This is a genomic window from Pseudomonas sp. MWU13-2100 (genome assembly GCF_023242365.1).
Lineage (GTDB): Bacteria > Pseudomonadota > Gammaproteobacteria > Pseudomonadales > Pseudomonadaceae > Aquipseudomonas.
Window position 1 is genome coordinate 1 of the sequence record NZ_JALLIX010000026.1, and the last position, 57,671, is coordinate 57,671.

General features: G+C 62.2%; 41 protein-coding genes and 1 rRNA gene (1 of these 42 running past the window's edge). 27 read left to right on the forward strand and 15 right to left on the reverse strand.

Annotation, left to right across the window (positions count from 1 at the left end; all coding sequences use genetic code 11):
• Positions 1 to 97 precede the first annotated feature (97 nt).
• Together rrf and M5B99_RS18280 are read left to right on the forward strand one after the other, a co-directional pair.
• Positions 98 to 213 (forward strand): 5S ribosomal RNA (rrf, locus tag M5B99_RS18275).
• Positions 214 to 442: 229 nt separating this feature from the next.
• Positions 443 to 2,323 (forward strand): methyl-accepting chemotaxis protein, encoded by a 1,881-nt coding sequence (locus M5B99_RS18280; RefSeq protein ID WP_248805351.1) that lies wholly within the window; start codon positions 443 to 445, stop codon positions 2,321 to 2,323.
• A 180-nt stretch (positions 2,324 to 2,503) separates the two neighbouring features.
• Here M5B99_RS18280 and M5B99_RS18285 read toward each other — a convergent pair whose 3' ends face one another.
• The 5 genes from M5B99_RS18285 to M5B99_RS18305 form a co-directional block, all read right to left on the reverse strand.
• Positions 2,504 to 2,971 carry an SRPBCC family protein gene (locus tag M5B99_RS18285; RefSeq protein WP_248805352.1) on the reverse strand — a complete coding sequence of 156 codons (468 nt, stop codon included), beginning with the start codon at positions 2,969 to 2,971 and terminating at the stop codon, positions 2,504 to 2,506.
• A gap of 27 nt (positions 2,972 to 2,998) precedes the next feature.
• A complete protein-coding gene (locus M5B99_RS18290; RefSeq protein ID WP_248805353.1) occupies positions 2,999 to 6,442 on the reverse strand; it encodes an amino acid adenylation domain-containing protein in 3,444 nt (1,147 codons plus the stop codon).
• A 14-nt stretch (positions 6,443 to 6,456) separates the two neighbouring features.
• Complete coding sequence (locus tag M5B99_RS18295; protein ID WP_248805354.1) at positions 6,457 to 7,386, reverse strand: diiron oxygenase; 930 nt, start codon at positions 7,384 to 7,386, stop codon at positions 6,457 to 6,459.
• Positions 7,383 to 8,162 (reverse strand): DUF3050 domain-containing protein, encoded by a 780-nt coding sequence (locus M5B99_RS18300; protein WP_248805355.1) that lies wholly within the window; start codon positions 8,160 to 8,162, stop codon positions 7,383 to 7,385. The genes M5B99_RS18295 and M5B99_RS18300 overlap by 4 nt, the downstream gene beginning before the upstream one ends.
• Positions 8,163 to 9,031: 869 nt before the next feature.
• The gene (locus M5B99_RS18305) at positions 9,032 to 9,721 is read right to left on the reverse strand and encodes a GntR family transcriptional regulator (protein ID WP_248805356.1); all 690 of its coding nucleotides are present in this window, start codon (positions 9,719 to 9,721) and stop codon (positions 9,032 to 9,034) included.
• A gap of 755 nt (positions 9,722 to 10,476) precedes the next feature.
• Here M5B99_RS18305 and M5B99_RS18310 point away from each other — a divergent pair.
• The gene (locus M5B99_RS18310; protein ID WP_248805357.1) at positions 10,477 to 13,023 is read left to right on the forward strand and encodes an EAL domain-containing protein; all 2,547 of its coding nucleotides are present in this window, start codon (positions 10,477 to 10,479) and stop codon (positions 13,021 to 13,023) included.
• A gap of 210 nt (positions 13,024 to 13,233) precedes the next feature.
• Here the strand turns inward: M5B99_RS18310 and M5B99_RS18315 are convergent, their stop codons facing one another.
• From M5B99_RS18315 to M5B99_RS18325, 3 genes are all read right to left on the reverse strand, one after another.
• Positions 13,234 to 13,608, reverse strand: a complete 375-nt coding sequence (locus M5B99_RS18315; protein ID WP_248805358.1) for a DUF6124 family protein — start codon at positions 13,606 to 13,608, stop codon at positions 13,234 to 13,236.
• Between the two features lie 327 nt (positions 13,609 to 13,935).
• A complete protein-coding gene (locus M5B99_RS18320; protein ID WP_248769452.1) occupies positions 13,936 to 14,649 on the reverse strand; it encodes a DUF3142 domain-containing protein in 714 nt (237 codons plus the stop codon).
• Positions 14,650 to 14,655: 6 nt separating this feature from the next.
• Complete coding sequence (locus M5B99_RS18325; protein WP_248805359.1) at positions 14,656 to 16,833, reverse strand: outer membrane assembly lipoprotein YfiO; 2,178 nt, start codon at positions 16,831 to 16,833, stop codon at positions 14,656 to 14,658.
• A 225-nt stretch (positions 16,834 to 17,058) separates the two neighbouring features.
• On the opposite strand from M5B99_RS18325, the gene M5B99_RS18330 reads away from it, so the two are divergent.
• From M5B99_RS18330 to M5B99_RS18345, 4 genes are read left to right on the forward strand one after another with little or no spacing between them, the layout of a single operon-like run.
• Positions 17,059 to 17,841 carry an efflux RND transporter periplasmic adaptor subunit gene (locus tag M5B99_RS18330; RefSeq protein ID WP_248805410.1) on the forward strand — a complete coding sequence of 261 codons (783 nt, stop codon included), beginning with the start codon at positions 17,059 to 17,061 and terminating at the stop codon, positions 17,839 to 17,841.
• On the forward strand, positions 17,838 to 19,160 hold the full coding sequence (locus M5B99_RS18335; protein WP_248805360.1) for an efflux RND transporter periplasmic adaptor subunit: 1,323 nt from the start codon (positions 17,838 to 17,840) through the stop codon (positions 19,158 to 19,160). Before M5B99_RS18330 ends, M5B99_RS18335 begins: the two co-directional genes overlap by 4 nt.
• The gene (locus M5B99_RS18340) at positions 19,160 to 21,256 is read left to right on the forward strand and encodes a biotin/lipoyl-binding protein (RefSeq protein WP_248805361.1); all 2,097 of its coding nucleotides are present in this window, start codon (positions 19,160 to 19,162) and stop codon (positions 21,254 to 21,256) included. The genes M5B99_RS18335 and M5B99_RS18340 overlap by 1 nt, the downstream gene beginning before the upstream one ends.
• Positions 21,257 to 21,285: 29 nt before the next feature.
• A complete protein-coding gene (locus tag M5B99_RS18345; protein ID WP_248805362.1) occupies positions 21,286 to 21,780 on the forward strand; it encodes a GNAT family N-acetyltransferase in 495 nt (164 codons plus the stop codon).
• Here M5B99_RS18345 and M5B99_RS18350 read toward each other — a convergent pair.
• Complete coding sequence (locus M5B99_RS18350; protein ID WP_248805363.1) at positions 21,773 to 22,084, reverse strand: DUF6916 family protein; 312 nt, start codon at positions 22,082 to 22,084, stop codon at positions 21,773 to 21,775. The genes M5B99_RS18345 and M5B99_RS18350 overlap by 8 nt on opposite strands.
• Before the next feature lie 174 nt (positions 22,085 to 22,258).
• On the reverse strand, positions 22,259 to 22,849 hold the full coding sequence (locus M5B99_RS18355) for a phage tail protein (RefSeq protein WP_248805364.1): 591 nt from the start codon (positions 22,847 to 22,849) through the stop codon (positions 22,259 to 22,261).
• A gap of 241 nt (positions 22,850 to 23,090) precedes the next feature.
• On the opposite strand from M5B99_RS18355, the gene M5B99_RS18360 reads away from it, so the two are divergent.
• The 6 genes from M5B99_RS18360 (at position 23,091) to M5B99_RS18385 (ending at position 37,080) form a co-directional block, all read left to right on the forward strand.
• A complete protein-coding gene (locus M5B99_RS18360) occupies positions 23,091 to 24,677 on the forward strand; it encodes a glycosyltransferase family 39 protein (RefSeq protein ID WP_248805365.1) in 1,587 nt (528 codons plus the stop codon).
• Between the two features lie 166 nt (positions 24,678 to 24,843).
• Positions 24,844 to 25,689, forward strand: a complete 846-nt coding sequence (locus tag M5B99_RS18365) for a sulfotransferase family protein (protein WP_248805366.1) — start codon at positions 24,844 to 24,846, stop codon at positions 25,687 to 25,689.
• A gap of 120 nt (positions 25,690 to 25,809) precedes the next feature.
• A complete protein-coding gene (locus tag M5B99_RS18370) occupies positions 25,810 to 33,633 on the forward strand; it encodes an Ig-like domain-containing protein (protein WP_248805367.1) in 7,824 nt (2,607 codons plus the stop codon).
• 75 nt (positions 33,634 to 33,708) lie between these two features.
• A complete protein-coding gene (locus tag M5B99_RS18375) occupies positions 33,709 to 35,223 on the forward strand; it encodes a TolC family protein (protein WP_248805368.1) in 1,515 nt (504 codons plus the stop codon).
• A 91-nt stretch (positions 35,224 to 35,314) separates the two neighbouring features.
• Entirely contained in the window at positions 35,315 to 36,103 is a 789-nt protein-coding gene (locus M5B99_RS18380; RefSeq protein WP_248805411.1) for an aspartyl/asparaginyl beta-hydroxylase domain-containing protein, read from the forward strand.
• Positions 36,091 to 37,080 (forward strand): sulfotransferase family protein, encoded by a 990-nt coding sequence (locus tag M5B99_RS18385; RefSeq protein ID WP_248805369.1) that lies wholly within the window; start codon positions 36,091 to 36,093, stop codon positions 37,078 to 37,080. Before M5B99_RS18380 ends, M5B99_RS18385 begins: the two co-directional genes overlap by 13 nt.
• A 108-nt stretch (positions 37,081 to 37,188) precedes the next feature.
• Here M5B99_RS18385 and M5B99_RS18390 read toward each other — a convergent pair whose 3' ends face one another.
• Entirely contained in the window at positions 37,189 to 37,956 is a 768-nt protein-coding gene (locus M5B99_RS18390) for a slipin family protein (protein ID WP_248805370.1), read from the reverse strand.
• Between the two features lie 2 nt (positions 37,957 to 37,958).
• Positions 37,959 to 38,540, reverse strand: a complete 582-nt coding sequence (locus tag M5B99_RS18395; RefSeq protein ID WP_248805371.1) for an NfeD family protein — start codon at positions 38,538 to 38,540, stop codon at positions 37,959 to 37,961.
• Between the two features lie 310 nt (positions 38,541 to 38,850).
• On the opposite strand from M5B99_RS18395, the gene M5B99_RS18400 reads away from it, so the two are divergent.
• Positions 38,851 to 39,312 carry an aminoacyl-tRNA deacylase gene (locus M5B99_RS18400; protein WP_248797908.1) on the forward strand — a complete coding sequence of 154 codons (462 nt, stop codon included), beginning with the start codon at positions 38,851 to 38,853 and terminating at the stop codon, positions 39,310 to 39,312.
• Between the two features lie 109 nt (positions 39,313 to 39,421).
• Positions 39,422 to 39,667, forward strand: coding sequence for a DUF2789 domain-containing protein (locus M5B99_RS18405; RefSeq protein ID WP_248805372.1), 246 nt, complete (start codon positions 39,422 to 39,424; stop codon positions 39,665 to 39,667).
• Between the two features lie 222 nt (positions 39,668 to 39,889).
• Here M5B99_RS18405 and M5B99_RS18410 read toward each other — a convergent pair whose 3' ends face one another.
• Positions 39,890 to 40,663 carry a hypothetical protein gene (locus M5B99_RS18410; RefSeq protein WP_248805373.1) on the reverse strand — a complete coding sequence of 258 codons (774 nt, stop codon included), beginning with the start codon at positions 40,661 to 40,663 and terminating at the stop codon, positions 39,890 to 39,892.
• Complete coding sequence (locus M5B99_RS18415; RefSeq protein ID WP_248805374.1) at positions 40,660 to 43,560, reverse strand: N-6 DNA methylase; 2,901 nt, start codon at positions 43,558 to 43,560, stop codon at positions 40,660 to 40,662. The genes M5B99_RS18410 and M5B99_RS18415 overlap by 4 nt, the downstream gene beginning before the upstream one ends.
• An 851-nt stretch (positions 43,561 to 44,411) precedes the next feature.
• On the opposite strand from M5B99_RS18415, the gene M5B99_RS18420 reads away from it, so the two are divergent.
• The 8 genes from M5B99_RS18420 to M5B99_RS18455 all read left to right on the forward strand — a co-directional run bounded on the left by M5B99_RS18420 (position 44,412) and on the right by M5B99_RS18455 (position 52,607).
• Positions 44,412 to 44,690, forward strand: coding sequence for a hypothetical protein (locus M5B99_RS18420; protein WP_152741815.1), 279 nt, complete (start codon positions 44,412 to 44,414; stop codon positions 44,688 to 44,690).
• A 307-nt stretch (positions 44,691 to 44,997) separates the two neighbouring features.
• On the forward strand, positions 44,998 to 45,456 hold the full coding sequence (locus M5B99_RS18425; protein ID WP_248805375.1) for a MarR family winged helix-turn-helix transcriptional regulator: 459 nt from the start codon (positions 44,998 to 45,000) through the stop codon (positions 45,454 to 45,456).
• On the forward strand, positions 45,453 to 47,537 hold the full coding sequence (locus M5B99_RS18430) for an FUSC family protein (protein WP_248805376.1): 2,085 nt from the start codon (positions 45,453 to 45,455) through the stop codon (positions 47,535 to 47,537). The genes M5B99_RS18425 and M5B99_RS18430 overlap by 4 nt, the downstream gene beginning before the upstream one ends.
• Positions 47,534 to 47,743: a DUF1656 domain-containing protein gene (locus M5B99_RS18435; RefSeq protein ID WP_040071952.1), complete on the forward strand. Its 210-nt coding sequence runs from the start codon at positions 47,534 to 47,536 to the stop codon at positions 47,741 to 47,743. The genes M5B99_RS18430 and M5B99_RS18435 overlap by 4 nt, the downstream gene beginning before the upstream one ends.
• The gene (locus M5B99_RS18440) at positions 47,740 to 48,639 is read left to right on the forward strand and encodes an HlyD family secretion protein (protein WP_248805377.1); all 900 of its coding nucleotides are present in this window, start codon (positions 47,740 to 47,742) and stop codon (positions 48,637 to 48,639) included. The genes M5B99_RS18435 and M5B99_RS18440 overlap by 4 nt, the downstream gene beginning before the upstream one ends.
• Positions 48,636 to 50,084: an efflux transporter outer membrane subunit gene (locus tag M5B99_RS18445; RefSeq protein WP_248805378.1), complete on the forward strand. Its 1,449-nt coding sequence runs from the start codon at positions 48,636 to 48,638 to the stop codon at positions 50,082 to 50,084. The genes M5B99_RS18440 and M5B99_RS18445 overlap by 4 nt, the downstream gene beginning before the upstream one ends.
• A gap of 102 nt (positions 50,085 to 50,186) precedes the next feature.
• On the forward strand, positions 50,187 to 50,822 hold the full coding sequence (locus M5B99_RS18450) for an NADH:ubiquinone oxidoreductase subunit N (protein WP_248805379.1): 636 nt from the start codon (positions 50,187 to 50,189) through the stop codon (positions 50,820 to 50,822).
• A 270-nt stretch (positions 50,823 to 51,092) separates the two neighbouring features.
• On the forward strand, positions 51,093 to 52,607 hold the full coding sequence (locus M5B99_RS18455) for a YdgA family protein (protein WP_248805380.1): 1,515 nt from the start codon (positions 51,093 to 51,095) through the stop codon (positions 52,605 to 52,607).
• A gap of 9 nt (positions 52,608 to 52,616) precedes the next feature.
• Here the strand turns inward: M5B99_RS18455 and M5B99_RS18460 are convergent, their stop codons facing one another.
• Positions 52,617 to 53,330 (reverse strand): response regulator transcription factor, encoded by a 714-nt coding sequence (locus M5B99_RS18460; RefSeq protein ID WP_248805381.1) that lies wholly within the window; start codon positions 53,328 to 53,330, stop codon positions 52,617 to 52,619.
• Positions 53,331 to 53,564: 234 nt separating this feature from the next.
• On the opposite strand from M5B99_RS18460, the gene M5B99_RS18465 reads away from it, so the two are divergent.
• From M5B99_RS18465 to pgaA, 4 genes are all read left to right on the forward strand, one after another.
• Positions 53,565 to 53,816 (forward strand): hypothetical protein, encoded by a 252-nt coding sequence (locus M5B99_RS18465; protein WP_248805382.1) that lies wholly within the window; start codon positions 53,565 to 53,567, stop codon positions 53,814 to 53,816.
• Between the two features lie 329 nt (positions 53,817 to 54,145).
• Positions 54,146 to 55,144, forward strand: a complete 999-nt coding sequence (locus M5B99_RS18470; RefSeq protein WP_248805383.1) for a FecR domain-containing protein — start codon at positions 54,146 to 54,148, stop codon at positions 55,142 to 55,144.
• 18 nt (positions 55,145 to 55,162) lie between these two features.
• Positions 55,163 to 57,472, forward strand: coding sequence for a CHASE2 domain-containing protein (locus M5B99_RS18475; protein WP_248805384.1), 2,310 nt, complete (start codon positions 55,163 to 55,165; stop codon positions 57,470 to 57,472).
• A gap of 184 nt (positions 57,473 to 57,656) precedes the next feature.
• Positions 57,657 to 57,671: the start of a poly-beta-1,6 N-acetyl-D-glucosamine export porin PgaA gene (pgaA, locus tag M5B99_RS18480; protein ID WP_248805385.1), read on the forward strand. 2,466 nt of this gene lie beyond the right edge of the window; only the first 15 of its 2,481 coding nucleotides appear in the window; its start codon is at positions 57,657 to 57,659; its stop codon lies beyond the right edge, outside the window.

Below are 57,671 nucleotides of genomic sequence, written 5' to 3' on the forward strand. Positions count from 1 at the left end.
CAAACCTCTGATTGCTAACGCGATCAGGGGTTTTGTTTTAGTAGAAGTTCCCGATTTTGCTGACACGCCTCCAGTGGCGGGTCTGGCCACAGAATTTCTTGACGACCATAGAGCATTGGAACCACCTGATCCCATCCCGAACTCAGCAGTGAAACGATGCATCGCCGATGGTAGTGTGGGGTTTCCCCATGTGAGAGTAGGTCATCGTCAAGATTGAATTCCGAAACCCCCGTCTGCTCACGCAGACGGGGGTTTTGTTTTGGGCGTGCAAAAAATCCTCCAGACATTTCCTGAAATGAGCTAAGTTTTCATCCCATGGTGCCGACAGTATGGTGAATGATGCGTGCACCAAAGTGGAGCAGTCATAGAACGCTGCCTGCGCCCCCAACGAGTGTTGCACCCGCACGCATCCCCATTTTCGGCATAATAAGAAGTCCATGAAATGAATCTTAAATTCAGCCATAAAATCCTCTTGGCCGCCTCTGGTGTCGTGGTTCTCGCCTTTGCGCTGTTCACGTTCTACAACGACTATCTACAGCGCGGTACCATCCGGCAGAACCTCGAAACCTCCATCCAGCAAGCCGGTGACCTGACCGCCAGCAGCGTGCAGAACTGGCTGGGTGGGCGGATCCTGATACTGGAGAACCTGGCGCAGAACGTTGCCCACCAGGGCAGCAAGGCCGACTACCCGGGACTGGTCGATCAACCGGCATTGACCTCCAACTTTCAGTTCACCTACGTCGGCCAGACCGACGGCACCTTCACCCAGCGTCCCGACGCGAAGATGCCCGACGGCTATGACCCACGTCAGCGGCCCTGGTACAAATCCGCTGTCGTGGCGGACAAGACCATGCTGACGCCTCCCTATATGGCCTCGGTGGGCGGCCTGGTGGTAACCATTGCCCTGCCGGTGAAGAGCAACGGGCAACTGCTCGGTGTCGTGGGCGGTGACCTGAGCCTGGAAACCCTGGTGAAGATCATCAACTCGGTGGACTTCGGCGGTATTGGCCAGGCCTTCCTGGTCAGTGGCGACGGGCAGGTGATCGTCAGCCCTGACAAAGACCAGGTGATGAAGAACCTCAAGGACATCTACCCGAACTCCGGGCTGCGGATTGCCAAGGGTATCCAGGAAGTCACCTTGAACAATCAGGAACGGATTATCTCGTTCACACCGGTGGTGGGGCTACCTTCGGCGGACTGGTATATCGGTCTGTCCATTGACCGGAACAAGGCTTATGCGCCATTGAGCAAGTTCCGGACTTCGGCGTTGATCGCGATGTTGATTGCCGTGGTGGCGATCGCAGTGCTGCTGACCCTGTTGATCCAGTTCCTGATGCGTCCGTTGACCACAATGGGTCGCGCGATGCAGGACATTGCCCGGGGCGAAGGCGACCTGACCCGGCGCCTGAGCATCGAGAACAAGGACGAATTCGGCGAGCTCGCCGGTTCCTTCAATCAGTTCGTCGAGCGTATCCACGCTTCCATCAGTGAAGTGTCCTCGGCCACGCGCCAGGTGCACGACCTGTCCCAGCGGGTGATGAACTCCTCGAATGCCTCGATCATCGGTTCCGACGAGCAGAGCGCGCGAACCAACAGCGTGGCGGCGGCGATCAACGAACTGGGGGCGGCTACCCAGGAAATCGCCCGTAATGCCGCCGATGCCTCGCAACACGCCAGTGGTGCCAGCGAGCAGGCGGACGACGGGCGTCAGGTGGTGGAAAAAACCATCCTGGCGATGACCGAGCTGTCGCAGAAGATCAGCTTGTCCTGCACCCAGATCGAAACGCTGAATGCCAGCACCGATAACATCGGGCACATTCTGGATGTGATCAAGGGCATCTCCCAGCAGACCAACCTGCTGGCCCTCAACGCGGCGATTGAAGCGGCGCGGGCGGGTGAAGCGGGACGCGGTTTTGCCGTGGTGGCCGATGAGGTGCGTAACCTGGCCCACCGGACCCAGGAATCGGCGGAGGAGATCCACAAGATGATCACCTCGTTGCAGGTCGGTTCACGGGAAGCGGTGACCACCATGAATGCCAGCCAGGTGTCCAGCGAGGAGAGCGTTGAAGTCGCCAACCAGGCCGGCGCCCGCCTGGTCAGCGTGACCCAGCGGATTACCGAGATCGACGGGATGAACCAGTCGGTAGCGGCCGCAACCGAGGAACAGACCGCGGTGGTGGAAACCCTCAACGTCGATATCAATCAGATCAACCTGCTGAACCAGCAAGGTGTGGCCAACCTGAATGAAACCTTGAAGGATTGCGATGCGTTGGCGCAGCAGGCCGGACGGTTGAAGCAGTTGGTGGACAGTTTCCGGATCTGATCCGGCGATACCTGTGCTGACCCCCTCTCTAGTGGGAGCAGGGTTTGTGTGGGAGCAGAGCTTGCTCGCGAAGGCGGCCTCAAGGCCGCCACAAGCTTCGCGGGCAAGCACCGCTCCCACAGAGGAGATCTGTCGTTCAGCAGACCGCAGGCAATACCTGGCGGCAGGCGCCGAACTTGATCAGGCCAGCAACGTCCGCACGTTGTTCATCGCATCGTCGGCAAACCCCTGGACGAAGCTGCGGAACCCCGGCAACGCCTCTTCGCCACCGCTGGCCGGTTCGGCAATGATGGTCCAGGTCGCGCGGCTGCGGTCCGCATCCAGCGCCTCGACGGTCATCGCCGCCCATAGCTGGCCAACCCCCAGGGTGTTGTAGATTGTCGTCCAGGTCATCCGCCGCGCCTGCTCGTCCCGCGAGTTGAGCTGCTCGACCACCAGGTTGCCGTCCTTGAAGACTTTCTTGCGTAGCGAGCCGACGCCTTCGCCGATTATTTCAATGCGCTCCAGGGCTGGGATAAACGCTGCGAATCCACCGAAATCGCCGACCACGGCCCAGACCGTGGCCGCGTCGCGGGCGACTTCCACCGATGAAATCACCGGGCTGCCTTGTGGGTTGCGGATCAGGCTATCGGGTTGCAGGTTATTCATGATGTAACTCCTTGTGGGTGGGGTGAATCAGATGAATTGAATCTGTTTGAGGTAGTCGCAGCCCTTGCGCAGCAGCGCCGGGGTCTTGGCCGGGTATTGCTCGCCCATCTCGCGCACGCCGGCGGCGGCATGGGCATGGCCGATGGCCGAGATATCGCCGATATCCTCCTCGAAACCGTTGAGGTAGAAGCCCAGGACTTCGAACAGCGCATTGCTGCTGTCGACCCGATGCAACTGGCGTTGCCAGTCGGCGACGCTGACCAGTTGGAAGTCGTGCCCGGCCTCGCGGAACGAGGCCATGTAATCGGCCCAGCTCAGGGGTTGCGGGTTGTGCAGGTTGAATACCCCATGGGCGCTGGTGCGCCGGCCATGCACGGCGATGAAGCGGGCGAGGAAGTCCACCGGCATCAGGTCGAAGTTGAGCTCCAGGGCGGGCACCTGGCCCAGTTGCAACGAACCCTTGAGCATCAGCATCAGCCGGTTCTTGTGGGGTTGGCTGACCCCGGTGCGGCTGTTGAAGCTGATATTGCCGGGCCGGTAGAGGTTGACCCAGGCGCCTTGCTCGCGAGCCCGATGCAGGATCCGCTCGCCGACCCACTTGCTCAGGTTGTAGCCGTTCCTGATATAGATCGGCGGAGTCTGGGCCGCCGGTTGTTCGAGCACCCGGCCCTGGGCATCGACACTGCTGGAGGCCGACAGGGTCGAGATGAAGTTGAAGATCTTCTTGCTGCGGCCTTCGCACAGGCGCAGGCATTCGAACAGTGGATCGACGTTGTCCGGTGCCAGCGACTCGTAGTCGAGCACGTGGTTGACGTTGGCCGCGTTGTGCACCAGGGCACCGAACTCACGATCGATCCGCTCGTAGACCGCCGGGGCCAGTCCCAACAGCGGACGGGTCAGGTCGGCGGCATGGACCCGCACGCGGCTCAGGTCCAGATGCTCCAGACGGTTCTCGCGCAGGGCCCGGGCAAAACGCTCGGCCGCCGGTTCCGCCGCGCTGTCGCGGACCAGGCAGGCGACCTCGACGGCACCGCCGGCCAGTAGCGCTTCGACCAGATGCACGCCGACAAAACTGTTGGCGCCGGTCACCACTACCTTGTTCACATCGCCGGCGCGCTCGGCGGGCAAGATGTTCAGCCCGAGTTCACGGGAAGTGTCGATCAGGATCTGTTCACTCAGAGCCTGGGTGGTGGCCGCGCCTCCGACCAGCATCGCCAGGCGGCACAAGGTCGGTTCCTCGATAAAACGGTTGATGGAGATACCCCGACCATACTGCTCGCGTATACCCAGCAGCATTTTCGATAGCAGGATCGAGTGGCCGCCGAGGTTGAAGAAGCTTTCGTCGGTGGAGATGTCTTCGACGGGCAACTCCAGCAACTCGGCCCAGAGCGTCAGCAGTCGGCTTTCGTCCGCCGTGGCGGGTAAGCGGCGGCGGCTGTTTTCGGGCGTCTCGACCGGCAGCTTGAGCAACGCTGCCCGATCGATCTTGCCGTTGCTGGCCGAAGGCAGGCAGGCCAGCTCGGTGTAGACGATCGGTTGCATATAGTCCGGCAGATAGCGCTCGGCATGCTGCCTGAGGGCGTCCTGGCCGCCGGGGGACTGCGGCTGGCTCATAAAGGCCAGCACCCGCCGCCGGGGATCGATGACCACCGCGATCTGGCGATACAGACGACTGTCGCGCAGGCTGTGTTCGATCTCCTCAGGCTCAACCCGGAAGCCGCGGATCTTCACCTGATTGTCCCGGCGCCCGCACAGCTCGATGCCCTCGCCGGTCCATTTGGCCATGTCGCCGGTGCGGTAGGCGCGCAGGCTGCCACCCTGGCCCAGATCCAGTTGCAGATAACTGTCCGCCGTCTTGCCGGGATTGTTCAGGTAACCGAGGCCGACCCCGGGCCCGGCGATATACAACTCGCCGACGGTCTGCTCGGTGACCGGCTGGCGCTGTTCGTCGAGAATCAGTACCTGGCTGTTGGCGATCGGCTGGCCCAGGCTGCGATTGCCGGAGCCGGCCTGGAACTGCCTGGCGGTGACCAGCACGGTGGTCTCGGTGGGCCCGTAGAGGTTGTAGAAATGACACTGGGTCGCGAGCTGTTCGATGACAACCGGCTCGCAGACATCGCCGCCGGTCATCACATGGCTCAGGCCCAGGGGCGTGTCCAGCGGCAGAATGCTCAGCAGTGCCGGCGGCAGGAAGGCATGACTGAGCTGTTGCCCACGGATCAGCGCCAGCAGTTGCAAGGGGTCGCGGCGCTGGTCTTCGCTGGGCACCACCAGCTCCGCGCCACGGGCCAGGGTCGGGAAGATGTCGATCAGCGACGAGTCGAAACTCAAGGTCGAGAACTGCAGGACCCGACTGGTTTCGCTGAGTTGCACATAGTCGGCATACCAAGCGGTGAAGTGGCTGAGGTTGTGCTGGCTGAGCAGCACGCCCTTGGGCTGCCCGGTGGTGCCAGAGGTGTAGAGCGCGAGGCAGGGCGCCTGGGGGGCAAGGGCCTGGCGCACCAGGGGCTGATCTGCCGGTGCCTGTGCCAGGCTACGGACATCCAGGGCCGGCAGATGCTCGGCCAGTGCGTCTTGCCCGTCGTGCAGCAGCAAGATGGCGCCGGCGTCCTTGAGGACGAACAGTTGGCGTTGCAGCGGATGGCCCGGATCCAGCGGCAGATACACCGCGCCGGCTCCGAGAATCGCCAGGATGCTGGCATACAGCGCGGCACTCTTGTGCTGGCAGAGCCCGATCACCGGCGGCTCGGCGAACGGCCCCAAGGCATCGAGCCGGGCCAGCAGGCCTTGCTGGATCGTCCGGCTCAGGTCGTGTAGCTCCTGGTACGTCAGCGACACCCCGTCCAGGGTCAGGGCCGGGCGTTCGGCGAAGTGCAGCAGGCTGGCTTCGATATGCGCGATAACCGATACCTGGGCCAGAGCCAGCAACTCGGGGCGTGCGGTCTGGTTGAAACGGTGCCCGAAGGCCAGGGATTCGAGCCCGCGCAGATCCTGTTCCGGGAGTCCTGGCGCCGACGGCAACGTGGCGGCTTCGGCAAAGTGTTCGGCGTCACGGGAGTAGCGGCTGACCTGCAGGGCCACCCCTTCGACCAATGCCTGGACCGCGGCGAGGCGTAGCGCCTGGCCGTTCCCGGAGCCTTCCTGGGTAACACCCAGGCGCTGGATCAGGCGGCTACCGTTGTCCTCCACCAGGCGGCAAAGCAGGCTGAGTTCGGGCAGGCCGTGGGCCGTCAGGGGCCCCTGTTCCAGGCGCAGGGCCAAGTGAATGCAGGCGCCGAGGTCGCGCCGCCAACTGCTGGGCAGCGCCAGGCTGCCATCTTCGATCAACAGATCCGCCGCGCCCGGCGGTTGTGCTTCGATGGCCTGGGCCTGACTCAGGCGCTGAATGGAGTGACCGTGCTGTTCCAGCTCGCGGAGCAATTCATCCAGCGCCTGGCTGCTGCCGACGAGCAAAAGGGTGAGACGTCTCATGATGATCTCCTTGGCTAGATCAGGTAGTCGCTCAAGGCGTCCTGGACACAGGGCGAATCGAGCAGCGAGCTGTTACGCAGGAAGCGCACGATATTGATCACCAGCGGATGGTGGCGATTGATCGGATACGCCAGCCCCAGGGCCTCGCGCCTGAGGGCCTGGCGGACTTCCTCGGTCACCGGCAGGTGCTCGATCACGCGAAAGTCGAAGGCCTTCTGGATGTCGTTGGTCAGGTAATGGACGATGAATACCGGCAGGATTTGCGCGATCAGGTCGCGGTCGCCCTCGCTCGCGGTCTGCCAGTAGATCCGCACCAGGCGTGTCCAGAACCCGGCATGCCGACCTTCGTCGAGCAGGTGGTCGGCCATCAGGCCCTTGATCGAAGGCTTGATCGTGTCGTCCTTGGCAAAGGCCGCGACATCGTTGGTCACCGTGTTTTCCGCGATCGCCACGCAGATCAACTCCATGGCCGCCTGCAGGTGCTCGGGGGCCATGCCCATGGCCGCCGGTATCGCCCGGCTCAACTCGATTTCCTCGGGCAGTTCGAGGGGCTCGATGCCGGTCATGGCCACGGTCTGCTGCATGAAGTCCATGGCCACCAGGGCGTGGTAATCCTCGTCCACCACCACGGTCATGGCGTCATAACGACAGGCGAATGGAAAGTTGATCGGAAAACGCCCCTTGGCAATACGGCGGGCGGTGCGATCGACGATATCGGTCTCGAAAATCACCACGTCATTGATGAATTTGTAGAGGCTTTGCAGCAGCACGAAATCCCGCTGCTCCGGGCACAGGGTGAGGAACGTCTCGCTGCTGACCAGCGGCTGGCGGCTCAGCGGGTAGATCAGCCGATCGTCGTCCTCGAGCAGGCGCCGCGGGCGGGTACGGATGCTGGCGCGGCTCTCCCAGGCATCGGCGAAGGAGGTGTAGTCGGCGGCGTTCATGAGGCTGCCACCTCGACTGCGCGTTCGCTCAGGCTCAACTGCAAGCCGTCCCACAGCGCCATGCGGCTGTCCACGGCTGCCAGGGCGGCGCTGTAGATCTCCGCCTCGCGTTGCGGCTGGCCGTCCACCAGGCGTTCGAGCAAGTGTTCGGCCGCCGGCCCGTGGTCTTCGGAGTCGACATCGATATGCCGTTGCAGGTAGTAGCGCAAGGTCGGGGCTTGGGCGTGATCGATGCCCCACTCATCGAGAATCCGCTGGAACATCTGCGGGATAACACTTTCCCTGCCGTGCAGAAAAGCCGCGGCCACCTGATGAGCCGAGGCGCTGAGGGCGATATCGAGAGTGTTTCTGACAAAGCCGATCACCATCGGCGCGGCGTCCACCGTACGCAACGCGGTATCGACCGTCACGCCTTCACGGAGCAACTCAATGAAGCGCTCGATGGCGGCCGTGCTGGCGCCGACCTCGCGCATCGCTTCCAGATACAACTCGAAGTGGCTGCAATGGCCGGGCCCTTCGCGCTGGTCCGACTCTTCGCCCAGGACAATTTCATTGATCAGGCGCGCGGCCTGGGGGTCCTTGGGTGGCAGCCACGGCAAAGTGGTACAGGTCAGCTCCTGTTGCAAGCGCTTGGTCAGCGACATGAAGTCCCAAACCGCAAAAACATGGACTTCCATGAACCGTCGAAGTAGTGAAAGTGAATGGATCTCACTGAATACAGGGTGTTGGGTCAATTGTTTTTTTCGGGTGTCGAGAAGGTGCTTTAGTGCGCTCATTAATAATCACCACGTGGCTGCGAAGTTGAAAGGGCTGTGACAGGTTGCACGGTGTCTTCTAATCGGTCTGGCGATGGAGCAGTGTTACATTGGCTAACGGGCGGACGAGCGGATTCCTCAATAAGAAATTGAAAGCGTCGAGAGGAAACACGGCGTATTTAAAATGCGCCAAAGTGTCATCGTACAAACGGTTTGAGCGTATTTTGTTTGGTGTTACGGGGCGCCTATGTCTAGGCTGGCTAAGGCCTTGGCAGCAGGGATTGCCCGAAAGCCATTAAAAATTAATACAAATAATCAGCGCGGATCAAGTTATTTTTAGAACAATTGTAAGTTGGGTTTTTTAATAGATGAGAGTTGCCGATAACACTGGCAATGCCGTGTTTTTAGGGGTGAGAGTGCCCCTTCCGAGTAATAACGATCAGAATTTAAATGAATGACTGAATGCCTCATTCATATGGCTCTCAACGGGCTGGGTTAATAGTTTGATAGGCGTGGCCGAGACACGGCTGATCCGTACTTCCGGCGCGTGGAAGTGCTCCTTGGGTGAGTGATGTAATCCGAAAGTTGCATGCGCAGAGCCGTACGTCGCTCGTCAATTCCTTATCGGTGAGCAAGCCTGTGCCCAAACGGACAGTTCTGCTATCGCCAGAAGAGGCGAAACCTGTCCGAAGCGGTGAATAGATAGGGTCATCCCGCGTGGCAGGGCGTGCGCCCACGATCTCTTTCACAAATCATGCAAAACAGCTGATTACAGCTTGTCGGCGGCGGTGTTGTTGTTCACCGATAACCTGTCTCATCGGCCCGCGGGCCGCCGTGCACGTCGCTAAAACAGCAGGCCTTGGGCCCTGCTGGCGTATCGGCTCAGGGGGTCAAGACCGGGACTGGGCCAGATAACGCAAAATCACTTCAATGCCGCGTTGCAGGTGGTGTCGCAGGTTTTCCACGCACACCTCGATTTCGCCGGCCCGAGCGGAGCGGAGGAGGGCGCGATGGTCATCCTGGGAGAGTTTGCCCAGCCCCATGGCGGACAGGTTGAAGCGCAGGAAGCGTTCTTCTTCCACCAGACCCTGCTCGATCAGTTTCAACAGTTTGTGATTGGGCGCCTTGCCGTAGAGCGCCATGTGGAACAGACGGTTGAGCCGTCCGACCTGGGTATAGTCTGCTTCGGTTTCCAGCAGATCGATATACCGCTCGATCTGTTTGAAATCATGGTCATCGAGCAAGGGCACCGACAGGCGCAGGGCTTCGGTTTCCAGCAGGATCCGCAAGTCGTAGGCTTCGATGGAGTTATCGACGATCAGTGGCGCCACCACGGCGCCTTTGTGATGCACCACACTCAGGAGTTCCTGGGCTTCGAGCTGGCGCAGGGCTTCGCGCACGGGCATGCGGCTGACGCCGAACAGTGTCGCCAGTTCCTGTTGGCGCAAGGCCAGGCCACAGGGAAGACGCCCGTCCAGGATGGCGTTGCGCAACGTCTCCTCTATCACCGCCCGGGCCAGGTGGGCGGGTATGGGTCCATTGACGTGAACGCTGTTCAAGGGATTCGGTTTTTCCGCCACGCGACTACTCTGTTTTGAACAAGGTTGAAGGGTGATCCGATGGCACACTAGAAGCTGCCCGGGTGCTTGTCAAACCGTCCATTTTCTGCGACTGAAGCGCGCCATGACGGATGATTGCATGGTGCCATTCTCTTTCACCAGCCCTCCCTGAAACTATCAATCGATTCCCAAGTGGCTGTAGGGACTCGCCCTCTTGGCAATACGTATTGCTTCCCGTGGTTTCAGTGTTTTGCACAAGGTTCCAGGGGCCGGGTTTTAAAGGTATCCGTGTGTGTCGGAGAGGTCCTTGGGGCGTGTGGAAAAGTAGTCTTCCGTCACCGCCCAGTGTCGGGGCGCTCATGAAAAAGGCCCCATTGATATTCCTTAATAGTAAGTATTTAAGTTAATTCGAAGGCAACTGGCGGCCGAGCTGGTGTTCGACACCCTGGAGCGAGTGGCGGTGACACGTTGGGGGATGCAGCGCTATAGCTAATGAGAATGCTTTTGATAGCGCCCGCGTCGCGGGGTCGCGACGAAGATATTACATCTGTCCTTTGGGGTTCTTTGATCCAGGTCAATAGTCCGATGATCGGGTGGCGGCATATTGATATCAGTGTTTACATGATGACTTTATTATTGTTGGGCGCCGAGATGGATGTCCCCTTCAATCTTCTCTTGAGCCTTGCAAAAGCGGAGTAGCGATCAGCAAAATCCTGAAGCACTGGGAAGGAGCCCGACACTGTGTTTGTCTTCCTTCCCGTGAGTGCGCTACCGCCATGCCTGACATTCAGGATCTTTCCCAAGTTTTCATCCAGACCCTCGAGCAGAGCATCGACAGTGTCGTGGTCATTGATAGCCAGAACCGGGTCATCTTGTTCAACGCTGCCGCCGAAGCCTTGTGGGGGTGCAGTCGGGAGGAGGTGATCGGGCAGAACGTCAGCATCCTGGTGCCACAGTTGATCCGCGCGGATCATGACCGCTATATCGATGAAAATCGCCGCACGGGGGTCAACAAGATCGTCGGCACCAGCCGCGACGTACTGATCGAGCGCAAAGATGGCTCCCGACGCTGGGGCGCGATGTCCATCTCCAAGGTCAAGACCGACGGCCAGGTGATGTACACCGCCTTCATCAAGGACATCACCCTCCAGCATGAGGCGCGCGAGCGCCTGTCTCTGCTGTCGCTGGTGGTCGACAGCACCGAAAACGCGATCATCATCACCGATGCCCAATGGCAGATTTGCTACGTCAACGGTGGGTTCACCCAGATGTTCGGCTACGACGAAGCCGCCGTGGTGGGACGGACGCCCATCAGCGTCATCGCACCCTATTTCGAGTTGGAAGATATTGCCGCTATCCGTGGCCAACTGGGCAGAGGTGAAACCTACCATTCACAGGCGTTCGGTTATCGCCATGATGGCCGTCGTGTCTGGTGCAATATCAGCACCTACCCGGTGCTCGATAACCTTGGCCTGCTGACCAACACCGTCAGCGTGCTGATTGATGTGACCCATTCGCGGATGCCGGAGATTCTGCGGCACAAAGTGCTCGAAGCCATGGTTCGAGAGGAGTCATTGGCGGCGTTGATGACGTTGGTCTGTCGTGAAGTCGAGCGGATTGCCCCCGACGTGGTTGCCTCGATCCTGCGAGTGGACGAAGCGGGCAGCTTGCATCCCCTGGCGGCCCCCAGCTTGCCCGAACATTACTCCAATGCCCTGGATGGTTTGCGTATCGGGCCGCAAATCGGGTCTTGCGGTACGGCGGCGTTCAGTGGTGAGCCGGTGGTTGTGACGGACATTGCCCATCACCCGTTCTGGGAAGGCTTTCGCGACAAGGTGATTCCATTGGGCCTCAAGGCTTGTTGGTCGACGCCGATCAAGTCCAGTTCGGGCCGGGTGCTGGGAACCTTTGCGTTCTACTACCGGGAGAAACGTGAGCCGAGCCCGCTGGATCAGTTGTTGGTGAATGCCACGATCCACCTCTGCGCGCTGGCCCTGGAGCGCGAAGAGTCCCGTGCCCATATCCGCCAGTTGGCGTTCTACGACGACCTGACCGGGCTGCCCAACCGCAATATGCTGCATGCCAAGGCCGACCAGGCGATTGCCGATGCGGTGCGCGGCAAGAGTAGTCTGGCCGTAGTCTTCATTGACCTGGACCGCTTCAAGCAGGTCAACGACTCCCTCGGGCATTCGGCGGGCGACGAGTTCCTGTGCATGATCGCCCGGCGGTTGAATGAGCGGCGGCGCAAGCAGGATATTGTCTGCCGACTGTCCGGCGATGAGTTTGTGCTGGTGCTGCCGCAATGCACGCTGGAGCAGGTGACCGATCTTCTTGTCGGTCTGAAAAGCAGTCTGAGCGCTCCATGTCAGATCGCCGGTGTGACGCTCAAGCCGTCCGCCAGCATTGGCGTCAGTATGTTCCCGGAAGATGGCCGGACCATGGAGGTCTTGCTGCAACGGGCCGATATCGCCATGTACCAGGCCAAGACCAATGCACGGGGCAGCGTCAGTTTCTTCAGTCACGGGTTGGATCAGATGGCCAAGGGGCGGCTGAGCCTGGAAACGGCCCTGCGTGAGGCGATTGATCGGAAGCAACTGCACCTGGTGTATCAGCCACAAGTCGATCTCAACCACCAGGACCTGTGCGGCATCGAGGCCCTGGCGCGTTGGCACCATCCGCAATTCGGCGATGTATCGCCCAGCACCTTCATTCCCATGGCCGAGGAGTGCGGGTTGATCGGCGAGTTTGGCCAATGGACGTTGCGTGAAGCCTGTCGGCAGTTGGCGAACTGGCGCCGTCAGCATCTGAAGGTGCCAAATATTTCGGTGAATCTCTCGCCGACCAATTTTCACAACCGTGATCTGCCACGTTTTATCAGTCGGGCCTTGTCGCAGAACGGTCTGGTGGCGGCGGACCTGACACTGGAAATCACCGAGAACGTGTTGATGGACAGCAACCCGGATACCTTGTACACGATCGACGAGGTCCATGCCCTTGGGGTCCGTCTGGCCATGGACGACTTCGGCACGGGCTATTCGAGTTTGAGCTACCTGCGGCGGTTGCCGATCCAGGAGCTCAAGCTCGATCGCAGTTTTGTCCATGACCTGGAGACCGACGAGACCAGCCAGGCCCTGAGCGAAGCTGTGATCCGTATCGGCGAGAGCCTGGCGTTGCGGGTGGTGGCCGAGGGTGTGGAAACATCGGGCCAGCAAAAGATTCTCCAGAGCCAGGGCTATGAGGTGGCGCAGGGGTTTCTGATTTCCAAACCGATGCGGTCAGCCGAACTGGGGCCGTGGCTGGAGAGTTTTCGGCTTAATGCCTGAGGTTCGATTGCCGAGGTCATTCCGTTGCGGCCTGTAGTGCGTTGATACACATCCGCTGATTTTGTGCTGTCTGTCCCGCCGTCTTCGCGGGCAAGCTCCGCTCCCACAGGTGGTTATCGGTCGTACACATACTTCAGGTCCGACGCGAAATTTACTGTGGGAGCGGAGCTTGCCCGCGAAGACGTCCTCAATGACGCCGCGGGCCCTGGATCAGCCCGCAGCTCCCATTGTCGACGTCTCATTGATCACCGAGTCCAGCCACGACTGCGCCAACTCGATCAAATGCACGGTCCCCATCGCCAACTTGCGCTTCGCCCCGTCGAGTTGATCGGCGGACTCATAAGCCGTGGCCGCCGCCGATTGCAGGATCGACAGCGCGTTGACCAACTTGTCTTCCAGGCTGAGTGACGATGCGCTGCGAGTGGGTGAGAAGGTCGGATGAGGCCTGAGCGGATCGTCGCTCAGCGGCAGCCCGTAGTGGGCGAAAGCGCGTTCGGCGGCGGCGTCGAAGTGAGGTTTTCCGATCTTTGCGCGACCTGATGCCGGGAAAATGATCGGCGGGTCGGGTGTAAGTCTTTTATCCATGGTCCAGCTCCTACATGTACGTAATGAGGGGCCATCGATTGCCGTTCTCACGCGGCAAAGGGTGGCAGCTGTACACAGGGTGAGAATACCGGACAGTAGGCAACCGGCCAGACCGAAGTCTGCCTGCGCACAGCCGCCATGAAGCGTTTTCTGATGAAAAGGCGTTCGTAACGAAAGTGGCGCTGATGCGCTTACTGAGCACGGGTTCTCACGCCCGATCGCTGATTTTGCAGCGATAGGACGAAGACTAGTGACCGGCTCCAGCAGGCGCAAGGCGAAAGGATTTTCTAGGAAATTTCAGGCAAGGGAAAGGGAATTGTCCGGTCGCTAAGGGTTCTGGAGAAACACCACATACCCCCGAAACCACTCATTCCCCTTCAAATACCCCGGCGCCTGCCACTCGCCGCCCTGGATCAAACCGATCTTGAACGGCACGCCCAGACGGTTCATCCGTGGCAGGTACGCGGCGTAATCGGGAATGCTGTGCCGCCCCTGATACGTCTGCACCACCACCTCATCCACCACGCCCTTGAGTTGGGCGATGGCCGCCGGGTCGGCATTGCTGCTCCAGTCCATCAGTCCGGTGATGCTCAGGCGCAACTCCGCCGGCAGTCGCTGGCGCAGATCGCGCAAAAAAGCGGCATATTCGTCGAGATAGCGGGTGCGGGCATCGAAGTCGATCTGGATGCCGACCACCGGGTTGCCCGCCTGTTGCCAGCGTTTCACCTGGCCGAGTAACTGCTGATAGACCGACTCCGGCCAACGCAGGGTGTGGGCGCGATAGACCACCCAGACCTCGCCCCGGGTCAGGCGTGGAATGGCAATGCCCTGGGCGATAAAGTTGACCGTCCGCTGCGGCGAGCGCCGTGACTCGCTGACCTGGCCTTGCAGGATATACAGGCTCTTGGCCTGGCTCAGCACCGGCTGCGGGGCGACGCCGCTCCACAGCCAGAAACTGTCGTAGTCCCGCGCATCGACCGCCGCCCGGGCATCGGCCAACGCCAGCAGCCCGGCCAGCAACAGCCAGCGCCAGCGACCCACGGCCACTTACCAGTAGTACTGCAGCGACTTGCCCCACTGGGTGCTGGCATAGCTGGTTTTAAGCTGTTTGAACCAGGCCTTGCGCTGCGCCGGTGTCACTTCTTTCCCGCCGCAACTGTTGTAGCCCGAGGGCGCATAGCAGTTGATGGCACGGAACAGTGCGTAGGCCTTGTCCGGGGCTGACGCCTTGGTATCGCCGATCACGCTCTGGTAGCCGTCGAGACGCGAGAAGGTCGTGCCCTTGAACAAGGACGCGGTCCCGCCCAGTTCATCCGCGCTGCGCTGGCTATCCAGCGGCATGCCGTCCAGGCTGTTGCGCAGGATGAATTCCCCCAGGCAGTTCAGCGCCTGGGGCTGCTTCGCGTCGGCTTGCAAGGTCGTCGCCGTCTCGCCAATGGTCGGGCAGGCATAGCCGGATTCGGCCTTGGCGCCGCTCCAACGGAACAGCTTGAGCGGCTGGCCGCCGCTGTAGGTGTAACCCAGCGAGGCACCCAGTTTGGTGTCGGACGGCTCGGCGGGTAACTGCTTGAGGTCGGCGGTGAAATCGGCGTAATGGCCCAGGCGCAGGTCCTTGTAGAGCAACACGAACAGTGCCGTATCCCGCTCGGTGGAAGCTTCCCCCTGGGCGACCTGGCGCAGCAGGCCGGCATCGGCGATATGCCGCAGCAGGATGGCGCGCACTTGCGCGGTCTTGATCGGCGAGTCGCCGGCAAAGACCTTGGCCACCTGCTGGTTACGCTCGTAGTGGTAAGCCAGGGCCAGTTCGACCTGCTCGCGTTGCAGCGGCTGGTGGACTTGTGGCAGCAGTTGCAGCCAGAGGGCTTCGGCAGCGTTGCCGTCCTGTTTCGCCTCCAGCGCCAGGCCGCGCAGCATCTGCTGGCTGAAGGCGAGGTAGTCGAGTTTTGCCGGGATCTCGGTCGGCAGGGACTTGAGCGCCAGTTCCGGGTTTTTCGCGACGTACAGCTGGAACGCCGCCTGCAGGTAGTCGTACAGCGCCGGTTGCGCGGCGAAGATCGGTTTTTGCGCCTGCAAGATCTCGAGGGTCAGCTTGGGCGTGGCGTTCTCGCCGTAACCGGGGCGCATGCCCATCAGGTCGTCGAGGGCCTGGAACAACGGCTGCTCGACCTTGCCGCTGCCGAACAGCAGCTTGTTGTCGATCTCCTGCACCAGTTCATCGGGTGTCACGTTGCGCTGCTCGGCCTTGGCCTGGCCCAGTTGCCAGAGGTATTCGGTTGCCTGCTTCTCGGAGTTCCCCGCCAACCAGTAGACCCGGCGCAACAGGCCGCGGGCGGAGGTCGCGTAGAGGCCTTCGGGCCAGGTACCGAGGTAGTGCTGGAAACCGTCTTCAGCCAGTTTCAACTGGACTGCGTCGGCCTCTTCCTTGGTCGGCATCCCGTCGCTATCGAAGGTGTTCTGTTGCGCCAGGTTGAGGGCGGTGCGCGCCTGCATGTATTGCGCGGTTTCCTTCAGCCAGGGTTGCGGGCTCTCGCTCAGGCTGGCGAAGGCCTGGGCGGCGTCGGCGAAGCGTCCGCTATAGAAACTGATGGCACCGTTCAGGTAACTGGCAAATGCCTGGCCCTGGGCCGACTGCACGGCGGGCACCAGGCTCGCTTGCTGCGCCGGTTCCCAGGCGCAGGTGCCGAGCATCTGCACGCGACTACGGGCCAGGGCCTGGCGCTCGGGGGCTGGCAGTTCGCTGCTGCCCAGCAACTGGTTGATAAAGGTCGTGGCGCTGTCGGCGTCGTTGCTGCGGCAGCGTCCACCTTCGCCGGACAGCAGCGAACTGACGGCGGAGTTGGCGTTTTCGCGGGTGATACCGAGTTTTCCCAGGGCCTCGTCCAGCGGGGTGGCGACGGGCTTGCCCGGTTCGGCGCCGACGACCGGCTCAGGGGCGGCGTCAAGGCGTGTCGTGGCGAACGGTACCGGGCCGAAGCCCGCGCCCAGGTCGTCGTTGCTCAGCGGGTTGGGTGCCAGGGGCAGGGCGCCCTGGTCGGCGAGCAACAGACGCAGGTTGACCCGGCTGTCGTTGCCCGGGTTGAGGAAGGCGAGGTTACTGCAGCCGTCGAGGCTGTACTTGAGCATCGACCAACGCGGGTAGCAGGTGTCGTCGGAACTGGCCAAGACCTGTGAGCAGAAGCTGGCACTTACCGCCAGCGCCAGAGATGTCAGAAGACCGATACGCATGAATTGTCCCTAATTCGATAAACGAGCGGCAGCGAGGCCGGGAATGGCGCGAATAATACCGAAGCCGGGCCGCAACACCTATGCTTGTAGCCAGCACGGCGTTGCAGCCTGTGATCTGCCGCACATCGACGACCGCCCGGTTGTTCGATAAACATAGTGGCAATTGGCTTGACGCTTGATATGGCTGCCGTAGACTCGCGATTGTCCGACAAGGAGTCCCTTTATATGTGGTGTTTGCGGGTGAGTGTGTTTGGGTTGTCCTGCATGGCGTGCCTGGTTCAGGCGCAGACGCCGGCCGAGGTCGATCCGCTGTTGGATAATAATACCGCTGCGCCGCATGTCGCCGCCGCCAGCGAGGCCCGTGGCGTATTGCGCGCCCGTGACCAGGCGATGCTCGCCAGCGAGCTGTCGGGGCGCATTGTCGAGTTGCCGTTCAGTGAAGGCGAGACCTTCAAGCAGGGCGACACCCTGGCGCGGTTCGACTGCTCGGCCTATCAGGCCCAACTCAATGCCGCCCAGGCTGCCAGCCGCGGTGCCAGTGAGGAGTTGGCGCACAATAAACAGTTGGCTTCGTTGAACTCCGTCGGCCGCTTCGAAGTGGCCCGCGCCGAGGCCAAGCTCGCCGAAACCCAGGCCCAGGCCCAGGTCTACCAGGTGCAGGTCAAGCGTTGCAGCGTGATTGCGCCCTATGACGGCCAGGTTGTGCAGCGCAAGGTCCAGCGCTATGAAAGCGTCTCGGCCGGGGCGCCGATGCTGGAGATCGTCGACAATCGCACCCTGGAAATTCACCTGCTGGTGCCGTCGCGCTGGATGGGCAAGCTCAAGGCCGGCCAGACCTTCAGCTTTGTCCCGGATGAAACCGGGCAGCCATTGACGGCCACCATCAAACGCCTGGGCGCGCGGATCGATGAAGGCAGCCAGACCCTGTTGCTGGTGGCCAGCTTGCCCAAGGCCGACGGTCTGCTGGCAGGCATGAGCGGCACCGCGCGCTTCGAGGCGTTGAAGTGAACGCGCCGGTAGCGGGCGCCGTGGAGCGGGTGTTCGCCCAGTTCCTCGACCTTGAGCGCCTGACCCGCGCCGCCCGTACCACCGAACAGTTGGCTTATAGCCTGGTCAACGATGGCCAGGCACTGTTCGGCTTTCGCCACGCCGCCCTGCTGATTGCCGGCAAGGTGCGGGCGGTGACCGGGGTCAGCTCGGTGGAGCCGAATGCGCCGTTTGTCGCTTTCGTCGAACACGCAGTGGCGCAGATCTTCAAGCTGGAACGGGCCAAGCCGGCGACCGTGGTGCCAATGGACGCCTTCACCGCCTCCGTGCGCGAGGACTGGCAGAGCCTGTCGGCGCCTCAGGTGTTCTGGTTGCCGCTGCTCGATCACAAGGGCGAGGTCTTCGGCGGCCTCTGGCTGGCCCGTGACAATCCCTGGAGTCCGTCCGAACAGGTGCTGCTGGCGCAATTGGGCGACACCTACAGCCATGCCTGGCTTGCCTTGCAGCCCCGCCGGCCGTGGCGTTTGCGTTTTACCCGCAAGCGCCAGGCGTTGCTGGTGGTGCTGGCGTTGCTGAGCCTGCTGATTCCGGTGCGCCAGTCAGTGCTGGCGCCGGCGGAAGTCGTGCCGCTGGCCGGCCGGGTAGTGGCGGCGCCGCTGGACGGGGTGATTGCCGAATTCCTGGTCAAACCGAACCAGACGGTGAAGACCGGCGACCTGTTGGTACGCTTCGAGAGCACCACCCTCAAGGCCCAGGCCGATGTGGCCCAACGCGCCCTCGGCGTGGCCGAAGCCGAATTGAAGGCCAATGCCCAGCGGGCCTTTGCCGATGCCGAGTCGAGTTCGAAGATCGATTTGCTGGCGGCGCGGGTCGAGCAGAAACGCGCCGAACGCGATTACGCCGCCGAATTGCTCAAACGCAGCGAGGTGCGCGCCGAACGTGACGGTATCGCAGTGTTCGCCGATGCTGAACGCTGGACCGGCAAGCCGGTGCAGACCGGTGAACGGCTGATGGAAATCGCCGACCCGAGCCAGGCCGAACTGCGCATCGAACTGGCGGTCGGCGACGCCATCGCCCTGGCGTCCGATGCTGAAGTCGCGTTGTTCCTCGACAGCGATCCCTTGCAGCGTTACTCGGCCAGGCTGGAGCGGGTGGCCTACGAGGCGCAATCGACCCCGGCCGGGCAGTTGGCCTATCGCCTGGATGCCAGCTTCAATGATACCCCGGTGCCGCGCATCGGCTTGCGCGGCACAGCGAAACTCTTTGGCCAGCGCGCGCCATTGGCCTTGTACCTGCTGCGTCGGCCCTTGGCCGGGTTGCGCCAGAGTGTCGGGCTGTAATGAACCTGCCCAGCCTGCGCGCGGATCTGCAGCTCACCACGGCCGCCCCGGCGTTGGACGGTTCGCCGCGCTGGACCCTGGCCGACCCCGTGCGCGGGCGTTATTTCAAGCTTGGCGTCCAGGCCATCCGCCTGCTGCGGCATTGGTCGCTGGGTGATCCGGCGCAGGTGTTGCAAGCGGCGAACCGCGAACCGGGCCTGCCGCTGGGCGACCCTGAGCTGGAGCAGTTGCTGGGCTTTCTGCGCGCCCATGACCTGATTGCCGCGCTGGACCCACAACAGCGCGCCAGCTACGCCTGGAAAGCTGCCGCGTCGCGCCAGAGTCTGTGGCAGATGGCGCTGCATCAATATCTGTTTTTCCGCATTCCCCTGTGGCGCCCGGATGCCTTCCTCAATCGCACCTGGCCGTGGTTGCAACGCTTTGGCCCGCGCCTGCTGCGCTACGGCTTGCCGGCCACCCTGGGGCTGGGGGTGTTTCTGGTGTCGCGGGACTGGGAGCGTTTTCTCTCGACTTTTCCGCACCTGTTCAGTCTCGGCGGGGCCATGGCCTTCGGCATCGCGCTGTTCTTCGCCAAACTCTGCCATGAGTTCGGTCATGCGTTCATGGCCAAGCGCGCCGGATGTCGGGTGCAGAGCATGGGCGTGGCCTTCATGGTCATGCTGCCGTTGTTCTACACCGACGTCAGCGACGCCTGGCGGATCAACGACCGCAAGGCGCGATTATTGATCGGTGCCGGCGGGGTCATGGCCGAGATGCTGTTGGCCTGTATCGCCCTGCTGGCCTGGTCGCTATTACCGGACGGGCCGGCGCGCACGGCGGCGTTCATGCTTGCCAGCGCCACCTGGCTGACCACCCTGGCGGTCAACCTCAACCCGTTCATGCGTTTTGATGGTTATTTTCTGCTCAGTGACTTCTGGGAAATCGACAACCTCCAGGGCCGGGCCTTTGCCCTGTGTCGCTGGCAATTGCGCGAGGCCTTGTTCGGCTACGATGAGCCGGCCCCCGAGCCTTGGCCGCCGGCCATGCGCCGCCGCCTGCTGTGGTGGGGATTCCTCTCCTGGTTGTGGCGTGCGACGCTGTTTTTCGGGATCGCCCTGGCGGTCTATCACCTGTTCTTCAAGTTGCTGGGTATCTTCCTGATGATGGTGGAGCTGGGCTGGTTCATCTTCCTGCCGATTTTCAAGGAGGCCCGCGAATGGTGGTCGCGACGTGAACAGGCGCACACCCCACGGGTGTTGCTCAGCGGTCTGGGCCTGCTGGCGCTGCTGTTGCTGGTGGCGGTGCCCTGGCGCAGCAGCGTGGAAATCCCGGTGATGCTCGAGGCCGGGCGGGTCACGGCGCTGCATGCGCCGGTTGCCGCGCGGGTCAAGCAGGTCAATGTGCACGATGGGCAGATGATCGAGGCGGGCACGGTACTGGTGGAGCTGGAGTCGCCAGACGTCGACTCGCGCTTGATCATCGTGCGCCGTGAAATCGATATCCTGCAATTGCAGATGCGCCGCCAGGCCGGGCGCAGCGAAACGGCGGCGGATGTCGGCATTCTCGAACAGCGCTTGGCGGAGGCCGTGGCCGAATACCGGGGGTTGCAGGCGCGCCGTGAGCGTCTGCTGTTGAAGGCACCCCAGGCCGGCCAGGTGCGCGACCTGATGCCGCAATTGGTCGCCGGGCGCTGGGTTTCGACCAAGGAGCCGCTGGCGCGGGTCGTCGAGGGCGGCACCCGCATGCGTGGCTATCTGGCTGAAGAGGACTTGTGGCGGGTCGCGCCGGGGGCGAAGGGACGATTTGTCGCCGACGACCCGATGCGGCCGGCCTGGCCGGTGGAGCTGCTGGACGTCGATGCCAATGGCGTAGTGGCCATCGACCAGGAGGCCCTGACTTCCGATCATCACGGTCCGATTGCCGTGCGCCGCGACGAAAACCGTCGTCCGGAGCCGGTGCAGGCGCAATACGGTGCGCGCCTGCGGTTGCTTGAGGAGGTGCCGACGCCGATCCATCCGCTGCGCGGCGTGGCGGTGCTGCAAGGTCGCAGTGAGTCGTGGCTGGGTATCGCCTGGCGGCGAATGGCGGCCTTGGGCGTGCGGGAGAGTGGTTTCTAGTCATTACAACGGTTCAGGGAGTAAAACCGATGTTGAACAATGCGTCTGCCGCCGGTTTGTCCATGCGGCCCTCACGGCCTACCGATGCCCCTTTTCTGCAGAGCCTTTATCAGTCGGCCCGTCCCGAGTTGCAGTGGATCGACGCTGAGCCGGAGGTGGTCGAGCGGGTGGTCGCCCAGCAGTACCAGGCGCAGGAGCTGGGGATCGGCGATAACTTCCCCGAGGCGATGCACTATGTGGTGGAAAAGCTCGACACCCCCATCGGTGTACTGAGCGCCGATTTCGGCGCCAATGAAATCCGGGTGCTGTACCTGGCGTTTATCCCGGCGGCCCGTGGCAAGGGCTTTGGTCGCAGCGTGCTGCAAGGGGTGCAGAAGGCCGCCGAGCAGGTGCGCTGCCCGGTGGCGACGGTGGTCTGGGCGAGTAATCCCCAGGCGCGCCAGCATTACCTGGCGCTGGGGTTTCGGGTCGAGGAAAGTTCGCCGGCGGCTGAGCGCCTGGTCTGGTATCCGGGTTTCAGTTGAAGACGATATTGAAATAGCCCAGGGCCGGGTCACGGCCCTGGGGCGGCTCGCGGGAGACGAACACGGCGTCTATGCGGCCCAACTGCGGTAACTCCAGGGTGCACAGGCCGTCGATGAAGTCCGTCGGTTCCAGGCTGCGCAACATCACGTTGAAGGGCATTCGGGGATTTTCCGGCAGGCGTGATTGCGGGCGCAGCTCGATCTCTTCGATCTGGATTGGTAGCTGGCTGCCGTCGGGCAGGTGCAGCGGGCAGTGCTGTTTCATCAGCGACTGGAAGTGTTCACTTGAAACCTGTTGCAGCATCGATATTCTCCGTCATGTACGGCAAGAGCCGGGGGCTGGGTCAGTTGAGGCTGAACACGGTCCCTGTAGGAGCTGAGCTTGCTTGCGAAGGGGCCCGTGAGAGCGCCAAAAGCTTCGCGGCGGTGCGGTGACCCGACAAGCCCAGTTCCTGCAGGTTTGATGGCGCGCTCCTGATCAGTTGCGGGACGGGAATAGCCCTTGCAGGGCGATGCTGAAGTTCACCACCAGGAACGGGTTCATCGTCGCCAGCGGCAAGCTGCTACCGGGTGTGCTCAGGGTCCCGGCGAGGGTGCTGGTCACACCTTTCAGTGCAACCGGCGACGCGCCTTGTGCATCGGAGTAGATCGCAGCCGAGGGTGGCCCGGATGGGGTGGAGGCACCGATATAGGCATTGGTGGTGGTCGGCGCGTTGACCGGATTGCTGGGGACGCTCGCCAGATTGACGGTGGTATTGACGGTCAGGCCGGTGGTCGGGATCACCTGTGGCGGCAGATTGCTGCTCAGGACCGAGACACTTTCGGTGCCGTTGAACTCGCCCATGACCCGTGGCGACAGGTTCGGCCCGGTTCCCTGGCCGATGGCCAGTCGGCTTTGCAGGTTGGGCAGGCCAAAGGTTTGCTGGCCATTGCCGCCATAGGTGGTGCCCATCACCGCGAACAGCGCCTGATATTGCGAGAGCGGCATGATTTGCCCGTTGCACAATGCCCAGCCAGAGGGCGCGTAGTTGAAGCCGAACATCTGGATAGTGCCGAGAAATACTTCCATAGATCCTTATCCTTCAGCTGTGTTGAGTGAGGTGCGGTGCCCGATGGACGAACGGTATGGGGCGCTGTCCGGGTCTGTTGTGCACCGCCTGAAAGGGTAGACGCTGCCTCTGGCCCTGCCGGTTTTTTTGCGTGGTCGAGGTCGTGATTGGAACAGTCAGGCAAGGCGATGTCGTTCTAGCCTACAATCACCGCGTCATACCCCCGAGGCGGGTGCAGTTGTCGATTTCTAGAGGATGGTGATGGGCGTTCCGAGCAATGATGAAGCAGTAAAGCGACTAGACTTTCAGCCTGTCACGCATCCGCAATCGCTGGCCCAGCTGCTTTGCCAACCCTGGCTGATAGCCCTCATGCTACTGGCCGTGGCGTTACGCCTTTATGAACTGACGGCCGCGGCGATCTGGGGCGACGAAGGCTCCAGCCTGCTGCTGGCCCAGTTCCCGCTGGTCGGTATCTGGTCCCATGCGTCCCATGATGTCCATCCGCCGCTGTATTTCATGCTGCTGCATCTCTGGATCGGCCTGTTCGGCGACTCGATCCTGTCGATCCGGATGATGAGCGCGGTACCGGGGGTGGTCACGGTGCTCCTCGGTACCTGGCTGGCGCAACTGGTCGCCAACCGACGGGTCACGATGCTGACCTGCCTGCTGCTGGCCCTGTTGCCCACGGCCGTGCGCTACAGCCAGGAAATACGCATGTATTCGCTGATGGGCGTGTGGCTGCTGGGGGCGACCATCGCCCTGGTGCACTGGGTGCGCGAGCCCGCGCGCCAGCGTTATCTGGTGATCTATGCGCTGTTGATGACGGCCGCGTTCTATACCCACTACTTTTCGGCGTTGTGCGTGTTGTCGCACTGGCTTTATCTGCTGGTGATCCGTCCGCAGCCCGGCAGCGCACACCGCCATATCGCCCGTCGCGAGTGGTGGTTGGCCAACGTGGCGATCGTGTTGCTGTTCCTGCCCTGGCTGCCGGGGTTGATCGACCTGGTGCGGCACATGGAGGATCTGAAGGTCGGTGGCGATGTCGGCTGGGAACCACCGGTGACCTTGCGCTCGCTGCCGTCGATGATCTGGCAGTTGATGGCGCAGGACGATGGGGAGGGGATGCCGCTGTGGCTGTTCGTCCCCTTGCCAGGCGTGATCGCGGCAGTGATGACCTTCCTCGTCTGGCATGATCGCAGCCGCTACCGCTTCGACACGATGCTGGTGATCTACAGTGCACTGCCGCTGCTGTTGGTATTTGCCATTTCCTTCGTCTCGCCGGTGTTTATCGAGCGTTACCTGACCGTGCCGGCGCTGGGCCTGCCGATAATCCTGGCCCTGGCCATTGATCGCCTGGCGCGGCGCTTCAAGGTCCTGGCGGTGCTCCTGCTGCTGGCGGTCCTGGCGGTGGAGGGCGTGGGCCTGAAGAACAACTACACCGTCGACGCCGGCGATCAGTTCAACAACATGGTCGAGTACATGAACCAGCACACGGTCGCCGGTGACCAGGTGGTGCTGGGCGACATGTTCTGGTACCTGACCTGGAGTTACTACGACAAGAGCGCCACCACGCCGCGACTGTATACACCGCCTACCGCCAAGGGGTTGTCGACCCGACCCAACAGCTATGGTTTCGGTACGCTGATCGATGAAAACGCCGGCATCTACCTCGATCACCTGGAGGAGCTGCCCCCGGGCAATGGGCGGGTCTGGTTGGTGATGAGCCGGGAGGCTCCGGATGAGTTCCCGTCTATTCCGGAAAATTGGCTAAAAATTGATCAGCATCCCGGTGGCGATACTCAGGCGGTGCTCTATGAGGTCTGTCAAACCCCATGTAGTGATCACTAACCGTTACAGGTTTGAAATAGAGCCATGAGGTCGCGTTAAGGATCCATGAATTCTGACGTCCATGGGTCTTTTCGAGGTAAAGACCCTACAATTGATGTCAAAATACTACTAGTCTGAAATGGTTCCTTACGCTACGCTTTGTCCTACAAATGGACTTCCGTCTAGGGTGAAGGGATTGCGCAGTTTTCACTTTATCTCCGGTTTGCCGCGCTCAGGGTCAACCCTGCTGTCCGCCATTCTTTTACAAAATCCCCGTTTTCATGCGGGCATGAGCAGCCCGGTCGGCACCCTGTTCAACAGCGTGCTGGAACAATGCAGTGCCGGCAGCGAATTCGGCGCGGTGATCGACACCGACATGCGTCGTCGTCTGTTGCGCGGACTGTTCGAATCCTATTACGCCGACAAGACCGAGCAATCGGTGGTCTTCGATACCAATCGCCAGTGGTCGGCGCGCCTTCCCGCGTTGATGGACCTGTTCCCCCGGTCCAAGGTCATCGCCTGCGTGCGCAATGTCGCCTGGGTCATGGACAGCCTCGAGCGGTTGTACCGCGCCAACCCCTTCGAGAACACCAAGCTGTTCAACGATCAGGTCGAGCGCAACACCGTCTACAGCCGTTGCGAAACCCTGGCCCAGCGCAATCGCCTGGTGGGGTATGCCTGGACCGCGCTCAAGGAAGCCTATTACGGCGAACACGCCAACTCTTTGCTGCTGATCGATTACGACCTGCTGTCCCAGGCCCCGGAGCGGGTATTGCGGCTGGTCTACGATTTTATCGGCGAGCCCTGGTTCGAACACGATTTCGACCACCTGGTGTATGACGCCCCGGAATTCGACCAAGCCCTCGGGGTTGCCGGCCTGCACAAGGTCAAACCCAAGGTGGCATTGGAGCCAAGGCGCACGATCCTGCCGCCGGACCTGTTTGAAAAATATGCGGAGTTGTCGTTCTGGAACGATGGTTCGGCCAGCGTCGCGAATGTCATTCGTATGAAAAACCCTACCGCGGTCAGTTGATCGCGGTTTTTTATTCCGACAAAAAATCCTTTGGGCGTGTGAGCGCCCGAGTGCAGGTGAAGCATGTGGTGGAGCAAACAGAAATCGCGGGCTGAAGGCGTGAGAACCCTGGTTTCACCCATGATCATCCCTCTCGAACCGCGCATGCTGTTCGATGGTGCCGTGGCGGCCACCGTGGCCGAGGCCGCGCAGCCGGCCAGTCACGCCACCACCGATGCGGCGAAGGCGCCGGCCACCGACCATGCGACCGCGCCCGCCGCGGCCCATCCGCAATCCGATGCCACGCCGACCCCGGCGCCGGCCGCGGTACCCGGCCAGTCGGTGGTCTTCGTCGACTCCCGGGTCCAGGATTTCAGTGCCCTGCTCAAGGGTGCCGCGCCCGGCACCCAGGTGGTGGTGTTGCAGGCCGGCAAGGACGGCCTGCAGCAGATCGCCGATTATCTGGACGGCCACAAAGACGTGAGCACCGTGGAAATCATCGCCCACGGTAATTCGGGCGACCTGTGGCTGGGCAGCACCTACCTCTCGTCCGATAACGTCGCGGCGCGCGCCGACGTATTGGCACGCATCGGCAATGACATGAATGTCGGTGGCGACATCCTGATCTATGCCTGCAATACCGCCGCAGGCGACAAGGGCATCGGTTTTGTCGACTCCCTGGCGCAATACACCGGGCGCGATATCGCCGCATCGACCAACCGCACCGGCCTGGGCGGCGACTGGACCCTGGAAATTTCCACCGGCGTCATCGAAAGTCACAACGTGCTTTCGGCCGACGCCATGGCCGCCTACCAGTACGGCCTGTCGACCATTACTGTGACCAGCAACGCTGACAGTGGCGTCGGTTCACTGCGTTCGGCCCTGAGCAGCGCGGTGGCGGGCGATATCGTCACTTTCAACGCCAGCATGACGGTCAACCTGAATTCGCAACTGGTCATCAGCAAGAACCTTACCGTCGAAGGCGACCTGAACCACGACGGCGTTGCCGATGTAACCCTCAGCGGGCAGTACAAGACCCAGGTGCTCGTGGTCAATTCCGGGATCACCGCGACCCTGGACGGGCTGGTCATTACCCAGGGGTTGGCGGCGGGCAATGGCGCGGCGGCGGGGGTCGACGGCACCGCGGCGATGGGCGGCGGTATTGTCAACGCCGGTAACCTGACCCTGAACAATGTCACGGTGACCAGCAACGCGGCCTCGGGCGGCGGCGGCGGCGGCGGGGTCACGGCGCCCTACGTCGGCGGCGCGGTGGGTGGCGGCGGCGGCGGCGGTGGTGCTCTTGGCGGACAAAATGGTGGGCATGGTGGTAGCTCGGGCTTCGGTTCGGGGGTCTATGGCGGTACCGCCGGCACCGCTAACCATGGCGGTACCGGCGGCGGCTACAACCCCAACTACATGGGTGGCAAGGGGGGGAGCAGCACCGGCGGCGCGGGCGGTATAGGCGCCGCCAACTACAGTAACGGTGGGGCCGGCGGCACGGCGAACAATGGCACTATCTCGATTGGCGGCGGCGGCGGCGGTTCCGGCTGGGACAAGGCCGGCCGGGCCGGTGCCTCGGCCAGCGGCGGTATCTACAACGCCAGCACGGGCACCCTGACGATCGTCGGTACTTCCGTGATTTCCAACAACATTGCGGCTGGCGGCGGCGGTGGCGGCGGCGGCGGCCTGGGCGGCTCCGCCGACCCGGGTGGCGCGGCTGGTAAAGGTGTCGGCGCGATCTGGAACAAAGGCACAGTGTTGATGACCGCCGCAAACTTCGCGGCGATGACCGGCAACGTCGGTGGCAGCGGCTCCGGTGGTCCGGCGCTGGGCGGCGGCAGTACCGGCGCCAGCGTGGCGGCCGTGAATAATATCTTCAACGATGGTGGAACACTGAACACCGCCTATGCGCCGGCACCGACCGCGACCATCGTGGTGACCAACACCGCACAGCATATCGGTAGCACCTCGCTGGTGACCTTTACCTTCAACCAGGCGGTGACGGGTTTCACCAACGCCGACCTGACGATTGCCAACGGTACCTTGACTGCGGTCAGCTCCAGCGACGGTGGTACCACCTGGACCGCGACCTTCACCCCGAGCTCAAGCACAACCAGCGCTACCAACCAGATCGTCCTGGACAATACCGGCGTCAGCAGCGTATCGACGAGCGCGGTGGGGAGCGGCACTACATCGTCCAACAACTACACCATCGATACCGTGCGTCCGACCGCGACCGTCTCGGTCGTTGCCTCGACGCTGAGCACCGCGGCAAACTCGACGGTGAACATTACCTTCAGCGAAGCGGTGAGCGGTTTCAGCCTGGCCGACATGTCGGCGTCCAACGGCACCCTGAGCAACCTGAGCACCAGCGACAACATCCACTGGACCGCGACCCTGACGCCGGTCGCGAGCAATAACAGCAGCGGCAACGTCATTACCCTGGACAACACCCTCTATACCGATACCGCGACCAACGCCGGTACCGGCACGACCACGTCCAATACCTATGCGGTCGACACCGTGCGGCCGACCGCGAGCATCGTGGTGTCCAACAATGCGCTGAACATCGGTGGCACATCCCTGGTGACCATCACCTTCAGCGAAGCCGTGACCGGTTTCACCAATGCCGACCTTACCGTTGCCGACGGCACCCTGAGCGCGGTGAGCAGCAGCGACGGCGGTATCACCTGGACCGCGACCCTGACGCCGACCGCCGGGGTTACCCATACTGGCGATGTCATCACCCTGACTAACACCGGGGTACAGGATACGGCGGGCAACGCCGGCAGCGGCACCACCAACTCCAACGCCTATGCCGTCGACACCCAGCGTCCGACTGCGACCGTCGTGTTCGCCAACACCAACCTGGGGATCGGCCAGACCTCGCTGGTGACCATCACCTTCAGTGAGGCCGTGACCGGTTTTACCAACGCCGACCTGACGGTCAGCAATGGCACCCTGAGCGCGGTGAGCAGCAGCGACGGCGGCGTCACCTGGACCGCGACTTTCACTCCGACGGCGGCGATTGTCAGCGCGAGCAACCACATCACCCTGGACAACACCGGGGTCCAGGACACGGCGGGCAACGCCGGCAGCGGCAGCACCACGTCCAACAACGTGGCCATCGACGGCGTGCGTCCGACCGCCACCGTGGTGGTCGCGAACAGCGCCCTGAAAATCGGTGATACCTCGCTGGTGACCATTACCTTCTCGGAAGCCGTGGTCGGTTTCACCAATGCCGACCTGACGGTGTCCAATGGCACCCTGAGTGCGGTGAGCAGCAGCGACGGTGGCATCACCTGGACCGCGACCTTCACTCCGAGTGCGAGCGTCACCAACACCAGCAACGTCATCAGCCTGGACAATACCGGCTATACCGACACCAGCGGCAACGCCGGTACCGGCAGCACCAGCTCCAACAACTACGCCATCGACACCCAGCGTCCGACCGCGACCATCGTGCTCGCCGATCCAACGCTTACCGCTGGCGCAACCTCGTTGGTGACCATCACCTTCAGCGAAGCGGTGACCGGCTTCACCCTGGCCGACCTGAGCGTGAGCCACGGTAGCCTGAGCGGGTTGAGCAGCAGCGACGGCGGTATCACCTGGACCGCGACCTTCACTCCGGGCACCAACACCAACAGCGCGACCAACGCCATCACCCTGGCCAATACCGGTATCGCCGACCTCGCCGGCAACGCCGGCGCGGGCACCACCAACTCGGCGAACTTCACCATCGACACCGTGCTTCCCGCGGCGACCATCGTGGTGGCGAATCCGGCGTTGAATATCGGTGGCACCTCCCTGGTGACCATCACCTTCAACGAGGCCGTCAGCGGTTTCACCAATGCCGACCTGACCGTCGCCAACGGCACCCTGAGCGCGGTCAGCTCCAGCGACGGCGGTGTCACCTGGACCGCGACCTTCACCCCGGCCACCAACACCGCCAATGCCACCAACCACATCACCCTGGACAACAGCGGCGTCCAGGCGGCCGTGTCGGGCAACGTCGGCACGGGCACCAGCAACTCCAACAACTACGCCATCGACACCCAGCGTCCGACCGCGACCGTGGTGGTGACGAACGACCACCTGGGCATCGGCGGCACGTCCCTGGTGACCATCACCTTCAGCGAGGCGGTGACCGGTTTCAGCCTGGCCGACCTGACCACCGACAACGGCATCCTCAGCGGCCTGAGCACCAGCGACAACATCACCTATACCGCAACCCTGACGCCGGTGGCGGGTATCACCCAGAACAACAATCACATCGTCCTGGACAACAGCACGGTGGCTGATGTTGCCGGCAACAGCGGTACCGGCACCAGCAGCTCGAATGCCTATGACATCGACAGCGTGCGCCCGACCTCAACCATCGTGGTGGCCAGCCCGACCCTGGCGGCCGGGCAGACCTCATTGGTAACCATCACCTTCAGCGAGGCAGTGACCGGTTTCGACAACAGCGACCTGAGCGTGCCCAACGGCACCCTGAGCGCGGTGAGCAGCAGCGACGGCGGCATTACCTGGACGGCGACCTTCACCCCGACCAGCAACGTCCAGGACACCACCAACGTCATCAGCCTGAACAACGCGGGCTATACGGACCTGGCCAACAACGCCGGCACCGGTGTCACCAACTCGGGCAACTTCACCATCGATACCGTGCGCCCGACCGCGACCATCGTGATGGCGGACAATGCCCTGAAAATCGGCGACACCTCGCTGGTGACCATCACCTTCAGCGAAGCGGTGACCGGCTTCAGCAACGCCGACCTGACGATCAGCCACGGCACATTGACCGGCGTCACCAGCAGCGACGGCGGCATCACCTGGACCGCGACCTTCACCCCGACCAGCAATATCACCGACAGCAGCAACGTGATCGAGCTGGACAACACGGGCGTGGCGAACGTCTCGGGCAACGCCGGCAGCGGTGTCACCGACTCCAACAACTACAGCATCGACACCCAGCGGCCGACGGCGAGCATCGTGGTGGCGAACAACGCCCTGAATATCGGCGGCACGTCCCTGGTGACCATTACCTTCAGCGAGGCGGTGAGCGGTTTCAGCAATGCCGACCTGACAGTTGCCGACGGCACCTTGAGCGCGGTGAGCAGCAGTGACGGCGGCATCACCTGGACCGCGACCCTGACGCCGAATGCGGCCACGACCCATACCGGCGATGTCATTACCCTGAATAACGCCGGGGTCAGCGATCTCGCCGGCAACGCCGGCGCGGGCAGCACCCTGTCCAATATCTACGGCGTCGATACCGTGGCGCCGACGGCCACCATCGTGGTCGCCAGCCCGACCCTGGCGGTCGGGCAGACCTCATTGGTGACCATCACCTTCAGCGAGGCGGTGATCGGTTTCGACAACAGCGACCTGAGCGTGCCCAACGGCACCCTGAGCACGGTGAGCAGCGCCGACGGTGGCATCACTTGGACCGCGACCTTCACGCCGACCAGCAACGTCCACGACACCACCAACATCATCAGCCTGAACAACGCGGGCTATACGGACCTGGCCAGCAACGCCGGCACCGGTGTCACCAACTCGGGCAACTTCACCATCGATACCGTGCGCCCGACCGCGACCATCGTGGTGGCGGATAACGCCCTGAAGATCGGCGAAACCTCGCTGGTGACCATTACCTTCAGCGAAGCGGTAACCGGCTTCAGCAACGCCGACCTGACGATCAGTCACGGCACATTGACCGGCGTCACCAGCAGCGACGGCGGCATTACCTGGACCGCGACCTTCACCCCGACCAGCAATATCACCGACAGCAGCAACCTGATCGAGCTGGATAACACGGGCGTGGCGAACGCCTCGGGCAACGCCGGCAGCGGTGTCACCGACTCCAACAACTACAGCATCGACACCCAGCGGCCGACGGCGAGCATCGTGGTGGCGAACAACGCCCTGAATATCGGCGGCACGTCCCTGGTGACCATTACCTTCAGCGAGGCGGTGAGCGGTTTCAGCAATGCCGACCTGACAGTTGCCGACGGCACCTTGAGCGCAGTGAGCAGCAGTGACGGCGGCATCACCTGGACCGCGACCCTGACGCCGAATGCGGCCACGACTCACGCCGGCGACGTCATCACCCTGAATAACACCGGGGTCAGCGATCTCGCCGGCAATGCTGGCGCGGGCAGCACCCTGTCCAATACCTATGGCGTCGATACCGTGGCGCCGACGGCCACCGTCGTGATCGACCACTCGGCCTTGAACATCGGCCAGACCGCCGTGGTGACCGTGACCTTCAGCGAGGCGGTCACCGGCTTCAGCAACGCCGACCTGAGCGTCGCCAACGGCACGTTGAGCACGATGACCAGCAGCGATGGTGGTATCACCTGGACCGGGACCTTTACCCCGACCAGCAATATCGCCCACGCCAGCAACGTCATCAGCCTGAACAACACGACTTACAGCGATTTGGCCGGCAATGCCGGCAGCGGCACCACCACCTCCAACACCTATGCCGTCGACACCCAGCGTCCGACAGCAACCGTCGTGATGGCTGACAGCGCCCTGAAAATCGGCCAGACCAGCATGGTGACCATCACCTTCAGCGAGGCGGTGAGCGGTTTCAGCAACGCCGACCTGACGGTCGCCAACGGCACCTTGAGCGCGGTGAGCAGCAGCGACGGCGGGATCACCTGGACGGCGACCTTCACCCCGACCAGCAATATCACCCACAGCGGCAATGTGATCAGCCTGAACAACGCAGGCTATACCGACCTGGCCGGCAACGCGGGCACGGGTACCTCCGACTCCAACACCTACGCCATCGACACCCAGCGTCCGACCGCGACCATTTCCGTGGCGAACAACAACCTGGGCATCGGCCAGACCACCACGGTGACCATCGCCTTCAGCGAAGCGGTGACCGGCTTCAACCTGTCCGAACTCAGCGTCCCCAACGGCACCCTGTCCAACCTGGCCAGCGCCGATGGTGGCAAGACCTGGACCGCGACCCTGACCCCGACGGCGGCCATCACCGATGCCACCAACCTGATCGTGCTGGACACCAGCCTGGTCAGCGATACCGCGGGCAATGCCGGGGCGAGCATCGCGATTTCCAACAACTACGCGCTCGATGCCGATCGGCCAACGGCAACCATCAGTGTCGCCAACCCGAATCTGACCGTCGGCCAGACCACCGTGGTGACCTTCACCTTCAGCGAGAAAGTCAGCAACTTCGACCTGTCGGAGCTGAGCGTGGCCAATGGCGTGCTGTCCAACCTCGCCACCCACGATGGCGGCAAGACCTGGACCGCGACCCTGACGCCGACGGCGAATGTCACCGACCCGAGCAACTTCATCACCCTGGACAACAGCCAGGTCACGGACCTGGCCGGCAACGCCGGGACCGGCTTCGCCAACTCCAACAACTTCGCGGTCAATACGGTGGCGCTGGGGGGCGACCCGCAGTTCCGCGTGGACACGCCCGTGGCGCGGCCGGAAGTGCCGAACCAGCCATTGCAGTCACAGATCAGCATCACGCCGACCGGCAGCCTGGGTTCGCCGCTGGGCTTCCCGCCGTTGTTCGAACAGCGCACCTCGGGCGACGGCCTGCCGCCGGTGGGCAATATCTTCATCAACCAGAACGCGCTGGCGCCGAGCTATATCGCCCAGGTGTTCAGTACCGACAGTGGTGCCAAGGGCAGTACCAGTGGTTTCCTCGGTTTTGGCGGCGGCGATGGCGGGGTGTTCGGCGGCAGTACCTTGTCGGGCATCTTCAGCCGCGAGTCGGGTAACAGCGATACCTCCACCAGCCAGGTCTTCGACCGTAACGGCAAGGGCCTGGGCGATCAGACCCAGGGCGTGCGCGGCATTTTCGGCGCGCCGACCCTGGGGCAGCAATTGCAGAAGATCAAAGACGGCGAGCAGAAACAGCTGCATGAACTAGCCTGGGCTTTGGAGCAAGTCGGCATCAGCGAAATGTCGGCCTGAACAATATTTGAGATCTGCGCTGACCTTTGTCGGCGCCTATAAAAAAGAGTGCGGTAGTCAGGGGCGGTACTAGGGATGAGAAGAAGTCATAAGTTGTTCAGCGTCAGCCTGCTGGCGCTGGTAGTCAGTGGTTGTGCCGTCACCAGCGAGCCGATCGATCGCAGCGTCAGCGAACAACGCGCCAAGAGCGATATGCAGACCATGTTCAAGGATCAGGAGCCATTGAGCGGCCCACTGACCCTGCACGAAGCCATGGCCCGTGCGGTGAAGTACAACCTCGAAGGCCGGCTCAAGATCATGGAAGAGGCCTTGGCCAAGCGCCAGCTCGACCTGGCCAGCTTCGACATGCTGCCGCGCATGGCACTGTCCGCCGGCTACGCTGGGCGTAACAACGTCAGCGCTTCCAGCAGCCAGAACGTCAAGACCGGTGAGCAGTCCCTGGTGCCTTCGACCTCCCAGGATCGCGACCGTCGTGTCGGCGATCTGACCATGGTCTGGAACGTGCTCGACTTCGGCGTGAGTTACATCAGCGCCAAGCAACAGGGCGACCAGCGGTTGATCGTCCAGGAACGTCGGCGCAAGGTGGTCAACACCATCGTCCAGGACGTGCGTTCGGCCTATTGGCGCGCCGTGGCCGCCGAGCGCCTGCTCAAGCAGATCGACAGCCTGATGGCGCGGGTCGAACAAGCCCAGGGCAACAGCGAAAAAATGAGCGACCAGCGGATCGGCGATCCGATCCAGGCCCTGGGTTACCAGCGTGCCTTGATCGTCGCCACGCGCCAGTTGGAAGAGCAGCGCAAGGCCCTGACCCTGGCCAAGACCGAGCTGGCGACCCTGATCAACCTGCCCATGGGCACCGAGCTGACCCTGGCGACCCCGGAAAACTACGAGATTCCGCAACTCAAGGTCGACATGGGCAAGCTGGAACAGGAAGCCCTGGCCAACCGTCCGGAACTGCGCGAGCAGGACTACCAGACCCGTATCAGTGCCAACGAAACCCGCAAGGCCATGCTGCGCCTGCTGCCGGGCCTGGAATTCTCCGCCGGCGGCCATTACGACAGCAACTCCTTCCTGGTCAACGACAGGTGGGCCGACTACGGCGTCAAGGTCACCTGGAACCTGTTCAACGTGATCTCCGCCCCGGCGGCCATCGACGTTGCCAAGGCCGGTGAAGAAGTCGCCACGGCCCGCCGCCAGGCCATGTCCATCGCGGTGCTGGCCCAGCTCTACGTGGCCAATGCCAACTTCAATGAAGCAGTGCGTCAGTTCAAGACCAGCCAGCAACTGTCGAACATTGACGGGCAGATCGCCGGTCAACTGCGCAACCGCTACAAGGCGGCGGGGCTTGGTGAGCTGGACCTGATCCAGGGCGAGCTCAACACCTTGCAGGCCGATCTGCGGCGCGACCTGGCCTATGCCGACCTGCGCAACGCCTATGGACAGATCTTTGCCAGCGCCGGGCTGGATCCGCTGCCACCGCAAGTGTCTTCGACCAAGATCCAGGCGATTGCCGGGGCCTTGGCCACGCGTGAATCCGACTGGGCCGCGGGCAATATCGATGAACCTGTGAGGCCTGCTCAAGCGAAATGACCGACTTGCCCCGGGGGCCCATCAGCCATAGCCAGGGCGAGGCTTGTGTCGGGCGGTTGCCCGACGGGCTTCGCGCGGCGGGAGCCATCCGCTGAGCCGGCCGGCGTTTTCCCGCCTGCCTGTCGCCGTGGACCTGCCACTGCTGCGCCAGGCCCTGGCGCAGTTGGGCGACAGCGCCTGGGTAGCGCATTTCAATCGCGATTACTTCACCGGCGAGTGGAGCGGGGTGGCGCTGGTGTCCGCCAACGATGCCCCGGGCGAACTGGCGCCGGGCAAGGGCGAGGCGGTTGCGCGCAAGCCCTGGCTGGAGGATCCGCGCTGGTCCTATGGCTTGCAGGGCCTGCCGTTGGAGATCCGTTCGGCGCGTCTGTTACGGCTGGGGCCGGGTGGGCGGATTCATGAACATCGCGATTACGACCTCAGTCCTCCGGACGCCGACCGACGCCTGCATATTCCCTTGCTCAGCCCGCCTGACGTGGAGTTCATGCTCGAGGGGCGGTGCATTCCCATGAAGGCCGGCGAATGCTGGTTTCTCGATTTGGCGAGGCCCCACAGTGTCGACAACTGGGGCGATCACGATAGGGTCCATCTGGTACTCGACTGTCGTCCGAGTGCCTGGCTGGAACAGCAGATCGCCGCGGGCCTGCCGAGTACCCCGGCGCCCGGCCCGGGCCGGGCCGCCGTGGCACTCGAACAGTTTCGCCAATGGCTGGAGCGTGACCCGCAACTGTGCCGGGAACTGCAGGCGCACACCGACAGCGAAGCCTTTATTGCCCACACCCTGGAGCGCGCCGCCGCCCATGGCCTGCATTTCGCTTGTGAGGACCTGCGCGCGGCCATGAGCCGTGGCCGGCGTTGGAATCAACCATGGACGGCCTGAAGGACTGGTTGCCGATTCGCGTCTGGCGCGAAGGCGCCTATTGGCGTGTCGACTGGTGCTGGTTCGGCAAGCGCCGGCTGGATCAGCCGTTTTTTGGCGATTCGGTGAACGCGGTCCTGCAACTGCCGTTCAATCAGGTCTTCCGGCGTGAGACGCCACTGGCGGTGCTCAGTGAATGGCAGGTGCCGGCGGTGGCGCCGAGTGCATTCATCTATCACGCCTCGCGGTGCGGTTCGACGTTGATCGGCCAGATGTTGGCGCAGCTGGACAGCCATATCGTGATCAGCGAACCGCCACCGCTCGACCGCTTGTTGCGCGACGAGCTCGATCCACAGGCACGGCGTGCCGCCCTGCAGGGGCTGCTGGCGGCCTATGGTCAGCGGCGCTGTGCTGGCGAAGAGGCGCTGGTGATCAAGCTGGACGCCTGGAATATCGGCGAGTTGCCGTTACTGCGCGAGTGTTTTCCCGAGACGCCCTGGCTGTTCCTGTACCGCGATCCGCTGGAAATCGCCGTGTCCCATGTGCGTCGAGCCGGCATGCACATGGTGCCGGGGATGATTGGCCACAGCGTGCTGGACACCCCCGGGCAGGACGACTCGCGGGAAGACTACATCGCTGCACGCCTCGGGCGGATCCTTCAGAAAGGTTGGGAGCACTGCGTGGCTTTTGGTGGTTTACCGGTCAACTACAACGAACTGCCGGGGGCGTTGGCCGGGCACCTGGGCGAGTTCTTCGGGCTCGATGACCGGCAGCGCAGCCAGGTGTTTGCGGTTGCCCGGCAGCACGCCAAGCAACCGGACCAGGTGTTTGTGCCGGACAGCCAGGACAAGCACCGGCAAGCGTCGGAGCGGCTCAAGGAACGGGTGGCGTTCTGGGCCGAGGGACCTTATCAGGCGCTGGAAACCCTGCGGGCTGAACGCAATCCTCCCGGAACATCCGGTCGTCTCTTGATCGCGCGCAATGGCCGTCAACGCTAACGCGGAATCTCAAGCCTAGCCGAAATTTGAATTTGTGGTGAGCGGGCAAGCCTGCTCGCCACAACACCGCGCCTGCTTGTGAATTTCTTGACTGGCGGTCCTCGGGCGTCAGGTCTTGTCCTTCGCCGACAGATCGGCCATGCCCTTCAACAGCTCGATCGGCAGCGGAAACACGATGGTCGAACTCTTGTCCCCGGCAATCGACGACAGCGTCTGCATATACCGCAACTGCATGGCCCCTGGTTGGCGGCCGAGCATCTCGGCGGCCTGCATCAGCTTCTCGGAGGCCTGCAACTCCCCTTCGGCGTGAATCACCTTGGCCCGCCGTTCCCGTTCGGCCTCGGCCTGCTTGGCAATGGCGCGGATCATCGACTCGTTGAGGTCCACATGCTTGATCTCGACGTTGGCCACCTTGATCCCCCAGGCGTCGGTCTGGGCGTCCAGTACCTGCTGGACATCGGAATTGAGCTTCTCCCGCTCGGCCAGCAGCTCATCCAACTCATGCTTGCCGAGTACCGCGCGCAATGTCGTTTGGGCCAGCTGACTGGTCGCAGCGAGAAAATTCTCCACCTGGATAATCGCCTTCTGCGGATCGAGCACGCGGAAATACAGCACCGCGTTGACCTTCACCGAGACGTTGTCGCGGGTGATCACGTCCTGCGGCGGGACATCGTGGACCACGGTGCGCAGGTCCACCCGGACCATCTGCTGCACCAGCGGAATCAATATGATCAGCCCGGGGCCCTTGACCTGCCAGAAGCGGCCGAGCTGGAACACCACACCGCGTTCGTATTCACGCAGGATGCGAAAGGTCGAGGCCGCCAGCATCAGCAGCAGGAACGCGAGCAGCGCGCCGGAACCCAATTGCAGGATCATGATCAATCTCCTCGCCTCGGCGGGTCGTCAACGGCTTTCACTTCCAGGAGCAGGCCCTTGCGTGCGATGACCCGGACCTGTTGACCGGTGTGCAGCGGCGTGGGGCTGAGGACCTGCCAGTTTTCGCCTTGCAACTGCACCCAACCGGCGTAGGCGTCGTCTGCTTTCAGCGCGGTCACCGGGGTCAGGCTGCCTTCCAGCCCGGCATCGCCACTGACCACCTGGCGCTGGCGGGCCTTGAGGGCCGCGACGATCAAACCGACCAGCAAGAGCAGCCCGATCAGCATCAGGGTGAGTTTCAACGGCTGTGCAGTGTTGTCGTCGAACAGCTGTGGGTCGAACAGGATCAGCGTGCCCGCCACCACGGCGACGAGACCACTGAAGCCGATCACGCCGAAGCTGGGCAGCAGGGCCTCGACGACGATCAGGGCGATACCCAGCAGGATCAGCCCGGAACCGGAGTCGTCGATGGGCAGCACCAGCAGGGTCACGACGGAGTCGGCGCCTTCGGCAAGTTGGGGCCCAACGGGCCATACGATCAGCCACCCGAGCAACAACCAAGCCCACCAGCAACGACTGCTCACTTGCATTCTCCGCGAGTTCGTCACCCCCATTAAGAAGCTTAGTCGAGTGGGGACGCCCCGGCGGATAAACCTCTGCTCGCGGGCGCCCACAGGTTCGGGGCGTACACAACATCTGGGTATGACGCTGTCATGTAGGAGCAGGACTTGCCCGCGAAGCTTTTTAGACCCGACCCGACTATCGGGGATCTGTGATAGCGAGAACGGTTACTGACGTTAAGCCGACGCCTGGCGCTGAACTGCCTAGACTCTTACCCAAGGAATGCAGCAAACCCATCGCCCTGGGGCATTCGACAGGGCTCGGAGGTGCATCATGCGCATGGCAAAAACCGTGCAGCGCAGCCTGGAACAGGCGCACTGCGAATTCGACATCGTCGCTCATCCGCATTCGTCCAGCAGCCTGGAAACCGCCCGCCTGGCGGGGATCCCGGCCGAACGCATGGCCAAATCGGTGGTGCTCGACGACCAGCACGGGCACTACCTGATGGCGGTCCTGCCCGCCAGCCAGCACCTGGACCTGAGCAAGGTCCGTGGCGCCAGCACCTGGCAGATCACCCGGGAAAGCACCCTGGCCTATCTGTTCCAGGACTGCGAACGCGGTGCCGTGCCGGCCCTGGGCGAGTCCTATGGCTTGAAGATGGTGGTCGATCCGCAATTGACCCGCCAGCACGACATCTACGTGGAAGCCGGCAACCACCACAACCTGGTGCATATGCAGATGGACCAGTACCTGAAACTGGTGCCCCATGCCGAGGTGTGCGAGGTCTGCCACTGAGGTCCGGGCGCGGTCTGTTCTCTACTCACGCGGTGCTTCACGGCGGGAACGCCCTTGCTCGCGAAACTGTCTGACCAGTACCGCCATTTTCCCTATATCGGAGAGCCCCATGCAATCGCCTGACCACAGCTTGCCGTCCCTGTTCAAGCAACTGGGCCTGCCCGACGACCCCGTCAGCATCGACCGTTTTATCGCCACCCACTCGCCGCTCAAGCCGGAGCTGCATCTGGCCGACGCGTTTTTCTGGAGCAAGAGCCAGGCGGACTTTCTGCGTGACGAGATCCTGGACGATGCCGACTGGGCGGAAGTGGTGGATCAGTTGGATGTGTTGTTGAGGAAGGGGAGAGGGGTGTAAAAAAATGTGGAAAATGCCCTAAATGTAAAAAAATCTGGGGAAGAGATAAAAAATCTGGGCTTTAATCGCGTTAATCAGTTTTTTCTGCGGTCCTGTAGCGAGCGGGCTCGAAGCTCTTCACTCCGTAGGCGGGATTGCTCCCTGCCCCTGCTTTTGAGGCAGATATCCGTTGTCCATCGCGGAGTTCACGGAACGAAGTCGATCCAGTTGTAATTGGGGTGATTACAATGTCGTTAGCTCAACCGCCAGCATGTTGGCAATACATACCTTTGCCCCTGCCTGGGCGATGTGTCCGACGACAGTGTGAGATCGATGATTAAGCCCGTCTGCGTTGACGATCAAATCTTGCTCCCCCACTTCTGTGAAGCGCTCGTCTGCCTTCATGCAATTTTTCGTTTCATTCATCATTGCAATAATCTGCGTAGGTTCAACGTAGCCCAGTAGACCGATTACGCCATTGGTCTCGTAGGGGTCGATCGCACGGACAAAGCATCCAAATCCAGCCTCACCAAGCAGATCGTTCGCGATGTCTTTTGCCAAGCGAACGATTTTCGCTTCCATGGCGAACTGGAGCTGCAATGTCGGATTAGCAGGAAAGAACACAAGATCTGGACGCTTTGAACTCGAGCCTGTAGCAACGTCGCTGGGGGCCGTATGGTCGGGAATAACGCAAGCAATACTAATTCCCGGCACCAGCGCTGCGACTCCTCCGCGTTCTTGTAGCAACCGGTTGGCTTCGGTCGATAAGTGGGCTGTAATGGCCGTTTCTGAGATATTGGCTGGCACTGCAGTTGCGCGCTTTCGTTTTGTAGTGGCGCCTGGTGTTGTACAGAACTGCTGCCACCTAATGGGCTGCACCAAGGCGTGATGAGCCGACAGGAGGACGTCGTAGCACTGGGTAACGAAATTTGCTAACAATGATGCGCGATACGGGTTGACGCCCGTCTCGACTAAGGACCGATGAAGCTTCGCTAAGAAATTTTCAGGGGAGGTCATTGAGCGGCCAAGAGAAGGTTTGTAACTCGCAGTGCATCGCCGTACGCACGGTCAAGCGAGAAGTTGAGGCGTCCGGCTGGCTTATCGATTTGTATTTGTCGCCCACCTTCAGTCCACGTGACATGCGCTGAGTCATAGAATTGAAACGCGGTCAAGCCGGCATCCGGCGGCGTTGGTAGCGGCTCGGCCATGTCAATGATGATTTGAGCCGAAGAATCGCTTATGCAACTCGCATCGCAGCGTCGAAAGAGTGTGCCAAAGTTGCCGAGCAAGGAGGTGCTCAACACCGACAAGTAGTCATCCGGTACCTTGTCAATGCGCTCGTTTGCATTGGCAGGTGTGAGGCCATTTTCAAATTGAAGGCGCATGTCAAGATAGTCCTGCATGGCGGCCGCGACGTCCTGGACCTGCATCGCCGTGATAAAGTCCTGCGTGTCAGTGGCATCGTCATCGTCCTCTGCTTGCAGAAAGTACTCCGGTCTAGGCACTACAATTTCGTTGAGGTCACGCCTCTCGACTCGAGTGCGATCCACCTGCCACAGTTGTCCGAACAATGCGAATTGAAAGCGTGCGAAGTCGCTCATCAGGAAGCGCCCTAGCTTAGATAGCACGGCCGCACGCTCAGTGAGCGTCAAGTGGGTCGGTTCGTCTTTCCAGTAGATCACGTTCATTGACGAGTTAACCGCGAGAGGAAATCTGACCTCTAAGGCTTGGGCCAGGCTTCGCGAGACCAGCAAGCGCTCGCTCTGAAACTTCTTGCGATGCTGTGCGCTGCAGGCTTCGAGCTGCTGTTCAGACAATTGTTTAGGGTGGTTCGCTAGCGTTGTGAACCCGTCACCGTATTTGGTGAAGTCGCTGATGCTACAGATCTCGTCGGCGCGTAAAAGAGTTCTTGCTGGTGTGCTACCTCCCGCAGATACCAGTCCCAGTTGCACCAGCAGTTCACCGAATGTGGTTGCTGTGGCTCGTGACACGGCTTGGCGTAGCCTGTTCTTTGCGGCGCGATCCAGAGGGCGAAGCGCATACGCATCGAAAATCTGTCCCTGATCGCGAAAGACAAGGACGCTAGGCATCCACTGCACGTCAGAGCAGTCGATCGCCAGCGTCCACATTGCCTTGGGCGTGAAAGGCTGAGTCCACAGGGCAGGCGAATAGAGCGCAGTGCGGCTTGCATATGTAACCGCACGCGCGGAGACAAACAGCAAAGCAGCGGGCTGCTCAGCGTTCTCGAAAAGATGTCGACGCCATTGCGACAAATTGACGATGGCCCGAACATGAAAAGTCTGCCCCAATGCGGGTAGAAATGTCTTCGCGGAAGGGCTCGAAATCGACTTCGACGGCATGACAAGGCCAAGCATGCCGTCGGAACCTAGGTAGCGCCTCAAGCTCAACCACGTGATAATTTCAGACGCTTCCTGACCATCGACCGGATCATCGCTGTCAACTGTGCAGGTTGTGACCTTCTCTAGCGGCTTCCAAGGTGGGTTGCCTACCACACAGGTAAACTCAATTTCTTCGAAATGTCTCGGCGAACTGAAGAAGTCTGCCACCAAGATGTTCGAACCGATGAGGCGCGGAAAGACCTTCGGTCGCCGCCTCTCGGTGACAATGGCCAGCAACTCGGCCTGATCCGCGTACTCAAGGATATTTAGATAAAGGCTGAATGCAGCAACTGCCGCTGCCGATGCAGCCTTCTCGATTCCGTAGATGCATTGCACTAGGATTTGGCGCAATTCTTCCATAGGGAGGCGTTGCAATCGACGTTCGACAAGGATGCGCTCAACGATCCGCCGGAAGGCGGCTACGAGGAATACGCCGGATCCCGCAGTGGGATCTAGAACGCGTGAGTCCTTTGAGAACTCTTGTTCATCGCCAAGTCGATTAACGACAAAGTCCACAAGAAACGGTGGTGTGTAGACCACACCATCATTGCGTACGCTAGCGGGACTCTCGCTCCTCAGGAATTCCTCATAGACCGCCGAGAGTGTTTCGACCTGGATCGCTCTCAGGTCAATTTCGAAGAGCTCGGTCTGCTCGCCTCCCTTGTGTAGCGTTGTGCCTCCACGCAGGTAATCGATCGCCAAATCAAGATGCTTTTGCTGGATCTTGAGCCGTTCATTGAGGTCCAACACAAAGACCGTGCCGTTAAAAATGTCATCGATCCGATCCTGCAGTTCCCAAAATTGGGCAAGAGTGATTGCCGGTCGGACGACATGCGATGAGTCGTCGTCTACGACCAACCCTTGCGCCCATGCACTGGGCACAATCCCTCTATCCAATAGGAGGAACGTATAGAGGACACGCCCGATCAGTCGGTTGACGATCACTGCAGGAAGCTCGCCGCCCTCAATCGCAGTGGCTAGGCGCTTGTGAAGGTGATCCAGTGCTCGCAGCAGGCGCTTGTCCACAGTCCCTGCCGACTGAAGCCTGAAATCTCGCCATTGCAATGATGATCGTAGGCGCACAGCGGCGAAGTCTTTAAGGACAGAGCCTGCACCTATCTTCTTCAGATCATCTAAGTCAGCAGAAAATATAAGTGTCGTCCAATCGCCTTCAGACGCGAAATCAAAGCCAGGACAAACAATGAAGCGCTCTTGGACCGCGATGATGAGCCACGGTGCGAGACCCTGGCTCCATACCCAGCGATGGTGACGCCGTGCTTCCTCAATGCTATCGGCGTGTGCAAGGTAGACAATGGGAACGAATCGGCCGGTAACTCGGTTACCAAATCCAGGCTCCCATGCGCCGAAACAGGCTTGCAGCTTGATCGCGTCCGCGGCAGCGTGCAACGCATGAGCACTACCAATCGCACGAGCGAAGTCTGACGGTCCTTGAAGTAGCCCCTCATCGCCGTAGTAACCGAGCGTGTCGACAAGCAGATCGATGCTAGCGCTCACAACAGTCCCTCGGGCTGGTTGACCTCTGCAGCTCCTTGACGACTACCGCCAGGACCAAGCCGATTTTGGGCTCCCCTGCCGAATCCACTGGCACCAAGAGGCATGACAAGTTAACTGACACTGCTACCGGTTGGTACAGCTTAAGGGATAACACCGGAACTCCCCAAAAGCCGGTCATTATTGACGCCACAGTTAGCTGCGTCGCAGAGAAGCATAGCGATGATGGCATAGGTGCGCGGAATCGCGCCCGACTTCGAGTAGTTCGACACCGACGCTGGCCGAATGCAGAGGTACGATGCGAAGTCATTGATGGTCATCCCTGCCTTACCAAGATGGTGATGAAACTCGGCGTAAAGCACTGATCCACCTAAGCAAATTTTACGATCCTATGGGAATCGCGCCGGGCTGTAAAGTGCCGCTTAGCTTTACGTTGGTGCTCTTGTCCCCGTGTGCAGTGACTGCTGGCCTTTATAAAGCTTCGTCGGAACGCCACCCAGACCCATAGTCGTTCGTTGTCTTCTGGATCGGCGTCATGCTTGGTAACGCTTTATCCGGGTGTGGGCGTTTTGCCTCTGTTGTGTCCCCTGAATTCTCAGCTCTATAGTTTGTTCCGTCGGCACCTGTCGACAGCGGATTTGGCGATCCGATCAACTGTGTGAGCGCAAACAGTGCCCAGGTTTTGTTGCACGCATTTGAAAATGCGGGTAATAGCGTTATGGCGGCTGTGCGCGGGAGACCTTCTGGTCTGCCGGGTTCCATAGTTACCGGTTCGCCAACCTGCGTACAGCTGCCACCCGTTGTTTGGCGACGGTGGATGGCAGCTTCAGGTCTATAACTTTGGAGCCCTAGTCATGACGACATATCACCCGTTAACCACTAACCCCGCCGGCACCCCAGTCCTGCTGATCGACACCCAAGCCCCGCTACGCCTGCTCCACGAAACCGCCTGCGCCCGCATCCGTGCGGGTACCGCGCAACTGGAAACCCTCACTTCGGTCACTATCAGGAACATCGACGACGCCGATCTGTACCGGCTGACCAACGGGGCTTACCTGCTGCTGCAGGATGGCCTGGATATTCTCGACCGGATCCAGTTCCGTCTCCCCCTGGAAACCCCATTGCAAGCGTGACGTGTGGCTTTTACCCAATCGCTGCTCGTTCCCATTGTGGCGGGCAGCGCTGTCCACAGGCACAGAGCAACGGTGCAAGAACGCTGAAGTTTCCCAAGCCAAAACAGCAGAATTTTTATATCACGCTACGATTCAAGCCCGACGATTCCCCAAGCACCTCATCGCCCGTGAACTAGGCTTGAGTTCAGCCGGGCCACCCTGTCCCCAGCCGTTACCCGGTCGAATGAAGTAATTGTTTCAAAACTTGACGACCCCCCAACTGATGCGAGATATTGATAGTTAGCAAACTAACAATGCGAATCTCCTCGTGTCCAAGCACCTCGAACAGTTGCACAAGCACATCAGTGCCGGCCTCGTCGTCGCCTCGCGCCATTGGCGCCGGGTGTGCCAGACCACGCTGGTCAATTATGGGATCTCCGAAGCCTGCGCCATGCCGTTGCTGTTGGTCGGGCGCATGGGGCCGGGCGTGCGCCAGGTGACGGTGGCCCACGAAGCGGGTATGGAGAGCCCGTCGCTGGTGCGCCTGCTCGACCAGTTGTGCACTGCCGGCTATGTGTTGCGCAGCGAAGACCCGAGCGACCGCCGCGCCAAATGCCTGAGCCTGACCGAGGCCGGCGAGCATCTGATGCATGACATCGAAAGCCAGTTGATCCGCTTGCGCAGTGAAGTCCTCGACGGCATCGCACCGGCTGATCTGGAAGCGGCGCTGCGGGTCATCCGCGCCTTCGAAGCGGCCGGGCAGAATCTGGGAGTGGCAAACCCGTGAACGGTTTCTGGACCGGCATGCCGCCCGCCCGCGACTGGTTCTACGGCGTGCGCACCTTCGCCGCCTCGATGATCGCGCTGTATATCGCCATGTTGATGGAGCTGCCGCGCCCCTACTGGGCCATGGCCACCGTCTATATCGTTTCCAGCCCTTTCGTCGGTCCTACCAGTTCCAAGGCTTTGTACCGCGCGGTCGGGACCTTTCTCGGCGCCTCGGCGGCGGTGCTGTTCGTCCCGCTGTTCGTGCAGACACCCTATCTGCTGGTGGTGGCGATCGCGCTCTGGACCGGCATCCTGCTGTTTCTCTCGCTGCACCTGCGCACCGCCAACAGCTATGCGCTGATGCTGGCCGGCTACACCATGCCGATGATCGCCCTGCCCGTGGTCGACAACCCCCTGGGGGTGTTCGATGTGGCGGTGTCGCGGACCGAAGAAATTTTTCTCGGCATCGCCGTGGCGGCGGTGGTCGGCAGTATGTTCTGGCCCCGGCGCCTGGCCCCGGTGTTTATCGACGCGGCGGGCAAATGGTTCGGCGATGCCTCGACCTACAGCCTGCGTTTCCTTTCGCGCAACGTGCAGGCCGATGAAGTCAGCACCTTGCGTTCGGCCATGGTGGCAACCTTCAACAGCCTTGAATTGATGATCGGCCAGTTGCCCCACGAAGGCGCCCGACCGCAGACCGTGCGCAACACCAAGGAGTTGCGCGGACGGATGATTCACCTGTTGCCGGTGGTCGATGCCCTGGACGACGCGCTGTATGCGTTGGAGCGGCGTACGCCGGAACTGGTGGCGCGTTTCGCCCCCTTGCTGGTGGCCACCCGTGAATGGCTGGAAAGCACCACGCAGCAGGTGCCGGTTGAACGCTGGCAAGCCCTGCGGGCTGAGATCGAGAGCCTGCAACCGAGCCCGGTCGAGCTGGATGACCGACGCCAGTTGTTGTTCTCCAACGCCCTTTACCGCCTCGGCGAGTGGATCGACCTGTGGCAGGACCTGCGCAGTCTGCAATACGCCATCCGCTGCGAAAGCCAGGACAATTGGCGTGCGGTCTATCGCCATTGGCGTCTGGGCCGCCTGACGCCGTTCCTCGACCGCGGCCTGATGCTCTATTCGGCGGGCTCGACGGTGCTGGCGATCATCGTCGCCTCGCTGCTGTGGATCCTGCTCGGCTGGACCGACGGGGCCAGCGCGGTGATCCTGGCGGCGGTCGCCTGCAGCTTTTTCGCGGCGATGGACGACCCGGCGCCGCAGATCTACCGGTTCTTTTTCTGGACCGCGATGTCGGTGATTTTCGCCAGCCTCTACCTGTTCGTGGTGCTGCCCAACCTGCACGATTTCCCGATGCTGGTGCTGGCCTTTGCCGTGCCCTTTATCTGCGTCGGCACCCTCACCGTACAGCCGCGCTTTTACCTCGGGACCTTGTTGACCATCGTCAACACCTCGTCCTTTATCAGCATCCAGGGTGCCTACGACGCCGACTTCCTGAACTTCACCAATTCCAACCTGGCCGGGCCCGTGGGCCTGCTGTTCGCCTTTGTCTGGACCCTGGTGGCCCGGCCATTCGGAGCGGAGCTGGCGGCCAAGCGTCTGACCCGTTTCAGCTGGCACGACATCGTCGGGCTGACCGAGCCGGCGACCCTGGCCGAACACCGACACCTGGGCGCGCAGATGCTCGACCGGCTGATGCAGCACCTGCCACGGCTGGCCATGACCGGCCAGGACACCGGTGCGGCGCTGCGCGAGTTGCGCGTCGCGCTCAACCTGCTCGACCTGCTGGCCTACACGCCACGGGTGCCGGGGGTGGCCAACGTGCTGCTCAAACAGGTGGTGGAAGAGGTCGGCGAGTACTTTCGCGCCTGCCTCAAGACCCGCGAGCGCCTGCCGGCCCCGGCGCCTTTGCTGATGACCCTGGACCGCACGCGCCGGGCCCTGAGTTCCCAGGGACTGGACGATGGCGAAACCCGCCTGCATCTACTACACGCCTTGAGTGGCCTGCGCCTGGCGTTGTTGCCCGGCGTCGAATTCGTCGATAGCGGCGATCAGTCGGAGAGTGTTCCCTATGGGATCAATGGGGTGCCTTTATGATCGGTGACCTGGATATCAGCGGGGTGTTCCTGCCCACGCTGCTGGTGCTGATGGGCATTACGTATGCGCTGTACCTGGTGGTGCACGGGCTGTTGACGCGCCTCCACTTCTACCGCCTGGTCTGGCACCGGGCCTTGTTCAACGTCGGTCTCTACGCTTTGTTGCTGGGCGTTGTGGATTCGTTCAGTCGATACCTGATGACATGAAAAAACCTCTTTTGACCATTGGCCGTGTAGTCCTGACTTTGCTGGTGGTGATCTTCGCCTGCCTGGTGGTCTGGCGCATGGTGATGTACTACATGTTCGCGCCCTGGACCCGGGACGGGCATATCCGCGCCGATATCGTGCAGATCGCCCCGGATGTGTCCGGTCTGATCCAGCAGGTGCAGGTGCGCGACAACCAGCCGGTGAGCCGTGGCCAGGTGCTGTTCAGCATCGACCAGGACCGCTTCAAGCTGGCGCTGCGCCAGGCCAAGGCCGCGGTGGCCGACCGCCAGGAAACCCTGGCCCAGGCCCAGCGCGAGAACAAACGTAACCGTGGCCTGGGCAACCTGGTGGCCGGCGAGCAACTGGAAGAAAGCCAGTCACGGGTCGCCCGTGCCGAATTGGCCTTGGCTGAAGCCCAGGTGGCGGTGGACGCCGCGCAGTTGAACCTCGACCGCTCGGTGATCCGCAGCCCGGTGGACGGCTACGTCAACGACCGTGCCCCTCGTGAGCGCGAGTTCGTCACGGCCGGGCGGCCGGTGCTGGCGGTGGTGGACAGCAGTTCCTTCCATATCGACGGCTACTTCGAGGAAACCAAGCTCGACGGCATTCATGTCGGCCAGGCGGTGGACATCCGGGTGATCGGTGACAGTGCGCGGTTGCGCGGGCATGTCGAAAGCATCGTCGCCGGGATCGAGGACCGTGACCGCACCAGCGGTTCGAACCTGCTGCCCAACGTCAACCCGGCGTTCAGCTGGGTGCGCCTGGCCCAGCGGATTCCGGTGCGTATCGCCTTTGACGACGTGCCGGCGGACTTTCGCATGATCGCCGGACGCACGGCCACGGTGTCGATCATCGAGGACGCCAAAGCCGCGCCGAAGAAAGAGGCCGCGCAATGAAACCGCTGGCGCAAGTCGCGACTCTGGGGCTGGGCCTGATGCTGTCGGCGTGTTCGATGGTCGGTCCGGATTATCACCTGCCGGCCGATTCGGCGCTGCAACGCAAGGACCTGCAAGGGAGCATCGCCGGCGAAGGCGACAATGTGGTGTCGGCCCCCGTGCCGACCGATTGGTGGCGCCTGTACCAGGATCCGCGCCTGGATGAGCTGGTTCGTCAGGCGCTGGCGTCCAACACCGATTTGCGCGTGGCGGCGGCGAGCCTGTCGCGGGCCTGGGCCCAGGTGGAAGAGGCCGAGGCGGCCGGCGGCTTCAGTGCCGGGATAAAAGCCGGGGCCCAGCGCTTGCAGGAGTCCGGCCAGGCCTATCTGCTGCCGGAAAAGGTGCCGGTGGCCAACGTCGGCGATATTGCGATTTCCGCCTCCTACCAGTTCGACCTGTGGGGCACCCTGCAGCGTGGCATCGAGGCGGCGAAAGCCAATGCCGACGCGACCCAGGCAGCCGGCGACGTGGCCCGCATCACCCTGGTGGCGGACGTGGTGCGCTCCTATACCCAGGTCTGCGCGGCCAACGAGGAACGCCAGATTGCCGAGGAGTCCCTCGCGCTGCAATCCCAGAGTACCGAGCTGACCAAGCGTCTGCGCGACGCCGGACGTGGTGACGAAACCCAGGTCACCCGTGCCCAGACCCAATTCAAATCCCTGCGCGCCGAACTGCCGCGTTACCAGGCCGCGCGCCAGGCCGGCTTGTATCGCCTGTCGATGTTGCTGGCCAAACCCCTGGAGCAACTGCCGGCCGGCGTCGCCGATTGCGCCGCGCTGCCGCATATCACCCAGTTGTTGCCGGTGGGCGACGGCGCCGAGCTGCTCAAGCGCCGTCCCGATATCCGCCAGGCTGAACGGCGGCTGGCGGCAGCGACGGCCGGCGTCGGCGTGGCCACCGGTGAGCTGTACCCGAATATCAGCATCGGTGCCACGGTGGGGACGGTCGGCATCCTGAAGGATCTGGGCGATCCTTCGACCAATCGCTGGGGGTTTGGGCCGGCGATCAGTTGGAGCGTGCCGACCAACGGCGCCCGTGCCCGCATCCGCGAAGCCGAGGCTGGCACCCAGGGCGCCCTGGCGCACTTCGACGGCGTGGTGCTCAACGCCATTCGCGAAACCCAGACCAGCCTGGCCCAGTACACCGCGCAGCTTGACCGCCGCGATGCCCTGGCCGATGCGGGGAATTCTGCCAAGCTCGCCGCGGAGCAGACGCACCGCTTCTTCAAGGCCGGTCGCGCCTCGTTCCTCGCCGACCTGCAGGCAACCCGCACCTACACCGATGTGCGCGCCCAACTGGCCTCGGCCAACACCCAGGTGGCGATGAGCCAGATCGATTTGTTTCTGGCCCTTGGCGGTGGCTGGGAAAGCGGACGAACGCCAGCTGTTGAGCACGCGAAACCCTGAGTCCGTTGCTATGCTTTGAACTATCGGCTGGTCGCCGCTGGTTGGGAGCGTTGGGAGAATCCTAACCATCGTGGTCAGCGTGGCCCGATGGGGATTCTAATAATGAAAAACCCTTATGCTCCTGGTTTCTGGTGTGCGGTGGTGGCGCTGGTCCTGCTCTCGGCGACCTACTTCTATGGCGTCATGCTGGCGCACCAGATCGACAAGGCCCTGGTCTTTCTCGACAGCGCCACGGCGTTGATCGCGGTGATGTCCATCGCCGTGGTGGCGTGGGCCAGCTATCAGGCGCAGCAGGTGAAGAAACGCCAGCTGTCCCAGAGCAAGACCCTGGTGCAGGTCTGGGACACCAAAGTCGCCCTGCGTCGGGTCGAAACCGTCTTCGACCGGTATTTCTGGGGCAGCTACTGGCAACCCGGCCAGACCTTCCAGGAAGTCATGGGTGAACTCACCGGTACGCCGCTGGAAAAAAGCCTGGAAATGCTCAAGATCCAATGCCTGAAACTCGACCGCGAAGTGGCCCATGACGAGCGCCACTGGCTGAGCAACGCCCGCGAATTATCCGACGTCGCCACGGCGATGGCCCGCGAGCGCCACCAACTGGATGTCTGCGACCCGCGTAACGACTCACCGGACGGCGTGGTGATCAACCGCGACTTCGAGGTGCTGGTGTACACCTGGACCGCGCGTTTGAAGACCTTCGATCATCAACTGGATGAGATGGAAGTCCAGTATTCCTGAGCCGCCCCTGCCCTGGCGGCGGTTATTCCGGCGCAAATGTGCGCAGGCCGTCGATGTGCGCTGCCAAGTGCACTAATCCCATACTGCGTTGTCAGTCATTTCGCTTTCGTCCGTAGGATAGGGTGGCAGCCAGTGGCCCGTGGGCAAAGCCTTGGGGCCTGCTCCGGCAAATGCTACCCTGCGTCCTTTCGAGTATTGTCGAGCCGGCTCCGGTCAGGGGTCAGGAAGACCAGCATTTCTCCACTTAACGGACATCGATCGGGTCAACTCATGAATAAATCAGCAGGTTTGCTTTTAGGTTTTGTCGTAGTGGTCGGTGCGCTGAGCACCGCCGGCGCGTGGTACACCGGCAATCAACTGGAAGGGGTGCTGAACACTTCGATCCAGGAAGCCAACCAACAATTGAAGACTGCCCTGGCCAGTGCTGGCGGCAGCGCGAATATCGAGTTGGTGTCGCTTGATCGTCACCTGTTCACCAGCACCGCGCACTATCGTGTCACGCTGCGGAACCTGCAGGCCGGTGGGGAAAAGAAGGACATCGAGCTGCTGTTCGTCGACCATATCGAACACGGGCCGTTGCCGTGGTCGCGTGTTAAAGCGTTGAAACTGGCGCCGGTGATGGTCAACAGCAACTACGAGCTGGAAAAGAACGACGCCACCGCCAAGTGGTTCGACGCCGCCAAGGGCGCCGCGCCGCTCAAGGGCCAGGTTGCCCTGGGCTACAACCGTTCGGTGGACGGCAATATCGAACTGGTGCCGCTGGACTTCGCGCCGGACGCCAGCACCAGCGTGAAATTCTCCGGGCTGAACCTGGCGCTGACCGCCAGCGACCAGGCCGCCAAGATCAAGCTCAACGGCTACATGGATAACCTCAAGGTCTCCGCCGTGTCCCCGGAGCAGGGCCCGGTGCAGGTCGAGCTGAACGGCCTGACCCTGGCCAGCGATCTGACCAAGAGCGATCTGGGGTTCTACCTGGGGCAGAACATCATCGAACTGAGCGAGACCAAGCTGACCTACGGGGTCAAGCCGGCCGTGGTCACGGTCAAGGGTTTCGAGCAGAAAGACTCGACGGAAGCGGCGGGCAATGTGCTCGCCGGACGCCTGGCCTATAACATTGCCTCCATCGACTACAACGACAAGCCGGTGGGCAGTGCCCAGATGAGCTGGACGGCGAAGAACCTGGACTTCCCGGCGATGCAATCGCTGATCAAACTGTACCAGGTCCAGTTGGAAGCGCTGCAAAAGGCCCAGGCGGCAGGGGTTCAAGACCCTGAGGCGGCGGTGCCGGAACTGACTCCGGCCCAGCAGACCCAGGCCGAAGCGGACATCAAGCAATTGCTGGCCGGCAAGCCGCAGATCGCCCTGGAAAATTTCTCGCTCAAGACCACCAACGGCGAGAGCCGCGCCAGCCTGGTAGTGGACCTGACCAACCCGTCTTCCACCGAGCTGCCACCGGTGGAACTGGGCAAGCAATTGGTCTCGCAACTGGATGCCAAGGTGCTGTTGTCCAAGCCGATGATCGCCGACCTGGCCGGCCTGCAAGCGCAGATCCAGGGCCAGACCGATCCCGCAGCCATCACCCGGCAAGCCTCGATGGCCAGTGAAATGGCCGGCACCATGGCCCTGTCCACGGAGATGGGCACGGTGCAAGGCAGCGATATCGTCTCGACGTTGCACTACGCCAATGGCCAGGTGGACTTCAACGGGCAGAAAATGCCAGTGGAAGACTTCATCACCTTGCTGCTGACCAAGTTCGGTGGCGCGGGCGGCGGCGAACAGCCTTGAGCTCGGGGTTCAGCCGCCGGTGACGTTTTCCAGTCGGTACCCATAGCCATAGATCGTCAGCAACTGCCAACCGTGTTCGGCGGTCAGGCCCAGCTTGTTGCGCAGGCGATAGATATGGGTATCGAGGGGGCGCGAGGAGAGCATTTCCTCATGGGGCCAGAAGCGCTCATAGAGGTACTCGCGCGACAGCGGTCGGCCGAGGTTGCTGAACAGGCAGCGTGCCAGGCGATACTCACGCTCGGTCAGGTTGACCGGGCGGCCTGAACGGGTCACGGTCAGTTCGGCATCGTCGAAACTCAAATCATCGAAGGTGACGATTTCGCCGGTGCTGCGGCGCTGCCCGGCATGCCGGCGCAGTACCGCGTTGATCCGCGCCTTGAGTTCGTTGGCGCGGAACGGTTTGCTCACGTAATCGTCGGCGCCACTGCCCAGGGCCAGGACGATATCGCTTTCGGCATCACGGCTGGTGAGCATGATCGCCGGCGGCGGCACTTCCATGTGCTCGCGGGTCCAGCGCAGCAGCGCCAGGCCGCTGAGGTCCGGCACCTGCCAGTCGAGAATCAGCAAGTCAAAGGTTTCCCGACGCAGCTGGCGCAACAGGTCCTCGCCGCGCTCGAAACCGTGCAGGGTCCAGGGGGCTTCCCCGACACCGGCCATCTGCCCCAGGGTCTGTTCGACCCGGTGCAGTTCGGCGGGCTCGTCGTCGAGTATGGCGACACGCATGTCTGGACCTTTCTCCCGTTTAGCCACGGATCTGTCTTCAAAGCAGGACTCTACAGGCTATTTCCTACAAGGAAGTCTGTAAGTCGACCCTCAAATCTGAACAATTCTGGCGAATTCCTCAAGGGCGAGCGGTGGCTGGCTAGGCTGATGTCAAATGGCTTTTACCCGGCGTACCGTGCCCCTTGTGGGGGGCAGACGCAGGGTAGCGACTTGCACGGTCAAGGAGAAGGATTCATGGGCAGTCCCTTTCGTTTCAGCGGTTTGCCATCCTGGGCGGTACCCGGGTTGTTGTCCGGATTGAGCCTGTGTCTTGGTTTCAGTTTTGTGCTCGGGCTGTTCCATTACGGGGCCGCGCGTCCAGTGTTGGTGTCCGAGCAACTGCCCGTGGCGCCCAAGGGCCGATGGATAGCCCCCTTCGCCGCGCCGACGCTGTGGACGACCGGTGAAGCTATCAGCCCACGGGAACAGCCGCGCTGGGTGTTCTGAAGATTCTCCGGCAATTCTGAACAAATCTGACAGATTCACCGGTCGCGCTGATTTTGCCCATAGAGTAGACCCAGTAATACAGGGGCACTTTGGAGCAAGTCCGACCCATGGACGGGTGGCGGTTCGGATCCACACGGACCGCCGCCAAGGGACGGTCAGGATGTCCTCCCTTGGCCATTTTTCCGTCACACCCTGGCGTGCATTCATACGACGCAACACAGTGCGGTCAGGGTGACCGGGGGAGCTGTGGCATGATGGGCCCGGATGGTGTTCTGCCATCGTTCCTTTACTTCGATCCTGCTCCCTCCAGAGCCTGAGCGGCCAAGCCCATGAGCGAACGCTTTTTTTCGCAGCCTCCTGTTCCTGTTCTTCTGTCCCGGCCGAACCTGCGTCTGCTACTCGGTGCGGCCTTCTACCTGTTCATTCACAATGCCCTGGCGGCCCCGCCGGCCCTGCGCGCGCCTTACCTCGACCGTGAACAGCAATGCCGTGCGCAACCGTTTCCGGCGGTGGTGCTGCACTTGGCGGGCGAGGCCTGGAAGCTGGATGCCAAGGGCAAGCAACTGGCCCTGGAAGAGGGGATGAGCCTGGAGGAGCACGAAGGGGTGAGAACCTCAGGCAATGCCTTTGTCAGCCTGGTGCTGGGTGACGGTTCGCGGATCGTGCTGCCTTCCAACTCGCAGGTGCGGCTGGAGCTGGACGAGACGCAGTCAGTCCCGCAAGTACAGCTCGAACAAGGTCAGGTCGAGTCCTATGTGATCAAGCGTGTCAGCGAGCATGATCGCTTCCAGATTCGGACCTCGGTCGGGGTGCTCGGGGTACGTGGTACGCACTTTCGCACCCGCAGTGAAGACGGTCAGGCACTGGTCGAAGTGCTTGACGGCCAGGTCGCGGTGAGCCGCGCCGAAGCGCCGCCGGCACCCGGCACCCAGGCTCGGAGCAAGCTGCCCGTTGCCGGCGGGCCTGCGGTCAAGGTCAACGCCCGGCAGGGGCTGAGGATCCAGGACAAGGGCGAACTCAAACCGGTCGACCTGCTGCCCGCCCCACGCCTGCTCGGGCAGGACGGCCAGCGCGGCGACAAGCCGGTCTGGCAGCTCTTTCTCCAGCCCTTGGACGGCGCCCGGCGCTACCGGGCGCAGGTCGCCACCGACGCGGCGTTCCTCAATATCAAGCAGGAGCGGTTTTCCAGCACCCCGGATATCCGCTTCAGCGGTTTGCAGGCGGCGTTCTACCATGTGCGGCTGTCGGCATTCGACGAGCAGGGACTTGAGGGCCAGACTGGGGTCTACGATATCTACTACTGGCCCAGGACGGTTCATGAGCAATAGCTGCGGTATCCGGCGTTCATGAGGCTGTGGCGACGGCACGAGGGACGCGAGCCGACGCAGGCGCAACGGCTGTTCCATGGCTTGTTGCGCGAATGGTTGCTGGTGGGCGTGTTGTTGCTGCCGCTGACCGCTGCGCTCTCCTTGGGCCAGGACCTGGCGTTCAGTCATTTTCTCTACGACCGCTTGAGCCGCCTGAGTCCCTTGCCGGTCGATCCACGGATCCTCCTGGTCACCATTGATGAGCGTAGTCTTGAGGCCCTGGGACGCTGGCCCTGGCCGCGCAGCGTGCATGCCGAACTGCTCGAGCGCTTGAGCGCGGCGCAGCCCCGGGGAGTGCTGTTCGATGTGATTTTCAGCGAGCCGGAGGCTGCGGGCAGTGGCGACGAGCGCCTGGCCCGGGCCCTGTGTCGCGCCGGCAATGTGGTCTTGCCGCTGTTGCGCGAAGGTGTGCCGCGCTTTGCCACGGCGCTGGAGGAAATCGGGCCGATCGAACCGTTGCGGCGCTGTGCCAGGGCGGTCGGTCATATCAATGTCGAAGCGGATAACGACGGGGTGATACGCGGGGTGTTCCTGCGTGAAGGTCCGCTCCACCAACCTCGTGAGCAGTTGGCCTGGCTGGCCTATCAGATGGCGCTGCCAGTGGCCGAGCGGCAACCGATGCCAGGTACCGGGGACGTTTCCGAACGCGATGGATGGCAGCGGCAGAACGCCATTCTGGTGCCCTTTATCGAGACTGCCGGCGGTTTCCCCAGTGTGCCCTACATCAGCGTGCTGCGCGGTGAGGTGCCGGCGGCGCTGCTGCGCGATCGGCTGGTCCTGGTGGGCGCCACCGCGCCGGGCCTGGGGGACCGGTATGTCACGCCGGTGTCCGAGCAGGCCGGCACCACCGCCGGGGTGGAGATCCAGGCGAACCTGCTCAATGGCCTGTTGCAGCAGCGCAGTATTGTCGAGTTGGCGCCACTGCCGGGCATGCTGTTGTCGGTGTTGGCGGTGGCACTCCTGCTGGGCGGGTTGCTGCTGCGTGCGCGTTATGCCGTGTGGCTGACGCTCGGTAGCATGGTGACGGTGCTGCTGGCGGCCTGGGGACTGTTGCGGCTCGGCCTGTGGTGGTCGCCGGCCGCCAGCCTGAGCGGCTTTCTGCTGGCTTACCTGATCTGGAACTGGCGGCGCCTGAGTGCGGTGCTGGCCTACTTCGGTTGGGAATTGGCCCGGCTGAACGATGAGCCCCAGGTGCTGCCCGAACGGAGAAGGCCCGTGCTGCCCAAGGGTGATGTGCTGCATGGCCGCATCGCCGCCCTGGAGCAAGCCCTCGGACGCACCCGCGATACCCGGCGGTTTATGGCCGATGGCCTGGAATGCCTGCCCGTGGCCACGCTGATCACCGACACCCGGGGCCAGGTACTGCTCGCCAACCGCAGCGCGCGTGACCTGCTGGGGCCCGCGCTGCTGGGCAAGGACTGGCTCGATTGCCTGGCGGACCTGGGCTTTCCCGGCATTGAAGGGCCGGCGCGCCGCGCATTGGCCGAACTGGTGAGCCAGGAGTTTTGCGACAGCCGCCAGCGCACCCTGCACCTGGACCTGGCACCGCTGCTGTCGGCGGAAGATGAAGTCGCCGTCGGCTGGCTGTTCAGCCTTGCGGACCTGAGTCTTGCGCGTGAGGCCGAGCAGCAGCGGGCGACCCTGTTGCGCTTTCTGTCCCATGACCTGCGGGCGCCGCACTCGGCGATCCTGGCGTTGCTGGAAGTGCAGCGCGCGCAGCACGACGATGCGCCGGTCTATCGCCAGATCGAACAGCAGGTGCGCCGGGCCCTGGGCCTGACCGAGTCCTTCGTGCACCTGGCCAAGGCCGAGTCGCAGGCTTACAGCTTCGAGCCGGTGCTGTTCGCCATGCTGGTGCTGGATGCCTTCGACCAGGTGGCGCCATTGGCCCGGCTCAAGGGCATCGTGCTGCGCCATCGGCTCGACGAGGTCGACGAAAGCCTGGTCCGGGCCGATGCCTCACTGCTGACCCGGGCGCTGTTCAACCTGCTGGAAAACGCCATCAAATACAGCCCCTCCGGCACCTGTGTCAGCCTCGACGTGGAGGTGGCGGATAACCGGCTGACCTGTGGCATCAGCGATCAGGGCCCGGGCATCGGCGCACAGGCGTTACCGCAGCTCTTCGATCCCTATAAACGCTTTGCCGGCGCCGATGACACCGAAGGCCTGGGCCTGGGTTTGTCGATGGTCAAGGCGGTGATCGACCGGCATGAAGGGCGAATTCATTGCGTCAGCGTCGAGGGGCAGGGCACAACGTTCAGGTTTTGCCTGCCCCTCTGGAAAGATTGACCGCGCGGCGCCGCGGGTCGTTTGCACTGACACCGACTTGAATCAATCTTGGCTTTGGTTTTTTGGTCTACCCTTCCAATGGACGACAGGCGGGTGACGTGTTCGACCTCTGTCGCCGGGCTCCCCTGTGTGTCTGCATCAGGCAGGAGCATTGAACTCCGGCTGTCATTGGGGAAAGGACGATATGCCGCGTAATGCT

What these genes read in the sequence shown, in the direction of transcription:
- M5B99_RS18280 (WP_248805351.1), top strand. Translation starts at nt 443, where the DNA reads ATGAATCTTAAATTCAGCCATAAAATCCTCTTGGCCGCCTCTGGTGTC.
- M5B99_RS18285 (WP_248805352.1), bottom strand. Translation starts at nt 2,971, where the DNA reads ATGAATAACCTGCAACCCGATAGCCTGATCCGCAACCCACAAGGCAGC.
- M5B99_RS18290 (WP_248805353.1), bottom strand. Translation starts at nt 6,442, where the DNA reads ATGAGACGTCTCACCCTTTTGCTCGTCGGCAGCAGCCAGGCGCTGGAT.
- M5B99_RS18295 (WP_248805354.1), bottom strand. Translation starts at nt 7,386, where the DNA reads ATGAACGCCGCCGACTACACCTCCTTCGCCGATGCCTGGGAGAGCCGC.
- M5B99_RS18300 (WP_248805355.1), bottom strand. Translation starts at nt 8,162, where the DNA reads ATGAGCGCACTAAAGCACCTTCTCGACACCCGAAAAAAACAATTGACC.
- M5B99_RS18310 (WP_248805357.1), top strand. Translation starts at nt 10,477, where the DNA reads ATGCCTGACATTCAGGATCTTTCCCAAGTTTTCATCCAGACCCTCGAG.
- M5B99_RS18315 (WP_248805358.1), bottom strand. Translation starts at nt 13,608, where the DNA reads ATGGATAAAAGACTTACACCCGACCCGCCGATCATTTTCCCGGCATCA.
- M5B99_RS18325 (WP_248805359.1), bottom strand. Translation starts at nt 16,833, where the DNA reads ATGCGTATCGGTCTTCTGACATCTCTGGCGCTGGCGGTAAGTGCCAGC.
- M5B99_RS18330 (WP_248805410.1), top strand. Translation starts at nt 17,059, where the DNA reads ATGTGGTGTTTGCGGGTGAGTGTGTTTGGGTTGTCCTGCATGGCGTGC.
- M5B99_RS18340 (WP_248805361.1), top strand. Translation starts at nt 19,160, where the DNA reads ATGAACCTGCCCAGCCTGCGCGCGGATCTGCAGCTCACCACGGCCGCC.
- M5B99_RS18345 (WP_248805362.1), top strand. Translation starts at nt 21,286, where the DNA reads ATGTTGAACAATGCGTCTGCCGCCGGTTTGTCCATGCGGCCCTCACGG.
- M5B99_RS18350 (WP_248805363.1), bottom strand. Translation starts at nt 22,084, where the DNA reads ATGCTGCAACAGGTTTCAAGTGAACACTTCCAGTCGCTGATGAAACAG.
- M5B99_RS18355 (WP_248805364.1), bottom strand. Translation starts at nt 22,849, where the DNA reads ATGGAAGTATTTCTCGGCACTATCCAGATGTTCGGCTTCAACTACGCG.
- M5B99_RS18360 (WP_248805365.1), top strand. Translation starts at nt 23,091, where the DNA reads ATGGGCGTTCCGAGCAATGATGAAGCAGTAAAGCGACTAGACTTTCAG.
- M5B99_RS18370 (WP_248805367.1), top strand. Translation starts at nt 25,810, where the DNA reads ATGATCATCCCTCTCGAACCGCGCATGCTGTTCGATGGTGCCGTGGCG.
- M5B99_RS18375 (WP_248805368.1), top strand. Translation starts at nt 33,709, where the DNA reads ATGAGAAGAAGTCATAAGTTGTTCAGCGTCAGCCTGCTGGCGCTGGTA.
- M5B99_RS18385 (WP_248805369.1), top strand. Translation starts at nt 36,091, where the DNA reads ATGGACGGCCTGAAGGACTGGTTGCCGATTCGCGTCTGGCGCGAAGGC.
- M5B99_RS18390 (WP_248805370.1), bottom strand. Translation starts at nt 37,956, where the DNA reads ATGATCCTGCAATTGGGTTCCGGCGCGCTGCTCGCGTTCCTGCTGCTG.
- M5B99_RS18400 (WP_248797908.1), top strand. Translation starts at nt 38,851, where the DNA reads ATGCGCATGGCAAAAACCGTGCAGCGCAGCCTGGAACAGGCGCACTGC.
- M5B99_RS18405 (WP_248805372.1), top strand. Translation starts at nt 39,422, where the DNA reads ATGCAATCGCCTGACCACAGCTTGCCGTCCCTGTTCAAGCAACTGGGC.
- M5B99_RS18410 (WP_248805373.1), bottom strand. Translation starts at nt 40,663, where the DNA reads ATGACCTCCCCTGAAAATTTCTTAGCGAAGCTTCATCGGTCCTTAGTC.
- M5B99_RS18420 (WP_152741815.1), top strand. Translation starts at nt 44,412, where the DNA reads ATGACGACATATCACCCGTTAACCACTAACCCCGCCGGCACCCCAGTC.
- M5B99_RS18435 (WP_040071952.1), top strand. Translation starts at nt 47,534, where the DNA reads ATGATCGGTGACCTGGATATCAGCGGGGTGTTCCTGCCCACGCTGCTG.
- M5B99_RS18440 (WP_248805377.1), top strand. Translation starts at nt 47,740, where the DNA reads ATGAAAAAACCTCTTTTGACCATTGGCCGTGTAGTCCTGACTTTGCTG.
- M5B99_RS18445 (WP_248805378.1), top strand. Translation starts at nt 48,636, where the DNA reads ATGAAACCGCTGGCGCAAGTCGCGACTCTGGGGCTGGGCCTGATGCTG.
- M5B99_RS18450 (WP_248805379.1), top strand. Translation starts at nt 50,187, where the DNA reads ATGAAAAACCCTTATGCTCCTGGTTTCTGGTGTGCGGTGGTGGCGCTG.
- M5B99_RS18455 (WP_248805380.1), top strand. Translation starts at nt 51,093, where the DNA reads ATGAATAAATCAGCAGGTTTGCTTTTAGGTTTTGTCGTAGTGGTCGGT.
- M5B99_RS18460 (WP_248805381.1), bottom strand. Translation starts at nt 53,330, where the DNA reads ATGCGTGTCGCCATACTCGACGACGAGCCCGCCGAACTGCACCGGGTC.
- M5B99_RS18465 (WP_248805382.1), top strand. Translation starts at nt 53,565, where the DNA reads ATGGGCAGTCCCTTTCGTTTCAGCGGTTTGCCATCCTGGGCGGTACCC.
- M5B99_RS18470 (WP_248805383.1), top strand. Translation starts at nt 54,146, where the DNA reads ATGAGCGAACGCTTTTTTTCGCAGCCTCCTGTTCCTGTTCTTCTGTCC.
- M5B99_RS18475 (WP_248805384.1), top strand. Translation starts at nt 55,163, where the DNA reads ATGAGGCTGTGGCGACGGCACGAGGGACGCGAGCCGACGCAGGCGCAA.